The following is a 50,541-nucleotide window of genomic DNA, read 5'->3' as shown; positions in this document are numbered from 1 at the left end:
TGCGTCCGCGTTGGGGCCCTGGGCGGCCGCGGTGGGCGCGCGGGCTTTGGGGGCCGGGCGGCTCGGGCGGCTCCGGCACCGGGGGCCGGGGGCGGCGGCGGGCGGGGTGCGGATCGAGCTCGATCCGCGGGAGTTCACGGTGGCGGAGCCGGTGCTGGCGGCGGCCAAGGAGCTGGGGGCCGATCCGCTCGAATGGGTGCTCACGGGTGGCGAAGATCACGCTCTGGCTGCGGTCTTTCCCGCTGACGTACGGCTGCCACCCGAGTTTCAGGTGGTGGGGCGGGTGGTCGAAGGTGAGGGCGTCATGGTGTATGGGCGGGAAATCGGCCGTCGCGGGTGGGATCACTTTCGGTGATGACTTGTCCCGATTTACGTGAAGTTTTCCTGTTTTGGGGTACGACTAGCGGGATTGCTGTGACAACGGCGTATCAAAGGTGTTATGAAGATTGGCGGCCACTGTAACCGGCAGAAAGGGCAGCCATGGGCCGCCACGGCACAGGTGGATCCGACGACGGGGAAGAACGGGGGAACGGCAGCGCATTCTGGGGTCCTGACGAGCAAGGTGACGCGCCGGGCTGGCCGTCCCTGCCGGACCAGCCCGAGGTGACGGGCCAGTGGGCACCCATGCCCCAGCGCACCGACGGGCCGGCTCCGCGCGCTCCGCAGTCGGAGCCGTTCGAGACCACCGGAGCCTTCGCGGTGCCCACCGACTCCGCCAGCGGCCTTCCACCGGCCAACGACCCCGCGGGCGCCTTCCCACCGCCGTCCTCCAGGGACGACTCAGGGCCGTTCGAGACGACGGGCGCGTTCACCCGTCCGTCCGACTGGAGCCCGCCCGTGGATCGTCCAGGCGGCTTCTTCGACGGCGCCGCCGATCAGGCGGGGCCGGGCAGAGGCCCCTTCGACGAGCCCGGTGACGGGCCCTTCGGCCGGCGGGGCGACCCCGGCGGACCAGGCGGGTTCGACCGGCAGGGGCCGTTCAACGGTCCTGACCAGACCTCGGTCTTCGGCGGCGGCCAGGGCGGGATGCCCGGCCGCGACGCGCAGGACCCCGGGCAGACGGCCTTCTTCGGCGGCCCCCAGCAGGGCGGGCCCCAGGGCGGACCCGGACCTTTCGACCAGCCGGACGTCTTCAGCCGGCCCGGCCCCTCCGGTCAGCCCGGTCAGCCCGGTCAGCAGGGTCCTTCCGGGCAGCCCGGTCCCTTCGACCAGCCGGACGTCTTCGGCCAGCCGGGACCGTTCGACCGGCCCGGCGCTCCCGGCCAGCCCGGTCCCTTCGATCAGCAGGGGCCGTTCGACCAGCAGGGCTCGTTCGACGGGCGTGACGAGCGCGGAGGGCCGTTCGGCGGCCCCGGCGACCGCGACCCCCGCGACTCCCGTGACCCCTTCGACTCCCGCGACCCCTTCGACTCCTATGACGGGGACGACGCGAACCGCACCGCCAGGTTCGACGGCCCGCCCGGCGCCGGCTTCGCCGCTCCGCCCGAGCCGGGCGACATCAAGGTGGCCGGTGAGCCGACCGCCGTGCACAACGCCCCCGCCTGGGCCGACGCCGAGACCGGCTTCCTGGGCTCCGGCTGGTCGAACGACTCCGACACGCCGGACGAGGAGCCCAGAGGCCGCCGTGGCCGGCGCAGGTCGGGCCGTGGCGGTGGTGGCGGTGATGACGACATGCTGGCCGCCGCGCCGGGAGGCGCCGGCAAGGGCCGCGTGGCGCTGCTCTCTGTCGCCGCCGTGGCCGTGGTGCTCGGTGGCACCGTGGCGGGCGTGAAGTTCATGAGCTCGGGTGATCCGGCCAAGTGCGAGGGTGTGACCTGCGCCGCCGTACAGACGACAGGACAGCCTGGGCCCGCCGTCTCCGAGCCCGCCGATGAGGAGGACGCCGAGCCGGCGCCGGAGGAGGAGCCGACGGAGGAGGGCGAGGAGACCGAGCCCGCCGACACCCCCAAGCCGACGGCCACCTACAGCGCCAGGGCGCCGCGCAGGACCGCGACCCCCACGCCGACGCCCACCAAGTCCAAGGTGAAGAAGACGGCGGAGCCCACGGAGGAGCCGCTGGACGACGAGCCGCCGGTCGAGGAGACCGTGTCGGAGGCGCCCACCGAGGACCCCACGCCCGTGGAGGACACCGACGCCGGGACCGGCGTCGGCACGCCGGAATCGCCCGGCACGGGCGACCCCGGGACGTTCGAGCAGTCGTCGAACGCCGGCTCTGTCAACGTCAAGCAGACCATTCAGCAGCGCCTGACCACCTACAAGGCCAGGATGACGGTGTCCAACGACTCCGCGTGTACGCTGCAGAACCCCACGGTCTCCGTGCCCGTGGACGGCCGGGTCGTGGACGTGGACGGCGCCGAGTGGTCCCAGGACGGCGACCTGCTGATCCTGGACGTGTCGGGCTCGCTGGCCGCCGGTGACTCGGTCGAGGTGTCGTTCACGGCCACCGGCAGGGGCGCCAAGGCGCAGAACTGCGGCATGGTCGAAGGGGAGTGCGCCGTCAGCTGAATGGTTGGATGGGGGACATGACGGTTTCGATCCCTCCTCGTGTGCTGACCGTCGCCGGCTCCGACTCCGGCGGCGGCGCGGGCATCCAGGCCGACCTGAAGACCATGCTGGCCATGGGCGTCCACGGCATGAGCGTCATCGCCGCGGTCACGGCCCAGAACTCCCTGGGCGTCCAGGGCTACTGGGAGCTGCCGCCCGAGGCCGTACGCGCGCAGCTCGACTCCGTGCTGGGTGACATCGGCGCCCAGGCGGTGAAGACCGGCATGCTGGCCTCGCCCGCGCTCGTCGAGACGGTCGCCGGCGTGCTCGCCTCCTACTCCGCGCCCGTGATCGTCGATCCCGTCGGGGTGTCCAAGCACGGCGACACGCTGCTCGTGCCCGAGGCCGTTGAGACGCTGCGCACCCGGCTGCTGCCCGTCGCCACCGTGGTGACGCCCAACCTGTGGGAGGTGGAGCAGCTCACCTCCGTGAAGGTGGAGGACGAGGACGGGCTTCGGCGGGCCGCGGACGCCGTGCTGGAACTGGGGCCCACGTGGGCGCTGATCAAGGGCGGCCACCTGCCCGGGCCCCCGGTGGACCTGCTCACGGACGGCACCTCCGAGTACCGCTTCACCGCCGACCGCCTCGACAACCGCCACACCCACGGCACCGGCTGCACTTTGGCCTCCGCCATCGCCTCCCGCCTCGCCCTGGGCGACGACGTACCGACCGCGGTGGGCCGGGCCAAGGAGTACGTGACGGGCGCGATCGCCCGCGGCTTCCCGCTGGGGGAGGGCATCGGCCCAGTGGACCACGCCTGGCAGTGGCGCCCCTGACCGCGCCGTAGGGCCGTCTGCGGGGCACGGCGGCCCACGGGGGCACGGTCATCCGTGCGGCACGGCTGCGCACGCTGTGGGGCCGCCACAGGGCGTGGCGGTCCATGGGGCAGGGCCGCCCGTGCGATCATGCGGCGAGGGGTGGGTATGACGAAGGCCCGCTGCTCCCCAGGGGAGGCGGGCCTTCGTGGAAGTGAGAACTAGCGGGTGACCTTGCCCGCCTTGATGCACGAGGTGCACACGTTCAGCTTCTTCGGCGTGCCGCCGATGACCGCGCGGACCGTCTGGATGTTGGGGTTCCAACGACGGCGGGTGCGGCGGTGAGAGTGGGACACGTTGTTGCCGAAGGTCGGCCCCTTGCGGCAGACATCGCAGACGGAAGCCACGGTATCGCTCCTTAAAACAGTCGATATAGCCCTGTCCGCTGATGCTTTCCGGGCGGAGGGCATGCCGGGACAACCGGCCAGCCAGTTGAGAATATCTGATGCGCACTATGAGCGCGAACCAGAGCATCTGGATCGGGTCAGGGCGGCGATATCCTCCTCGCACAACGGTAGCGCATGGGCGGAGGTCGCAGGACGCACATGAAGATCCTCGACCCGCCCGCGGTGCGCCGCTGGGCCCGCCTGGCCGCCGACGCGCTCGGCCACGCCAGGTCGGAGATCGACGCGCTCAACGTGTTCCCGGTCGCAGACGGCGACACCGGCACCAATCTGCACCTGACCCTGCTGTCCGCGGCCGAGGCGGTCGAGTCGCTGCCCGAGGACGTGGACGCGGCCGTCGTGTGGCAGACGCTCTCGTACGGCGCCCTGGTGGGGGCGCGCGGCAACTCGGGCGTGATCGTCAGCCAGGCGTTACGCGGCCTCGCCGAGGTGCTGAAGGACGGCGAGGACCTGCGCGCCGGCCTGCTCAGGGCCGCCGTGCTGGCCAGGGAGGCGGTCGCCAGGCCGGTCGAGGGCACGGTGCTGAGCGTGCTGGAGTCGGCGGCGCTGGCCGTGCAGGGGGTGGACGGCGATCTGCCGGAGGTGGCGCGGCAGGCGGCGGGGGAGGCGCGGGCCGCGCTGCGCCGTACCCCTGGACAGCTCGACGTGCTGGCCCGCAGCGGCGTCGTGGACGCGGGCGGCGCGGGGGCGGCGATCGTCCTGGAGACGCTGGCCGCCGTGATCACCGGCTCCCACGCCGACCACTACGAGGTGCCCGCCCCCACCCTGCGCGTGTCGCCGATGACCGAGGTCGGGGCGGGCTACGAGGTGATGTACCTGCTGGACGCCGACGACCGCGCGGTGGCCGGGCTGCGGGCGGAGCTCGACGCCATGGGCGACTCGCTGGTCGTGGTCGGCGGCGAAGGGCTGTGGAACGTGCACGTCCACGTGGCCGAGGCCGGGCCCGCGGTCGAGGCGGGCATCCGCGCGGGCCGGCCGCACCGGATCAGGATCACGTACCTGGCCGAGAGCACGCACACCGCCGGCGCGGGCAGGGGTGTCGTGGCGGTCGCCGCGGGCGACGGGATCGCGGCGCTGTTCGAGGAGTGCGGCGCGGTCGTGGTGCGCCGCACGCCCGGCACCCGTCCCACGCTGCCCGCCCTGCTGGCCGCGATCAGGCAGGCGGGCGCCGAGGTCGCGGTGCTGCCGAACGACGAGGGTGTACGCGCGGTCGCCGCCGCGGCGGCGGAGATCGCCCGCGAGGACGGCGTGATGGTCAGCGTGCTGCCCACGAAGGCGACCGTGCAGGGCCTGGCGGCGCTGGCCGTGCACGACCCGCTGCGCCGCTTCGACGACGACGTGGTGGCGATGACGGACGCGGCCGGGCACACGAGGTACGGACATGTGACGGTGGCGGACAGGGAGGCGTTCACCAGCGCCGGGGTGTGCCGTCCAGGCGACGTGCTCGGCATGATCGACGGGGACGTGGCGGTGATCGGCGACTCGGTCGCGGACGTGGCCGTGACGGTGGTGGACCGGATGGTCGCGGGCGGGGGCGAACTGGTCACGCTCGTCACGGGAGAGCGGGCGCCGCAGGGCCTGGCGGGCCTGGTGGAGGAGCATCTCGGACGTACGCGGCCCGGTGTGGATCTGGTCGTGTACGACGGAGAGCAGGGCGGCTACCCCGTGCTGATCGGCGTGGAGTGAGGGTCTGCCCGCTCCTGTATCGGGGTGGAGTGAGCGTCGCCGGGGTTCCTGTCGGCCGCAGGCGGTAGAACTTATTGCCGTGAGCCGTTTCGACGAGCCTCTGACGAAGGCGCTCGACCCGAAGACCGCCAAGCTGCTGCACAGCGTGCTCGACCTTGAGACGGTCGGCGACCTGCTGCGCCACTACCCCCGGCGCTATGCCGAGCGCGGCGAGCTGACCTCGCTCGACGCGCTGGAGGTGGACGAGCACGTCACCGTGGTCGGCGAGGTGAGCCGGCTGATGCGCAAGCCCATGCGCAACCGCGGCGGCACCTGGCTGGAGGTCGAGGTCGTCGACGGCAACCGCAACAAGATCTACCTGTCGTTCTTCGGCAAGGGCTCCCACGTGGCCGAGTCGCGGCTCAAGCCGGGGCGGCGCGGGATGTTCGCCGGCAAGGTGGGGCTGTTCGGGTCGCGGACGAGCCCGCGCTGGCAGCTCGCCCACCCGGAGTTCGAGCTGTTCGAGGAGAGCGAGGCGAGCGCCGAGGAGTTCGCGTCGGCGCCGGTGCCGATCTATCCGGCGGGCAAGGACCTGACGCCGTGGGCGATCAGGCGCGCGATCGGCATCGTGCTCGACACGCTCGGCCCCCTCGACGATCCGCTGCCCGCCGCGCTGCGGGCCCGCCACGGGCTCCAGGACCTCGCGGAGGCGCTGGTGGCCGTGCACCGGCCGAAGACCATGGCCGACGTGGGGCGGGCGCGCAAGCGGCTGAAGTTCGACGAGGCGTTCGTGCTGCAGGCCGTGCTGCTCCAGCGGCGCCAGGCCGCCACCGCTTGGCCCGCGAAGCCGCGTCCAGGGCGTACCGACGGGCTGCTCGCCGACTTCGACGCGCGGCTGCCGTTCGCGCTGACCGAGGGGCAGGAACGGGTCGGCGCGGAGATCGCCGCCGACCTGGCCCTCGAACACCCCATGCACCGGCTGCTGCAGGGCGAGGTCGGCGCGGGCAAGACGGTGGTCGCGCTGCGGGCGATGCTCCAGGTGGTCGACGCCGGCGGCCAGGCCGCGCTGCTCGCGCCCACCGAGGTGCTGGCCCAGCAGCACCACCGGTCGATCACCGCCATGCTCGGCGACCTCGCGCAGGGAGGCATGTTCGGGGGCACGGCGGTCACGCTGCTGACCGGCTCGATGGGCGCCGCCGCCCGCCGCTCGGCGCTGCTCGACGCGGCCTCGGGCACGGCCGGCATCGTCGTGGGCACCCACGCGCTGCTGCAGGAGCACGTGCAGTTCGCTGATCTGGGGCTGGTCGTGGTGGACGAGCAGCACCGGTTCGGGGTCGAGCAGCGCGACGCGCTGCGTGAGAAGGCGGGCGGCGGCCGGCCGCACGTCCTGGTGATGACCGCCACGCCGATCCCGCGCACGGTCGCCATGACGGTCTTCGGCGACCTGGAGGTCTCGACGCTGTCGCAGCTGCCGTCGGGCCGCGCCCCCATCACCACCCACGTGGTTCCCGCCGCCGAGAAGCCCCACTACCTGGAACGGACTTGGCAGCGGGTCAGGGAGGAGGTGGGGCTCGGCAGGCAGGCCTACATCGTCTGCCCGCGCATCGGCGACCTGGAGGGCGACGAGGGTGACCTGGCCGCGGCGTCGAACGGCGGCGACGACCGCCGGCCGCCGCTCGCGGTCCTCGACGTGGCCGAGCTGCTGACCGAGGGTCCCTTCCACGACCTGCGGGTCGGCACCCTGCACGGCAAGCTGCCGCCGGAGGAGAAGGACGCCGTCATGCGCTCGTTCACGCGGGGCGAGCTCGATGTCCTGGTGGCGACGACGGTCATCGAGGTCGGGGTCGACGTCCCCAATTCCTCCGTCATGATCATCATGGACGCCGACCGCTTCGGCGTCTCCCAGCTCCACCAGCTCAGAGGCCGAGTCGGCCGGGGCGGCCTACCTGGCCTCTGCCTCCTGGTCTCCGACTTCCCCGAGGGCACCCCCGCCAGGGCCCGGCTGGACGCGGTGGCGGCCACACTCGACGGGTTCGAGCTGTCGCGGGTCGACCTGGAGCAGCGACGCGAGGGCGACGTGCTGGGCGCGGCGCAGTCGGGCAAGCGCTCGTCGCTGAAACTGCTCCAACTGCTCAGGGACGAGGACGTGATCGCCACCGCCAGAGACGAGGCCGCCGCCCTGCTCGTGGACGACCCGCAACTCGAACGACACACGGGCCTGCGCGCGGAGATCGACCGACTCCTGGCAGACGAACGAGCGGAATACCTGGAAAAAACCTGACGGTCTGGCGCACGCCGGGCCGATCGGGCAATCGGGCAATCGGGCAATCGGTCGAACTTTCGATCACGCGACCGGTCGCACTTTCGCCGATGTGCCGGGTCGCACGACGACGATGTGCCGGGCCGCCTTCTTGACCGCGCGGCCGATCACGCTTTCGACGACGTCGCCGGTCGCGCTTTTTGGCCACCTGGCCGGTCAAGTTGGGCTCGCGTTACGGCGGTCAGCCGGTGAAGGGTTCAGAGGCCGTTTCCTGGAGGGCCCTCAGCCGAAGTGCGGCGGGTGGAAAGCCACGGCACCGCCGTAAAAGATGAGGCTGTCACTGCGGCACTGCTGCAGAAGAAGACGGAGGGAAAGAGGCCCGACGAGGCCGAAAATGATGATGATTGGATGCCCAGCCGCGGGGACGGCCTCCCCCCGAATGCCGTCCCCGGCTGGGCCCACCCTCGGGTCAGGTGCCGAGGGAACCGGCGTGCGGAAGGGCTCACGATCACGCCGGTCGGCCTTCATGTGGGTCACCTTGAAGGCCGCAGAACTCATCATGCGTGCCCGTCCGGCCGATGTGAATCATCCTTGCGTATCCGAGGCAGACACTTGTCCACTCTTGACCTGCGCGAACATGCGGAACAATGGGTCACATGACGCGGATCATCGCAGGCACGGCGGGTGGGCGGCGTCTGGCCGTGCCGCCGGGGCGCGGCACGAGGCCTACCAGTGACAGGGCGCGAGAAGGGATCCTCTTGACGCTCGATTCCCTGTACGGGCTGCGTGGCGCCCGTGTGCTCGACCTGTACGCCGGTTCTGGCGCGGTCGGGCTGGAGACGCTGTCGCGGGGCGCGGCGGAGGCGGTGCTGGTGGAGTCGGATCCGAAGGCGGTCCGGACGATCAGGGCCAACGTCGGGACGCTGGGGCTCGCGGGCGCCCGCGTGGTGGCGGACAAGGTGGAGCGGCTGCTGGCGAAGCCGGCCGACGGGCCGTACGACATCGTCTTCGCCGATCCGCCGTACGCGGTCTCCGGTGACGACGTCCAGAAGGTGCTGGAGCTGCTGCGCGACAACGATTGGTTGACAGATGAGGCTTTGGTGGCGTTCGAGAGGGAAACCAGGGGAAGGCCCCTCATGTGGCCTGAAGGGTACGTTGAGGAGAGGGTCCGTCGTTATGGCGAAGCATCCGTTTGGTACGGTCGCGCCGCCGGGAACCCGTAGACCTGGGAGGCGTCTTGCGCCGCGTAGTCTGCCCGGGGTCGTTCGACCCCATCACCAATGGTCATCTCGACATCATCGGCCGCTCGGCGCGGCTGTACGACGAGGTGACCGTGGCAGTCCTCATCAACGTCGAGAAGAGCAGCCTGTTCACGGTTGACGAACGCATCGAGATCCTGCAGACCGTGACCAAGGAGTACCCCAACGTCAAAGTGCGGAAATTCCATGGCCTGCTGGTCGATTTCTGCAGACAGAACGACATCCCCGCCATCGTCAAGGGCATCAGAGTGGTCAGCGACTTCGACTACGAGCTGCAGATGGCGCAGCTCAACTACCGCCTGTCGGGAGTGGAGACGCTGTTCATGCCCACCAACCCCGAATACTCGTTCCTGTCGTCCTCGCGGGTGAAGGAGATCGCCCGATACGGCGGCGACGTCTCCGGTCTCGTGCCGGACCTGGTGCACACCCTGCTCATCGAGCGGCTCAGGGGCTGAGCGCGAGCTGCTATCCTTTCATTTCGGCCTTGTACGACGGCGATCCTTGTCGCCATGCCTAGCGAGAGCAGGATGACTCAGCACCTCGACCCCCGCTCCCCGTGGGTGATATCCACTCATGACCTGGGAAAGCGGCCGGGCACGATGAGGCAGATGACTCTGACTCTCCCGGCACCGGCGAATCTCGGCGTCGACATGATCGGTGTCCCCAAAGACGCCGATGTCGAGCTGGATCTCCGGCTCGAAGCAGTGATGGAAGGCGTGCTCGTCTCGGGCACGGCGCATTCCCCGCTCGCCGGGGAGTGCGCGCGGTGCCTCGACCCCGTCTCCTCGGAGATCGAGGTCGGCTTGCAGGAGCTGTTCTTCTACTCCGACGAGGACGCCTCGGAGGATGACTCACTGCTCGACGGTGAGCTGTTCGACCTCGAGCCGACGTTCCGCGACGCGGTGGTGCTCGCACTGCCGCTGAGCCCCGTCTGCGGTGACGACTGCCAGGGGCTCTGCCCGGAGTGTGGGATCAAGCTGGCCGAGGCCGGCGACGATCACCGGCACGAGAAGATCGACGCCCGCTGGGCGTCGTTGCAAGGTCTGATTTCCGACAAAGATAACGATCAGGAGAAGTGACGTGGCCGTCCCGAAGCGAAAGATGTCGCGGAGCAACACCCGCGCCCGTCGCTCCCAGTGGAAGACGACTGCTGTCGCCCTGGTGAGCTGCCCGCAGTGCCGTTCGCCCAAGCAGCCGCACATCGCGTGCCCCACCTGCGGCACCTACAACCGTCGTCAGGTCATCGAGCCGTCCGCCTGATCCGCTGGCGCGGCCCGATCGCCGGGCCGCCGTTCCGCCCAGGGCGTGACGGTGGCCGGCGCCGGAGGTTCCGCTCCAGCAGTTGACGTGATGCCGACCGGGTGCCAAAGTGCCTCGGTCGGCGTTACCGTCTCTTAGATGTGTGCGGCGGCGGTTCGCCCGCGGCCGTGGTGGACGCCGGGGCTACGCCCGGTACCCCGACGCCCACCACGTTTTCGGGCATCATGCGCAGCCGACGCGCCGTGTGAAGATGTCCGAGGAGGAAACACGTGGGCGCAGGTCCTAAGCCGGTGGCCGTCGAGGTCGCCAGAGAAGAGCTGGAGCGGGTCCTTTCCGTCGGTCTCGGCCACGACATTCTGGAGCGGGCGCTGACGCACCGCTCCTACGCGTACGAGAACGGTGGCCTGCCCACCAACGAGCGCCTGGAGTTCCTGGGCGACTCGGTGCTGGGCCTGGTGGTCACCGACACCCTCTACCGCAACCACCCCGACCTGCCCGAGGGGCAGCTGGCCAAACTACGCGCCGCGGTGGTCAACATGCGCGCGCTGGCCGACGTGGCCAGAGGGCTCGGCCTGGGGCGGTTCCTGCGGCTCGGCAGGGGCGAGGAGGGCACGGGCGGGCGCGACAAGTCGTCCATCCTGGCCGACACCCTTGAGGCCCTGATCGGCGCGATCTACGTCGACAAGGGGCTCGACGAGGCGTTCCGGGTGGTCCACGTGCTGTTCGACCCGCTGATCGTGCGCTCGGCCTCGCTCGGCGCCGGGCTCGACTGGAAGACCTCGCTGCAGGAGCTGACCGCCTCCGAGGCACTCGGCGTGCCCGAATACCACGTCGAGGAGAGCGGCCCCGACCACGCCAAGTCGTTCACGGCGATGGTGCGGGTCGGTGGCGAGTCCTACGGCTCGGGCAACGGGCGCAGCAAGAAGGAGGCCGAGCAGCAGGCGGCCGAGGCGGCCTGGACCCGCATCAGGGCCCGCCGCGAGCAGCGCGAAAGCCAGCCCGCCGGCTGACCCCGACCGACGGCCGCCAACGGGCGGAGGGAGCTCTGGAGGATGGTTCTGGAGCTCCCGGATGTTGTCCAGAAGGTGAGAGCTAGGTTGCCCCAGCGTCCAGAGGGCGAGGTCGGAAGTGCCTGAGCTGCCGGAGGTCGAGGTCGTCAGGCGCGGCCTCGCGCAATGGGTGACCGGGCGTGAGATCGCCGGCGCCGAGGTGCTCCACCCTCGCGCGATCCGCCGTCACGTGCCCGGCGCCGACGAGTTCGCCGCCCGCCTCAAGGGCCGCGTGCTCCTGTCCGCCGAGCGCCGCGGCAAATACCTGTGGCTCCCGCTGTCGGGCGCGGACGAGGCGCTCATGGCCCACCTGGGGATGAGCGGCCAGTTGCTCGTGGTGGACGGCGACACGGCCCAGGAGAAGCACCTCCGGGTACGCCTGCGCTTCGAGGACGGCGGCCCCGACCTGCGCTTCGTCGACCAGCGCACGTTCGGCCACGTCATGCTCACCCCGATGGCCGGCGACGTGCCCGAGCCGATCTCCCACATCGCGCCCGACCCGTTCGAGGCCGTGTTCGACGAGGCCGAGTTCACCCGCAGGCTCAGGACGAAGAAGACCGAGATCAAGCGGGCCCTGCTCGACCAGTCGCTGATCAGCGGCGTCGGCAACATCTACGCCGACGAGGCTCTCTGGATCGCGAAACTTCACTGGGCCCGCCCGGCGAACACGCTCACCCGCCCCAAGGTGGCCGAGCTGCTCACCGCCGTGCGCACGGTCATGGGCGCGGCGCTGCTGCAGGGCGGCACGTCGTTCGACAGCCTGTACGTCAACGTCAACGGCGAGAGCGGATACTTCGAGCGCTCGCTGGAGGTGTACGGCCGCCGCGACCAGCCCTGCTCCCGCTGCGGCAGCGCCATCAGGCGCGAGGCGTTCATGAACCGCTCGTCCTACTCCTGCCCCAGATGCCAGCGACGATCGCACTGACCAGCGTGAGCCCGGCTCCGGCCCACATGACGGCGGAGATCGGCAGCCCGTCCGCGATCCTGCCGCCGGCGAACGAGCCGAGCGCGATGGAGACGTTGAAGGAGCCGACGAAGAGCGCCGTGCCGAGCTCGCCCCCGCCCTCCCGCATGATCCACAGTTGCAGGGTGACGCCGACGCCGCCGTAGCCGAGGCCCCACCCCACGAGTGCCACCAGGGGCGGCAGGGCGGTCAGCGCCAGCGCCGCCATCGACAGCGTCATCAGGCCGGTCAGCACGATCAGCGTGGCCCTGGGGTTCCTGGCCGCGCGGGCCCCGGCGGCGAAGTTGCCCGCCACGCCGGCGGCGCCGTACAGGAGGAGCGCGGCGCCGATGAAGGCGGCGCCGGCGAGCGAGACCTGTTCGAGGAACGGGCGGACGTAGGTGTAGGCGGCGAAGTGGCCGGAGACGGTCAGCGCGGTCAGCAGCAGCACGACGTTCAGCGGCCCTGAGAGCCACGAGAGGCGCTTCTCCCGCGCCGCCGCGTCCGAGGACCCGGCCGGGGGCCGCAAGGGCGGCAGCGTCACCGCCAGCAGCACGAGAAGGCCGAGCGCCAGCACCCCGGCGGCGGCGAACGCGGTGCGCCACCCCGCGAACGACGAGACGAACGTCGCCGCGGGCACCCCGAGCACCGAGGCCACCGACACGCCGGACAGGATGATCGACGTCGCGCGCCCGACGGACCGCTCGGGGACCAGCCGCGTCCCGAGCCCGGCCGCGAAGGCCCAGAACCCGCCGATGCTCACTCCGGTCAGCACCCTGGCGGCCAGCATGACCAGGTGGTTCTGGGCCAGCGCGCCGGCCAGGTCGGCCACCGCCAGCACCGCCATCAGCCCGAGCAGGATCGTCCTGCGGTCGATCGCGCGCGCGGCCAGCGCCAGCACGGGAGCGGCGACCGCGGCGACGAGGCCGGTGAGCGACATCGTCAGCCCGGCCGTGCCCGTGGACACCCCGAGGTCGGAGGCGATCGAGGTGAGCAGGCCGACGGGCAGCATCTCGCTGCTCACGATGGTGAAGGTGCCCATCGAGACGGAGGTCACGGCGAGCCAGCGCGCGCGTACGGCGCCGGAAACGTCAGTCGTCGTCATGCCGCCCAGCCTCCGGCCGGGCCGCCGGCGGGAACAATGACGAATGCCGAAGGCTTCCTTTAACCAGGCTCAACGATCCGTCGGAGGTGTGGGGATGGAGTTCAGGGAGCTGGAGTGCTTTCTCGTGCTCAGCGAGGAGCTGCACTTCGCGCGTACGGCCGAGCGCCTCTACCTGTCGCCGGGAAGGGTGAGCCAGCTCATGCGCTCCCTGGAGAGCAGGATCGGCGGAAGGCTGTTCGACCGGACGAGCAGGAGAGTGCGGCTGACCCCGCTCGGCGAACGTTTCCTGGCCGACCTGCGCCCCGCCTACGACGGCCTGGCCGGCGCCGTGAACCGGGCCAGGACGGCCGCCAGGGAGCTGACGGGCGTGCTCAGGGTCGGGTTCCTGGCCACGCCGACCGACGTGGTGACGGGCAGCGTGCGTGCCTTCGAGCGGCGCAACCCGGGCTGCGCGGTCGAGCTGGTGGAGGTCCCGCTGTCCGACCCCTTCGGCCGGCTGCGGGCCGGGCAGGTGGACGTCACGTTCACGCTGCTGCCCCTGGACGAGCCCGACCTGGCCGGCGGCGGCGAGCTGAACCGGGTCGGTTACACGCTCGGCCTGTCCACCCGCCATCCGCTCGCCGGGCGGGCCGGCATCGCGGCGGAGGAACTGGCGTCCGTGCCGCTGATCGGGCTGGACGGCCCGGCCCCGCGCTCGTGGCACGAGCGGGTGGCACCCTCCGTGACCCCTTCCGGACGTCCGATTCCCCGCGCCGGTAGGGTGACCACCACCCAGGAGGGCCTGACACAGGTGGCGCTCGGCCGGGGCGGCATGCTGTTCTGCGCGCCCACGGCCATGCAGCACCAGCGCCCCGACGTCAGTTTCGTGCCCGTCACGGGGCTGCCCGCGTCGATCTTCGGTCTGGCCTGGGTGAAGAACGCGGAAAGCGCGGCCGTCAGGGCCTTCGGCGAGGCGGCGGCGCAGTTGGCTGCGGAGCGGGCCCCGGGGCAGGGGACCGGTGACCGCGTCCTGGTGGCGTGAAGGGGGACGAGATGACGCAGGACGAGGGAGACGTCCGGCTGACCGCCTGGGTGCGTGGCCGCGTCCAGGGCGTGGGCTTCCGCTGGTGGACGCGGGCGCGGGCGCTGGAGCTCGATCTCGTGGGGTGGGCCCGCAACACCGACGACGGCCGCGTGGAGGTGGTCGCGGAGGGATCACGCGAGGCGTGCGTCAAGCTGCTGGAGCTGCTGAGAAGTTGCGACACGCCGGGAAGAGTGGATGGAGTAGTGGAACGATGGAGCGAACCCCGAGGTAGTTTGGGCGGTTTTGTCGAGCGGTAGCCGCTTTTGTCAAACGCCCCAAATAGGGTATAGTTGTATGTCGGGAGTGCCCATCAGTAGGGCTCAGCGGTTGGTTCGACTTGACCGCCCACACTGCCGGTGCGACTCTTGTTAGGTACCACGCGCACCCCTCCCGCGGAATAGAAGTGCGCGAACCAGTCTGGTCACTCAGCGTGGAGGACCCTTTACCATGGCGAAGGCTCTACTCGGCCACGTCGGCGGTCCTGACCCTCGGATGGTCTCGGAAATGCGCCGCCTGCAGCAGCGTATCCGGGATCTGGAGGCAGAACTCATCCGACTTCAGGCCACCAATGACGCTCTTGCGGCGCAAACCCGCGACGAGGCGATAAGCCGTATGCAGGAGCGCGAGCCGGCACTCACCTGAGAGTGATCGGAGCGCAACCCAGGGACGTCTCACAGAGGCGTCCCTTGTTATTTTCCCCGAATGCCAAAGCCCTGGTCAAACGCGGTACATAAGCAGTTGCCGCCGCCGGGCGGCGCGGACCAGTAGGCTTTTCCGCAGTCCGTTTCCGGGGAAGGGGGTCGCGCTTGTATCTCAAGACCCTCACCCTGCGCGGCTTCAAGTCCTTCGCCTCCGCGACCGCCCTGCGCTTCGAGCCAGGCATCACGTGCGTCGTGGGCCCCAACGGCTCGGGCAAGTCCAACGTGGTCGACGCCCTGGCCTGGGTCATGGGCGAACACAGCGCCAAGTCGCTGCGCGGCGGCAAGATGGAAGACGTGATCTTCGCCGGCACCTCGTCCCGGCCGCCGCTCGGCCGCGCCGAGGTGACGTTGACCATCGACAACACCGACGGCGCGCTGCCGATCGACTACACCGAGGTCACGATCAGCCGGCTGATGTTCAGGTCGGGGCAGAGCGAATACGCGATCAACGGCGACACCTGCCGCCTGCTCGACATCCAGGAGCTGCTGTCCGACTCCGGCATCGGCCGCGAGATGCACGTGATCGTGGGGCAAGGCCAGCTCGACGCCGTGCTGCACGCGGGCCCTGAAGACCGGCGCGCGTTCATCGAAGAGGCCGCCGGCGTGCTCAAGCACCGCAAGCGCAAGGAGAAGGCGCTGCGGAAGCTGGATGCGATGCAGGCCAACCTGACCCGCGTTCAAGACCTCGCCACCGAGCTGCGCCGCCAGCTCAAGCCGCTGGGCCGCCAGGCGGAGATCGCCCGCAAGGCCGCCGTCATCCAGGCCGACCTGCGTGACGCCCGGCTGCGGCTGCTGGCCGACGACGTGTGCATCCTGCGCGCCACGCTGGAGCGCGAGGCCGCCGACGAGGCCGCGATCACGGCCAGGCGGCAGCAGGTCGAGGCCGAGCTGACCGAGGGGCAGCAGCGCGAGGCCGCCCTTGAGGCCGCCGAGGCCGAGACCCAGCCCCGGCTGGCCGCCGCTCAGGAGACCTACTTCAGGCTCGCCTCCCTGCGCGAGCGCATCACCGGCCTGGAACAACTCGCCTCAGAACGCCACCGCCACGCGCTCGACGCCGCCGCCATCGAGCGCCGCGGCCGCGACCCTGAAGACCTGGAGCGCGAGGCCGCCGAGGTGCGCGAGCGGGAGCTGATCCTGCGGGCCGAGCTGGAGCAGGCCCAGGAGCTGCTGGACGACGCCGTGCAACGGCGGGCCGAGGCCGAGGCGGAGCTGGGCGAGGAGGAGCGGCGGCTCGCACTGGCCGCCAGGGCCGCCGCCGACCGCCGCGAGGGCCTGGCCAAGCTGCGCGGCCAGGTCGATTCCGTACGCAGCAGAGGCCGCGCCGCCGAGGAGGAGATCGGGCGCCTGCGGCAGGCCGTGGCCGACGCGACCCGGCGCGAGCAGCAGGCCAGAGAAGACCTGGAGGCCCAGCGGATCGACGAGCCGGCCACCGATCCCGCGCTGGCCGAAGAGCTGGCCGCCGCGCAGGCCGCCGTCGAGGAGGCCAAGGCGGTGGCCGACGCGGCCAGGGCGGCGGCGGAGGAGGCGAAGTCGGCACTCGACGCGCCGCGTGCCGCGCTCCAGGCCGCCAAGTCGGCCGTGAGCACCGCCCGCGCCACCGACCAGCAGGCGCAGCGCGCCGTGGCCGCGCTGACCGCCCGGCGCGATGCGCTGGAGATGGGGCTGGCCAAGGGCGACGGCGGGGCGGCGCTGCTGGAGGCCGACCTCGGCGGGGTGCTCGGGCCGCTCGCCGCCTCGATGCAGGTGACACCCGGCGCCGAGCCGGCCGTGGCGGCCGTCCTGGGCTCCGTCGCCGAGGCGATCACGGTCAAGTCGCTCGACACCGCCGTGGAGGCCCTGGAGCTGCTGCGTTCGCGGAGCGCCGGACAGGCCACCCTCCTCGTCGCGCTGGGCGCGGACAGGCACGATCGGAGCGCGCCCGCGCGGGCGGCGGCTCCAGGAGGCGGCCGGTGGGCGGCCGACCTGGTGACGGTGCCCGATCATCTGCGCTCGGCCCTGGAGCACGTGCTGGCCGACGTCGTGGTGGTGGACGACCTGGAGACCGCGCGCGCGGTCGTCGACCGTCATCCGCGGCTGCGTGCTGTCACGACGGGCGGCGATCTCGTCGGCGCTCACGTGGTCGCCGGCGGCTCAGAGGGCGGCACCTCCGTCCTCCAGGTGCGGGCGGCGCTCGACGAGGCCGTCAGGGACCTGGAGGAGGCCGAGACCAGGGCCGAGCAGGGCGCGCTCGCGCTGGACGAGGCGATCGCCGGCGAGCAGGCCGCGCAGGCCGCCCTGGAGGCCGCCCAGGCCCACGTCAGCGAGGCCCAGACCGCGCTCACCACCGCCCAGGCCGGCGTGAGCGCCGCCCAGGGCCTGCTCGACCAGGTCAGGGGCCGCCAGCGGGAGGCCGACCAGCGCAACGCGGCGGCGGCCAGGCGGCTGGCCCAGCTTGAGGCGGCGGCCAACGCGGCCCGCGACGAGGCCGAGCGCCTGGCCGTGAGCGTGACGAAGGCGGAGGAGGCCCGCGCGGAGGGCCTGGAAGAGCTGGCCGAGCTGGAGATCCGGCTGGCCGAGGCCGAATACGCCCAGGAGCTGGAGTCCGAGCCGACCACCGACCTGCGCGACGACCTGTCGAGCGCCTGCGAGGCCGCCAGGCAGCGCGAGATGGACACCCGCCTCCAGGTGCGCACCGCGGAAGAGCGGGTCAAGGGCATCGAGGGCCGCGCGGACGGCCTGCTCAGGGCGGCCAGGCGCGAGCGCGAGGAACGCGCCCAGGCGGCTGCTCAGCGCGCCAGGCGCAGGCGCCAGGCCGCGGTGGCCGAGGCCGTCAGCAAGGGCGCCAAGAGGGTGCTCACGGCCCTCGCGACGTCCGTCCAGCTCGCCTCCAGAGAACGCGACGAGGCCGACCTGGCCAGGGTGGCCGTGGACGCCGAGCTCAAGCAGGTGCGCCTGCGGGTGCGCGAGCTGGGTCAGGAGCTCGACAAACTGGTCAACCGGGTCCACGGCAACGAGATGGCCCGCACCGAGCAACGGCTGCGGCTGGAGCAGATGGAGCAGCGGGCGCTGGAGGAGTTCGGGGTCGAGGGCGAGGCCCTGATCTCCGAGTACGGCCCCGAGGCCATGGTGCCGGGCGAGCCGCCCGTCCCCTTCGTGCGCGAGGAACAGGAGAAGCGGGCCAGGGCGGCCGAGCGGCAGATGAACCAGCTCGGCAAGGTCAATCCGCTCGCCCTGGAGGAGTTCGCGGCCCTGGAGGAGCGGCACGCGTTCCTCAACTCCCAGCTCGAAGACCTCAAGAAGACCCGGCGCGACCTGATGACCGTGGTCAAGGAGGTCGACGACCGGGTGGAGCAGATGTTCTCCTCGGCGTACGAGGACGTGGCGCGCGAGTTCGAGCAGATCTTCGGCCGGGTCTTCCCCGGCGGTGACGGCAGGCTGGTGCTCACCGAGCCCGGCGACATGCTGACCACGGGCATCGAGGTCGAGGCCAGGCCGCCGGGCAAGAAGGTCAAGCGGCTGTCGCTGCTGTCGGGCGGCGAGCGGTCGCTGACGGCGGTGGCGTTCCTGATCTCGATCTTCAAGGCGCGGCCGTCGCCGTTCTACGTGATGGACGAGGTCGAGGCGGCCCTCGACGACACCAACACGCAGCGCCTGCTGATGTTGTTCGAGGAGTTGCGGCAGAGCTCGCAGCTCATCGTGATCACTCACAACAAGCGCACGATGGAGATCGCCGACGCGCTCTACGGCGTGTCGATGCGCGGCGACGGCGTGACCCAGGTGGTCAGCCAGCGGCTCAGGGAACGCGAGTCGGCGTGACGCCGGTGGGCAGCCGGCGGCTCAGGGAACGCGAGTCCGCCTGACCGGACAGGTCGGCCGACATGAGGCGGGTCGTGACCCTGCTGGTCCATTCCGGGCGGTCGATCTGGAAAACTGACATCTTGTGGATGGTTACCTGGGCGTCATCGTGATCGTGGCCGTCGTCGCCCTGCTGGCGGTCGGCGGTCTCCTCCTGCTCTTCAGGCCAGGGCGTAAGACGCCTCCGCCGGTCGTTCCGCCCGAGGCTCCGACGCTTCCCGAGGAGAAGCGGCCCGCGGCGGCGGACGAGGCCGAGGGCGCGACCACCACGCTTCCGCCGCCGGTCAAGCCCGCCGAGCCGGTCGTCGTCGAGCCGGAGGTCGAGGTTCCGCCGCCGTCCGCCGGCCGGATGGTGCGGCTGCGCGAGCGGCTCGCCCGCTCGCAGAGCGCGCTCGGGCGCGGGCTGCTGGAGCTGCTGTCCCGCGACCGTCTCGACGACGACGTGTGGGACGAGATCGAGGAGCGGCTGATCACGGCCGACGTGGGCGTCGCGCCGACCCGCGCCATCGTGGAGGAGCTGCGCACCAAGGTCAAGGTGCTGGGCAGCCGCACCCCCGAGGAGGTCCGCGGCCTGCTGCGTGAGCAGCTGCTCGCCCAGATCGACCCCGACCTCGACCGCACCCTGCACATCCAGAAGCACGGCGAGCGGCCCGCGGTCGTCCTCGTCGTGGGGGTCAACGGCACCGGCAAGACCACGACCACGGGCAAGCTGGCCCGCTCACTGGTCGGCGACGGCAAGAAGGTCGTGCTCGGCGCGGCCGACACCTTCCGCGCCGCCGCCGCCGACCAGCTCCAGACCTGGGGCGAGCGGGTCGGCGCCGACACCGTGCGCGGCCCCGAGGGCGGCGACCCCGCCTCCGTGGCGTTCGACGCGGTGGCCAAGGGCATGGAGGAGAAGGTCGACGTGGTCATCGTCGACACCGCGGGCCGCCTGCACACCAAGACCGGCCTGATGGACGAGCTGGGCAAGGTCAAGCGGGTCATCGAGAAGAAGGCCACGGTCGACGAGGTGCTGCTGGTCCTCGACGCCACCACGGGCCAGAACGGCATGCGCCAGGCCCAGGTGTTCGCCGAGGTGGTCAACATCACCGGCATCGCGCTGACCAAGCTCGACGGCACCGCCAAGGGCGGCATCGTGATCTCGGTGCAGCGGGAGCTGGGCGTGCCGGTCAAGCTCGCGGGTCTGGGCGAGGGGCCCGACGACCTGGCGCCGTTCGATCCCGGGGTGTTCGTGGACGCCATTCTCGGTGAGTGACTAACGGCCCTCCCGTAATCGGTCACGGATCCGGCCTTACCAGATAAGTGTTGATCGACCACTTTTTGATGTGTTGACATGTATCGGTCATCAAAAGATCGTTCGGTCCCATTGTTGGTGAAAGGCCCACCATGAAGAAGATCGTCGTTCATCGGCCAGGAACCGTGAAGCCGGCCGCCTCGGCCGCGCCGCGGCACAGCTCCTGACCCACCCGGCCGGCGTCCCCGACAGGGGCGTCGGCCACGCCGGACGACGGAAGAGGGACGGCGTGGACACGATCTTCCTCGACGCGGACCGCCGGATCGGCGGCCCCTACACGCTCGGCGCGGCGCTCCTGGCCCACCTGGTCCCGCCCGCCCTCGAACGACGTCCCGATCTGGTCGCCGCGCACGACATCGAGATCAGGGCCGCCGCGCCCGCGCTGCGCGAGCTCGTACCGGCCCGCAGGCGCTCGCTGGCCGGCGACCTGCCACGAGGGCAGCGGGTGCTCGTGCCCGGCGCCCGGCGCAGCCTGCGGATCGCCAACGGGCTGGCCGAGTTCGTCCGCGACCACCTGGCCGGCGCCGGGCCCCTGACCGTGACGGCCGTCAACCTCGGCGAGGCCGACCACACCGACCGTGAGCTGGTGACCGTGCTGCGGCGGCGGGTCGAGCCCGGCCTGCTGACCATCGAGGAGGGGCCGTCGGCGCCCGGTGCCGGGCCGCTGCGGGCCGACTTCGACCGCTACCGCGACGAGGGCTTCCACCACGCCATGGCGGAGGCGGGGCTGGCGGTGCTGCGCGGGCTGGCGTACGAGGACGATCCCGAACGCTGGCAGCACCTCCTCCAGCGGGTGGCCGCGTCCCTGGAGGCGATCGAGCGCGAGGAGGAGGCCCGCGAGCTCTACGACCGGGCCAGGCGGGTGAGCACCGACCCCAGGCACCGCGCCACGATCGCGTACGGCACCGCCATGATCCTCGTCCGCCACCACGACCACGCCCGCCGCGACCCCGAGCAGGCCCTGGCCTGGATCAACGAGGCCGTCACCATCACCTCCCTGCTGCCCGACGCCCGCGAACGGGCCTTCCACCTCGGGTTCGACCTCAACGGCAAGGCCCTGGTCGAGGTGCGCAGGGGCCGCCCAGGCGCCGCCATGGAGCTGGTGCGCCAGGCCATTGAGCTGGCCGAGACCGACCTGCCGGACGAGCACCCGATCCACCGGCTCGTGCTGTACGGCAACAGGGCCCAGCTGCTGGCCATGGCCGGGCGGCCGGAGGCGGCGCTGGCCGACTACGACCGCGCCATCGCGCTCGACCCCGGCTATCCCGACTACTACCTCGACCGCGGCAACCTGCTGCACGAGCTGGGCCGGGAGGAGGAGGCGCTGGCCGACTACGAGGCGGTGACGCGGCTGAGCCCGCCCTTCCCCGAGGCTTACTACAACCGCTCCGAGGTGCGCTACGCCCGCGGCGACCTGGCGGGCGCCCGCGCCGACCTGGACCACACGCTGGAGCTGGACCCGGAGTTCGCCCCCGCCTACGTCAACCGCTGCGGGCTGCACGTGGCCGCCGGCGACTACGCGCGGGCCCGCGGGGACGTGGAGCGCGGCCTGGCGCTCACGCCGGGCGATCCGCACTTGCTGTGTGTGCTCGGGCAGGTGGAGCTGGCCGAAAACCACTACCCGGAGTCACGCATGGCCTTCGATCTGGCCCTTGAGGCCGATCCCGAGCTGCTGCCGGCCTGGGCGGGCCGGGCGGAGCTGGCCTTCGAGCGCGGCGACCACGAGGCGGCGCTGGCCGACCTGACGCGGGCGCTGAAGCTGGAGGAGACGGCGGAGCTGCTGTTCAACAGGTCGCTGGTGCACCGGGCGGCCGGGCAGGCCGGTCAGGCCAGGCAGGACCTGCTCAGGGCCGCCGAACTGGCCCCCGACGACGCGGACGTCACCCGGGCGCTGCACGAGACGTGAGCCCCGGCGTCAGGGCTGGCGTCAGGGCTGGCGTCAGGGCTGGCGGCAGGAGGGCGGCAGGGGGCGTCAGGGGGCAGGGCGGGAGAGCGGACGTCAGGGAGCGGGGTGGGAGAGCGGGCGGATGGGGACCACCAGGGGCGTGCCCGCCACCGGATCAGCGATGATCTTGGCGTCCAGCTCGAACACCTCCCGCAGCAGGTCCTCGGTCAGCACCTCGTGCGGCGTGCCCGAGGCGATCACCCGGCCGGCCCGCATGGCCACCAGGCGGTCGGCGTAGCGGGCGGCCAGGTTGAGATCGTGCAGCACCATGACGACGGTGCGGCCCGCCTCCTCGTGCAGGTGCCGGACCAGCTCCAGCACCTCCACCTGGTGCGCCAGGTCGAGGAATGTGGTGGGCTCGTCGAGCAGCAGCAGGTCCGTGCCCTGCGCCAGGGCCATGGAGATCCACGCCCGCTGCCGCTGCCCGCCCGACAGCTCCTCCAGCGGCCGTTCGGCCAGGTCGGCCAGGCCCGTCATGTCCAGGGCCGCCGCGACCGCGCCCTCGTCGTCGGAGGACCACTGCCGGTACCACGTCTGGTGCGGATGCCGGCCCCTGGCCACCAGGTCGGCGACCGTGAGCCCTTCCGGCGCGGTGGGGGCCTGGGGCAGCACGCCGAGGATCTTGGCCACTTCGCGGGTGGGGATCCTGTCGATGCGCTTGCCGTCCAGCAGCACCTCGCCGCCCTGCGGCTTGAGCAGCCGGCCGAGGGCGCGCAGCAGCGTGGACTTGCCGCAGCCGTTCGGGCCGATGATGGTGGTCACTGTGCCCGCCTCGATGCCGAGGTCGAGGCCGTCCACGATGAGGCGGTCGCCGTACCCGAGCTTGACCCCGGCGGCCTGCAGTCTCACTTTCGCGACCTCCAGATCAGGTGGATCAGGTACGGCGCGCCCAGTACGGCCGTGACGATGCCGACGGGCAGCTCGACGGGGGAGAAGACGGTCCTGGCGATCAGGTCGGCGGCGGTGGTGAGCACGCCGCCGACCACCGCCGAGCAGAGCAGCGGCGGCCGGCCCGAGCGGGTGAGCCGCAGCGCGATCTGCGGCGAGGCCAGGGCCACGAACGCGATCGGCCCCGCCGACGCCGTGGCCACGGCCGCCAGCAGCACGGCGGCCAGGATCATCAGGGCGCGGGCCGGGTTCATCCGGACGCCGAGCGCGGTGACCGTGTCGTCGCCGAAGCGCAGCGCGTCGAGCGAACGGGTGCCGAGCAGGGTCAGCGGCACCAGGACGACCAGGGCCAGCGCCGTCGGCGTCACGTGCTCCCAGCCCCTGCCGTTCAGCGAGCCGCTGATCCAGACCATGGCGCGGCTGGTGTCGTTGACGTCGCCGACGGTCAGCAGCCAGAACTTGACGTTGGTGAAGACGGCGGCGACGCCGATGCCGACCAGCACCAGGCGGTAGCCGTCCAGGCCGCGCCGCCAGGCCAGGCCGTACACGACCGCCGCGCCGAGCAGGCCGCCCAGCAGGGCGAGCGCGGGGATGCCGAGGGTGGACAGCAGGCCGCTGACGCCGCCGTACGCGCTGCCGCTGGCCACCACGCCGGCCACCACGGTGACCGAGGCGCCGGTGGTAACGCCGAGGATCTCGGGGCTGGCCAGGGGGTTGCGCGCGATCGACTGGATGATCGCGCCCGACAGCGCCAGCGCGGCTCCGACCAGGGCGCCGGTGAGCGCGCGGGGCAGCCGCAGCTCCATGATGACGAAGTGCGCGGGACTGGCGGCGTCGAACGTGCCCGTGACGACGTCCGCCAGCGTCATCGGGAGCTCGCCGATGCGCATGTTCAAAGCCATGAGCAGGGCGAGCAGGACGACGCCGGTCAGGGTGAGCACGACGCCGCGCGGCCGTACCTGCCAGGACAGGCCGCGGACGCGCAGGGGAAGGGTGGTCATCACAGCCGCACGGGCTTCCTGCGGCGGACCAGGGCGACGAAGAACGGGGCGCCGAGCAGCGCGAGCACCACGCCCACCTCCAGCTCTCCCGGCGGCGCCACCACGCGGCCGATCACGTCGGCGACCAGCAGCAGCGCCGCGCCGATCAGCCCCGAGAACGGCAGCAGCCACCGATGGTCGGTGCCCGACAGCGGCCGGGCCAGGTGCGGCACGATGAGCCCGACGAACGCCAGCGACCCGCAGGCGGCGACCGCCGCGCCCGACAGCAGGGTGACGGCGGCGACGCCGATGGTGCGGGTCATGGCGATGTTCTGGCCGAGGCTTCTGGCCACGTCCTCGCCCAGGGAGAGCGCGTTGAGCCCTGGGGCGTTCACCATCGCCAGCACCAGACCGGCCAGGATGAACGGCAGCACCTGCCACACCACGTCGCCGCCCCTGGCCGCGATGGAGCCCGCCTGCCAGAACCGGAACACGTCCATCGCCTGCTCGTCGAGAAGCACGATGGCCGAGGTCAGGGCGTACAGCAGGGCGCTGACGGCGGTGCCGGCCAGGGCCAGCGTGACCGGGGTCGGCCCGCCCCTGCCGCCGACCATGCCCAGCGCGAACACCGCCACGCTGGCCACCAGCGCGCCCGCCAGGCCGAACCAGATGTAGACCAGCAGGCTCGACGCGCCGAACAGGATGATCGACGACACCATCGCGAACGCCGCCCCCTGCGTGACGCCGAGCAGGCCGGGGTCGGCCAGCGGGTTGCGGGTGTGGCCCTGCATGAGCGCGCCCGCCACGCCCAGCGCGAGCCCGGCGAGCACGCCGAGCACGGTCCTGGGGACGCGCAGCGAGCGGATGACGATGTCGTTCTCGGTGCCGGTCGGGGCGGTGAGCGCGTGCCAGGCGTCGGCCGGCGGCACGGACTTGGAGCCGATCGTGATGCTCAGCACCACCGCGACGGCGACCGAGGCGAGCAGGACAAGCAGGACCGTGAGCCGGCGGGTGCGGAGCCCATGGAGACGCGGGGCGACGGCTGTTGCGCTCACCCGGCTCCTCCTCGACGTTCGTGATTCCGCTGAAGTATGCCAGGTTAGGCTAAGGCTTACCTAATTTAGGTTTGCCTTACTTTGGAGAAGAGGTACTTCATGAGACCGTCGCGCGTGCTCGTCGTGGCGCTGCTGATGGCGAGTCTGGCCGCCTGCGGTTCGCCGGAGCCCGCCGCCACCTCCGCGACCTCCGGCACTGGTGCGGCCCCCTTCAGGACGGTCGAGCACGCGATGGGCGAAACGGTCATCCCGGCCCGGCCGCAGCGGGTGGTGGCGCTCGACCAGAGCTTCGTGGACGCCGTGCTGACGCTGGAGACGCCGGTGGTGGGGTACACGACGTACCGCTCGATCGACTCCACGCTGCCCGGCTACCTCGGGCCGGTCGCCGAGCGGTACGGCAAGGAGGCGACCCCGGTCGGCACCCTGGAGGAGCCTAGCCTGGAGAAGGTCATCGCGCTCAAGCCCGACCTGATCGTCTCGGCCAAGGTGCGGCACGAGGCGCTGTACGACAAGCTCGCCAAGATCGCGCCGACCGTGTTCAGCGAGACCACGGGGGCGATCTGGAAGGACAACCTGCGCCTGATGGGCCGGGCCCTGGGCAAGGAGGAGCTGGCCGAGACCCGGATCAAGGAGTACGAGCAGCGGGCGCGCACCATCGGGGCCGCGATCAAGGAGAAGGAGGGCGAAATGCCGACGATCTCCATCGTGCGCTTCGCCGGAGAGCCCACGACCCGGCTGTACGTGGAGAACTCCTACTCGGGCGTGGTCATGAAGGACGTCGGGTTCCCGCGTCCCGAGGGGCAGCCGGCCAAGCAGGACGCCATCGCGGTCGACGTGAGCCAGGAGCGGATCGCCGACCTGGACGCCGAGCACATCTTCGTGGCCACCTACCCGGACCCGTCGAGCGACGGGCCGAAGGAGAAGTTCACCGCCAACCCCCTGTGGGGCAAGCTCAAGGGGGCCAAGCACGAGGTGGGCGACCTGACGTGGATGAGCGCCGTGGGCATCCAGGGCGCGCACGCGATCCTGGACGACGTGGCCGAGTTCTTCACCGTGGACCCGGCCAGGCCCTAGCCGGTCAGGAATGCGCGCAACTCCGTCAGATGGGGCGCCACGTCGAGCCCGTTGGCGGCCAGCCAGCGGGGATCGCCGTACGTGCCCTTGTACCGGTCGCCGCTGTCGCACACCAGTGTCACGATGCTGCCCTGCTCGCCCGCCGCGCGCATCTCCTCGACGAGCTCCACGCAGGCGGCCAGGTTGGTGCCGGTCGAGCCTCCGACGTCGAGGCCGGTCACCTCGCGGGCCCAGTGCATGGCCGCGATCGAGCGGGCGTCCGGCACGGCGATCATGCGGTCGATCACCATGGGCTGGAACGAGGGCTCCACGCGGGGCCGGCCGATGCCCTCGATGCGCGAGCCGGGAGCGGTGACCGCGCTGTCGCCCGAGGTCCAGCTCGGGTAGAAGGCCGAGCCCTCCGGATCGACGACGGCCAGGCGGGTGGCGTGGCGGCGGTAGCGGATGTAGCGGCCTATGGTGGAGGAGGTGCCGCCGGTGCCGGCGCCGACCACGATCCAGGCCGGCTCGGGATGCGGCTCCATGGACATCTGGGAATAGATGGATTCGGCGATGTTGTTGTTGCCGCGCCAGTCGGTGGCCCGCTCCGCGTAGGTGAACTGGTCCATGAAGTGGCCGCCGGTCTCGGTGGCCAAGCGGTGAGATTCGTCATAGATCGTGCCGGGATCGTCCACCAAGTGACACTTGCCGCCGTAGAACTCGATGAGGTGGATCTTCTCCGGTGACGTGGACGCGGGCATGACCGCGATGAAGGGCAGGCCGAGCAGGCGGGCGAAGTACGCCTCGCTCACGGCGGTCGATCCGCTGGACGCCTCGACCACCGTCGTGGCGGGGCCGATCCAGCCGTTGGCCAGGCCGTACAGGAACAGGGACCGGGCAAGTCGATGTTTGAGTGAACCGGTTGGGTGCACCGATTCGTCTTTCAAGTAGAGGTTTACTCCCCAATGCGAGGGAAGCGGGAAGACGTGCAGATGAGTGTCGCAACTTCGATTGGCGTCGGCCTCGACCTTGCGGATGGCCTCAGCCACCCAGCGGCGTGCACCAGCGTCGTGGCGGTCCACGGAAATCATGTCCATACGCTATCCCATGTGACTCTCGCCACTATTACTGCAGGATTGGATAGGTAGTGTTATGATAAAGATACTTGTCCCGCCGTGGACGTGATGACGCACGCCGCGAGCAGTAGGACGAAACCCCTCTCTGATCACCGCGGAACCTCCCTAACGCGTCCCTTACCTGGGTCTTGCGATGATGGAACCGCTATCAGGCGGCTTGTGCCGAAACGGGGGATAGCGCAAGGGGGAATGAATTGATCACCATGACCGATGAGCAGCGTCAAGACTGGTTCGAGCGCGATGTCGTGCCCGTGACGTCGCAGCTTTTCGCCTCCGCCATGCGCCTGACCCGTAACACCGCGGACGCGGAGGACCTGGTGCAGGAGACGGTGGCGAAGGCGTACACGTCGTACCACCAGTTCCGCGAGGGCACCAACCTCAAGGCGTGGCTGCACCGCATCCTGACCAACAACTTCATCAACGACTACCGCAAGAAGCAGCGCTCGCCCAAGCTGTCCGCCGCCGAGGACATCGAGGACTGGCAGCTGCACGCCGCCGAGTCGCACAGCTCTTCCGGGCTGCGCTCCGCCGAGACCGAGGCGCTCGACCGGCTGCCCGACAACGTCGTGATGAACGCCCTGCGCTCCCTGCCCGAGGACTTCCGCGTGGCCGTCTACCTGGCCGACGTGGAGGGGTTCGCGTACAAGGAGATCGCCGAGCGCATGGGCACGCCCATCGGCACCGTGATGTCGCGGCTGCACCGGGGCCGCCGCCAGCTTCGGGTGATGCTGGAGGAGTACGCCCGCGAGGAAGGCGCACTGCGCATTCCCGTGCAGGCCCAGCACGCCGCCTAGACCGATCGTCCCGCCTTCAGGGCTCCATCCGGAGATGGAGGCGGACGCGTAACCCGTCGTCTTCCGTGCGCAGCTCCACGAGGTCGCAGAGCTGCCTGCTGATCCAGAGCCCGTATCCCCGTGGGGATTCGGGCTCCGGTGGTATGTAGCCGGGTAAAGGGTCGTCCAGGGAGCCGCCGGGGTCGGTGATCTCGCAGACCAGCTCTCCTTCGGCCGGCCACATCGCGATCGTGCCGTAGCCGGCTCCGTGCTCGACGCTGTTGGCGGCGATCTCGGACACGCTGATCACCAGTGACGTGATCAGGTTGCCGTCCATGCCGGCCGCCCTGGCGTAGTCGCCGACGCGTTGACGCAGCCGTTTCAGCTCCCGCGCGGTGAACCTGATCGTCTCGGCCGGGCTCCCCGGCGCGGGCAGGGGGACGCGGTCGTGGTCGAGGACCAGGTCGTGCGGCTCGACGAACCGGGTGCTGGTCACCTCTCCGTCCGTGCCGAGCAGCACCGGATGGTTGATCGCGCTGAAGTCGCGTACCTCGTCGGGCACGTGGCGCAGGTCGTACAGGCAGAACATGGTCGCGGCGGCCGGGCGGAGCGCCGCGTTGAGCACGGACTCGTAGCGGATCAGCTCCCTGATCTCGCGCTCGCTCCTGCCGGTCCACACGGGTTCGCCGACCACGAGGGTGCGCCGGCCGCGCGTGTACTCGTGGTAGGCGGCCAGCGTCCGGTACGGGTGGTCGTACCAGGAGGTGGAGACCCGGCTGTCGATGCGGCCCGCGTCCTGGCCCAGCGCCTCGGCCAGCAGGGAGAGCTTGGCCGCGCAGGTGACGACCAGCACGCGCGTGCCGTCGTCCAGGGCGGCGCGGACGCGCGGCGCGATCAGGTCCAGAAAGGACTCATCGGAGTCGTACGGCACCGCGACGTGCTTCAACGACTCCTCATCGAAACGTGCCCGCTCACGGTGCACGGGCGAAACGTAGCAAGCGCTAGAGGGGCTGCGCAACGGCTATGAGCGCCACCGAGGCCAGTGCGCATAGGACGCCGCCCAGTTGCACGGGCCGCAGCCGCTCACCGAGCACCCGGTTGGCCAGCAGCAGCGTGCTCGCCGGATAGAGCGAGACCAGCACGGCGACCAGGCTGAGCAGGCCCTCCTGCTGGGCCAGCAGGTAGAGCACGTTGGCCGCCATGTCGAGCACGCCCGCGGCCACGATGATGTGCAGCGACCCCGGGCCCGGCCTGAGCGCGCGCCGCGTGAGCAGTGCCAGCAGGGCCACCGTGGTCACCGACGACAGGCGGGCGCCGACCAGCGGCCACAGCCCCGACTCGTGCGGCGCCATGGACAGCAGGATGAAGAACCCGCCGAACCCCGCGCCCGCGGCCAGCGCCACCAGCACCGAGACGAGCGAGCCGCGCCCGCCGCCGGACTTGTCCTGGCTCACCAGCAGCACCGAGCCCAGCGCCAGCGCCACGCCCACCAGCGCCCACGCGTGCGGGCGCTCGCCGGCGGCCAGCCCGAACACCACCGGCAGCGCGGCCGAGGTCACCGCCGTCGTGGGCGCCACCACCGACATGACGCCCGTGGCCAGCGCCCGGTAGAAGAGCACCAGCCCGGCCGCTCCCGACAGGCCCGCCGCGAGGCCCCAGGCCAGGGCCGGATCGCTGTAGGCGCCGGGCAGCAGCGGCAGCAGGCCGAGGATCAGCGCCAGGCCGGCGAGCTGGGAGAGCGTGACCACCGACAGCACCTGCGCGCGGCGGGTGGCCAGGCCGCCGAAGAAGTCGGCGGTGCCGTACACGATCGCGCAGGCCGTGGCCAGGATCACCGTCACCGGGCTTCCCTTCAGTTCAATGTGTTGCACTGTTGGTACAACAGACAGAGTACAGTCCTTTGTACCTTTCCTTCACTACACTGAACTCCCATGGAAGATCCGGAGATGATCACCCAGGCCATCGCCAGCAACGTGCGCGCCCAGCGCGCGCACCGCGGGCTGACCCTCGACGCGCTGGCCGCCAGGTCGGGAGTGAGCAGGGGCATGCTGGTCCAGGTCGAGCAGGGCCGGACGAATCCGAGCGTCACCACCCTCACCCGGATCGCCTCCGCGCTCGGCGTCACCGTGGCCAGGCTGGTCGAGGTCGCCGACGTGCCGGTCGTACGGGTGGTGGACAAGGCGGACGTGGTCACGTTCGACCAGGGAGACGTACGCGCGCGGCTGCTGGTGGGCGCGGACGTGCCGATGATCCTCGAACTATGGGACTGGCGGCTCGCGCCCGGCGAGCACCACGACGGCGACGCGCATCCGCCCGGCACCCGCGAGATGCTGACCGTGCTCGCGGGGGAGCTGACGCTCACGGTCTACGGCAAGAGCCATGTGATCGGCGAGGACGACGCCGCGCTCTTCACCGCCGACCGGCCCCACGTCTACGCGAACAGGGGCGAGAAGGAGCTCAGGTTCGTCATGGTCGTCGCCGAGCCGCGGGAGCCGCACGACCCGTCCTGAGGCTCGTGACCCGGCCCGAGCCGCGCGAGTCCGCGTGTGATGCGTGACCCGGCCTGAGACGGTCCGCCTGGACCGGCGCCACGCCGCGCATTCGCCCCTGACCAAATATCGTGAACGGCCCCCTGATCACCCGGTGGAGTTTCATGATTACTCCATGTCTTGGACGGCTGATGCCCGTTGCTGGGTACATCCCTTGTGTGCGGCGGGCCGCTCCGGCGGTCGTCCGCGGATGTCGCGACGTCGGCAGGGGGTGGCGTGTGAGTGAGGCCCGAGCGGCGACGGAGAAGCTCATGGCCGAGCTTCATGGTCTGGGCGTCACCTGCGCGTACGAAGTGGGCGACGACGAGACCATCTCGGTATGGATCGGCCTGGTCGTGCGTTATAGGGATGGTTTTTACCGCTGGCAGGAAGGGCCGGTGAAACGTCGGCATCTGGGCACAGATCCGGTCGGATGTGCCATGCGCGTGGCGCGCCGCTACCAGGAATTGCAGACGGATATCCCAATCTGGTGGGACGACCTGGCCAGGGAGCTGCGGGGGGCACCGGTCCAGGATTATCCGTAGGCCCCCGCGTGCGGTGTTTCGGGGGGAAGCATGCGCGTATGGGCCTTGCCGCTGGCCCTGCTCGCCCTGGTGAGCTGTGTCACCTTGTCGGTGCCGCGCCTACAGCAGCAGTACGTGGTGCCGGTCGTGCCGCTGACGCGGCCCGTCGTCGATCCCGACTCGCTGGCCAAGAGGCTGATCTCGATGCAGGCCGGCTGGCCGCGCAGCCGCAGGTTCGACTGCGCCCGGCTCAAGTGCGTGGCCCTCACCTTCGACGACGGCCCCGGCGAGCACACCGGCCGGCTGCTCGACATGCTGAGCACGCGTGACGTCAAGGCCACCTTCTTCGTCATCGGGCAGATGGTGGCCGCCGACAAGGGCGGCCACACCGTCCGGCGCATCGTGGGCGACGGCCACGAGATCGGCAACCACTCCTGGAGCCATCCTGCGCTCTCCGAGTTGCCGCACGAGGCGGTCAAACGCGAGCTCAAGCACACCGAGGACATCGTGCAGCGGCTCACGGGGGTGCGGATGCGGGTGATGCGGCCACCGTACGGGGCGACGGACGAGGCCGTGGCGGCCGAGACGCGCCGCGAAGGGCTCGCGCAGATCCTGTGGAGCGTCGACACCCTCGACTGGCGCGACCGGGAGAGCGCAACCGTGGTCAAGCGCGCCAGCCAGGCCAAACCGGGATCGATCGTGCTGCTGCACGACATCCACCGCACGACGGTGGACGCCGTGCCGGAGATGCTCGACCGGCTCGGCAGGAAGGGCTACACGTTCGTCACCGTCTCCGAGCTGTACGGCAGGACGCCCGCGCCCGGCCGCAAGTACACCGAACGTTGACCGGGTCGCCGGGTCGCCGGGCCGCCGGGTCGCCGGGTCGCGAGCACGCCGGACGCCGACCGGGGCGCCGGGCCGCCCGCGCCTCGTGGGACCCTGGTGACATGGGTTTCACCGGCTTCCCCGACGAGGCGTTCATCTTCTACGAAGGGCTTGAGGCGGACAATTCGAAGACGTACTTCGCGCGGCACAAGGAGCTCTACGAGCAGGCCGTGCGGGCTCCCATGCTGGCGCTCACCGACGAGCTGGCGGCGGAGTTCGGCCCGGCCCAGCTCTTCCGGCCGTACCGCGACGTGCGCTTCGCCAAGGACAAGTCGCCGTACAAGACGCATCAGGGAGCGTTCGTCGACCTGATGCCCGGCATCGGGTTCTACGTGGAGCTCAGCGCGGCCGGGCTGCTGGCGGCGGGCGGCATCTACTCGACCGCCTCCGACCAGGTGGCCCGCTTCCGCGCCGCCGTGGACGAGGACCTGACGGGCAAACCGCTGGAGTCGATCACGGCCGCGCTGGCGGCCGAGGGCTACGAGCTGCGCGGCGAGCGGCTGAAGACCAGGCCGAGAGGGTTCGAGGAGGACCATCCGCGCATCGACCTGCTCCGGCACAAGTCGCTCTACGCGGCCAAGCGGTTCGAGCCGCGCGAGTGGGTGCACACGGCGCGGGCCCGGGACCGGGTGGAGCGGACCTGGCGCGCGTCGGGTCCGCTGGTGGAGTGGCTCTGCGCGAACGTACGCGGCAGCGAACTTCCCCGCCGCCGCTGACCCCCCCGTACACGGAGCAGGCGATCCCGCTGAACGCCGGGATCGCCGGCGGCCGGACCGAGGCGCGTACATGGACGAAGGCCGCGCCCCGCCCGCTTCGAGCGGACGGAACGCGGCCTTCGAGGGAGTCAGTTTCCGCGCTTGGCGCGGGCGGCGGCGCGGCCCCGTATGGAGGCGTCGAGGACGACCTTGCGGATGCGCACGTGCTCGGGCGTGATCTCCACGCACTCGTCCTCGCGGATGAACTCGAGCGCCTGCTCCAGCGACAGGGTGCGCGGCGGGATCACCTTCTCCGTCTCCTCGCTGGTGGAGGAGCGCATGTTGGTGAGCTTCTTCTCCTTGGTGATGTTCACGTCCATGTCGTCGGACCGGGAGTTCTCCCCGACTATCATGCCTTCGTAGACCTCGGTCGTCGGCGAGACGAACAGCGTGCCGCGCTCCTGGAGGTTGAGCATGGCGAACGCGGTCACCGGGCCGGACCTGTCGGCCACCAGCGAGCCGTTGTTACGGGTGCGCAGCTCGCCGAACCACGGCTCGTAGGAGTCGAAGACGTGGTGCACCAGGCCGGTGCCGCGGGTCTCGGTGAGGAACTCGGTACGGAAGCCGATCAGGCCCCGAGCCGGCACCACGAACTCCATCCGGATCCAGCCGGTGCCGTGGTTGGTCATGTGTTCCATCCGGCCCTTGCGCACCGCCAGCAGCTGCGTGATCGCGCCCAGGTATTCCTCGGGGCAGTCGACCGTCAGCCGCTCGACCGGCTCGTGCACCTTGCCGTCGATGGTCTTGGTGACCACCTGCGGCTTGCCGACGGTCAGCTCGTAGCCCTCGCGGCGCATCTGCTCGACCAGGATGGCCAGCGCCAGCTCGCCGCGGCCCTGCACCTCCCAGGCGTCGGGCCGGTCGGTGGGCAGCACGCGCAGCGAGACGTTGCCGACGAGCTCCTTCTCGAGGCGGTCCTTCACCATGCGGGCGGTCACCTTCGAGCCCTTGACCTTGCCCACCAGGGGCGAGGTGTTGGTGCCGATGGTCATGGAGATGGCCGGCTCGTCGACCGTGATCAGCGGCAGCGGGCGCGGGTCCTCGGGGTCGGCCAGCGTCTCGCCGATCATGATCTCGGGGATGCCGGCGATGGCGATGATGTCGCCGGGACCTGCCTCCTCGGCCGGCTTGCGCTCCAGCGCCTCGGTCATGAGCAGCTCGGTGATCTTGACGCGCTGGATCGAGCCGTCGGTGCGGCACCAGGCCACCTGCTGGCCCTTGCGCATGACGCCCTGGTGGATCCGGCACAGCGCGATGCGGCCGAGGTAGGAGGAGGCGTCGAGGTTGGTGACGTGGGCCTGCAGCGGCGCGCTCGGGTCGTAGGTGGGCGCCGGGATCGTCGACTTGATGATGTCGAACAGCGGCTCAAGGTCTTCGGAGTCGGGCATGCCGCCGTCGTCGGGGCGCGCCAGGGAGGCCCGGCCCGCCTTGGCGGAGGCGTAGACGATCGGGAAGTCGATCTGCTCCTCCGTGGCGTCGAGGTCCATGAACAGCTCGTAGACCTCGTCCACGACCTCCTTGATGCGGGCGTCGGGGCGGTCGACCTTGTTGATGCACAGGATGACCGGCATCTTGGCGGCCAGGGCCTTGCGCAGCACGAACCGGGTCTGCGGCAGCGGCCCCTCGGATGCGTCGACCAGCAGCACGACGCCGTCGACCATGGACAGGCCGCGCTCGACCTCGCCGCCGAAGTCGGCGTGGCCGGGGGTGTCGATGATGTTGATGGTCATGCCGCCGTGCTTGACGGCGGTGTTCTTCGCGAGAATGGTGATGCCCTTCTCGCGCTCCAGGTCGTTGGAGTCCATGACCCGGTCGTCGACGTCCTGATTGGCGCGGAACGCCCCGGACTGCCAGAGCATGGCGTCGACGAGCGTGGTCTTGCCATGGTCGACGTGCGCGATGATCGCGATGTTCCGCAGGTCGTCGCGGCTGTTCAAAGGCATGATGACGTCTCGCTCTGTATTCGGTGGGGGCGGCCGCGCGAAGTCGCGACCCTCTAAGTCTAGTTGATCCCCTCTGATGGCAGGAGCGGGACAAGGGGCCCGCCCGCACCTGTTCATGGGCGGCTACATAGCCGGTTGCACATTCTTGCGCATGGCAGGCGCGGCCGGGCTCTTTACATTGAGCGCATGACCTGGACTGAGCTGGTTATGTCCGCTGCTCCGACGCAGGGTGATCAGCCGGCGGTGAGCGACGTGAGGACCGGCGACGTGCTGTCCTACGCGGCCTTCGCGAGACGGGTCACCCGCGCCGCAGCGGGCCTGCGCGCGCACGGCCTGCGTTACGGCGAGCGGGTGCTGGTCGACGTCCCCCAGGGCACTCACCTTCCGGTGGCGGTGCACGCCGTGGCCTGGGCCGGCGGCACCGCGGTGCTCTCGGCCTCGGGGGCGTCCCGCTTCATGATCGCCCACGAGGGCCACGACCCCACAGCGGCCAAGGTCGACCAGGTCTTCTCGTTCCTGCCCGCGCCGGGCGCGAGGCCCTTCGGCGAGCTGCTGTCCAGCGGCACCGTCGAGTTCGGGCCGCTCGCCGGGCCCGCGCTCACGCTCGACGGCGAGCGGCTGCTCGACAACGCCGAGCTGACGACCGACCTGCACAGGCTGGCCACCCGGCTGGTGATCGCCAAGGACGACGTCCTGATCAGCGCGGTGAGCGAGCCGTTCCGCGGGCTGCGGGTGATCGATTTAGCCATGATGTCCGGAGCCCACGTCGTGGTCGCCCACGAGCCGAGCCTGGTCGGCTGCCGCGTGCTGGCCCAGGAGCGCCGGGCGACCGTGGTCGTGGCGCCGTACGACCTGGCCAGAAGGCTGCTCGGGAATCCACTTCTGCGCGTCGTCGACGAAAGGGCGGTCGTGAGCTCGCTTGGCCTGTGAAAAGTGCGACACTGTGGAAGAGCGTGATCCTTCCGCGACGCAGGGTGAGCACATGCCAGATACCCCCCGGCACAACCTTCCGGCGGAGCCCAACCGCTTCGTCGGTCGCGAGCGTGACCTTGACGACCTGCACGACCTGGTCGGCGACACGCGCGTGGTCACGTTGTGCGGCGTCGGCGGCATCGGCAAGACCCGGCTGGCGCTGCGCGTCGCCGCCCGGCTCGTGCCCGCCTACCCCGGCGGCGTGTGGCTGGTCGAGCTGGCCAGGTTCGGCCGGGCCGAGCTGGTCGAGCAGGAGATCGCGCGCGTGCTCGGCGTGCGCGAGGAGGCCGGCCGGCCGCTGCTCGACACGGTGACGGCGCGGCTGCGCGACCAGCGCTGCCTGCTGCTGCTCGACAACTGCGAGCACCTGGTCGACAGGTGCGCGGAGGTGGTCGCGGCGCTGGTGGCGGGCTGCCCGGCGCTGCGGGTGCTGGCCACCAGCAGAGAGCCGCTGCGCATCGCCAGCGAGCTGATCTGGCGGGTGCCGCCGCTCGACCTGCCCGGCGAGGGCGCCGCCGACGCCGAGTCCGTGCAGCTGTTCATGGACCGCGCCACGGCCGCCGGCACCAGGCTCGACGCCGTCAGCCTGCCCGACGTGGTGCGTCTGTGCCGGGCGCTCGACGGGCTGCCGCTGGCGCTTGAGCTCGCCGCGGCCCGTACGAGTCTGCTCAGTCCCGGCCAGATCGCCGACCGCATCGACGACCGGTTCTCGCTGCTCACCACCGGCGGGCGCACCGCCCCCGCCCGCCAGCGCACGCTGCTGGGGGCCGTGGAGTGGAGCTACGACCTGCTCTGTGCCAAGGAGCAGGTGCTGCTGCGCCGCCTGTCGGTGTTCGCCGGTGACTTCGACCTCGTCCTGGCCGAGCAGGTCTGCGCCGAGCGGCCCATCGCCCCGAGCGAGATCGTCGAGCTGCTCGGCGGCCTGGTCGACAAGTCGCTCGTGCTGTGCGACGAGGGCCGCAGGCGCTACCGGCTGCTGGAGACCATCAAGCGCTACGCGCTGGAGCGCCTGCGCCAGGCCGGCGAGCGGGAGGTCCTGCGCGAGCGGCACCTCCACGTGCTCTGCGCGCTGCAGGAACGCCACTTCGCGTGCGAGGTGGTCGAGCCGGGCGTGCCCTGGCCGCGCCGGTCCGAGGCGCTGATGGCCAGCCGTGAGCTGATCGACGATCAGCGGGTGGCGCTCGAATGGGCGGCCGAGTCCGGCGACGTGCTGCTCGGCCTGCGCCTCTGCCAGACCAGCACGGGGCTGCTGCCGCTCGGCGGCAACCTCAGGGAGATCGTCGGCTGGATCGAACGGCTGCTGTCGCTCGACACGACCGGCGTGCCCGCCGAGGAGATCGCCCACGCCATGGCTTACCTCGCCTACGGCCTGGAGGCGAAGGACGAGCTGAGCCGGTCGCTGGAGACGGCCACGCGGAGCCTGGCCGAGATGGCGCCCGACGACGACTTCCCGCGCTGCGTCATGCACAACCTGCTCGTCGTGGTGCTGCTGCGCATGGGCCGTTCCGAGGAGGCGGCGCACCACGCGGAGGCGGGCCTGGCCGCCGCCACCCGCTCCGGCGACCTGTGGAACCAGGCGGCGAGCCTGGCCGGGGTGTCGGCGGTGGCGCTGATCCGCGGCCGGCTGCGCGAGGCGCAGCGGCACGGGGAGGAGGCGCTGGCGCGGGCCGGCGAGCACGGCCACCGCTGGCTGATGGCCAGGACAGCGGTCCAGCTCGGCGCGGTGGCCGAGGCCAGGGGCGACCTGACCACCGCCAAGACCCAGTACGAGACGGCCGCGCCGTGGCTGAGCGAGCTCGGCAGCGACCTCGAACTGTCCCGCTGCCTGGCCAGGATCGGCCGGGTCGCGGCGATGCTGCACGAGTTCGGCACCGCGCGCGAGCGGCTGGCGGCCGGCACGGAGATCGCGCGGGCGACGGGGCAGCGGCAGGCCGTGGCCCGCTGCCTGGTGGGGCTGTCGGTGCTGGCCGAGTGCGAGGGCGACCTGGAGGGCGCGGTGCTGGCCGCCGCCGCGGCCGCCGGGCTGCGCGAGTCGATCGGGCAACACTCCGCCACGACCAGGTTCGAAGAGCTGCTCGGGCGGGCCAGGACGAAGCTGGGCGACGGCCGTACGACCTCGTTGTGGTCGCGCGGGCGGGGCATGTGCCCCGACGTCGCCGCCCGCCGGGTGCTGGCGGGCGAGCGGCTGCCCCCGAAGGCGGCGAAGGCGCCGGTGACGGCCGAGCCGGTCAAGCACTCGGTGCTGACCGCCCGCGAACGCGAGATCGCCGGCCTGCTCACCCGGGGCCTGTCGAACCGGGGCATCGCCGGTGAGCTGGTGATCAGCCCGGCGACGGTCGCACGGCACATCGCCAACATCATGGAGAAGCTCGGCTACACCTCCCGGGCGCAGATCGCGGTGTGGGCGGCCGAGCGTTCGAACGGCTCCGGGTAGGCGCGCGCTTCTGCATAGGGATCTGCATATTCCGCCCCATGTGTGCCAGAGATGCCCTCTTTACGGTGGGCCCCATGGATCAGCGCATCGTGATGGTGGACTCGGGCACCGGCCTGAAGCTCACCGAGGAGCAGCTGGACGAGAGGTCCGCGGTCGCGGCCGTCCGGCTGCGGCACAAGGGAGTGCGCGCTGGAGACACCGTGCTCATCTGCCTGCCCGTCGGCCCCGACCTGCTGGTGGCGACCCACGCGGTGATCGCGGCCGACGGCGTCGCCTGGCCCCTGCCGGTCGACCTCGACCAGGCCACGCTGCGGGACCGCATCCAGGAGAGCGCGGCCCGGGTGATGATCTCCAACGTCCAGCGGGCGCTCGACGCGGCCGAGGAGTCGCGGGTACGGATCGTGATGAGCGTCGCGGACCTGAGCGGCGCCTCGCCGTCGTGCCCGTCGGGCCGCTGATCACGACCGGGGCGTCCGGTCGCGGGAAGGCCGCGACCGGACGGGCCGGGCGCGGGGTGACCGGTCGCGGGAAGGCCCGGCGCGGGGTGAGCGGGTGCGGGGTGTCCGGGCGCTGGGTGAGCGGGGGGCGACCCTAAGCTCGATCCCATGCCTTTCGCGCCCAGCTTCCCCGTCATGCTCAGAACCGAGGACGGGGTCCGCATCGACGCCGCGCACACCCCGTCCGCCCGTACGGACGTCGGCATCGTCGTGGCGCACGGTTTCACCGGTTCGTGGCGGGATCGCACGGCGCGCCGCATCGTGCACGTGCTGAGTGGCTACGGCGGCGTGGTCGCGTTCGACTTCAGGGGCCACGGGCGCTCCGGCGGCGAGACCACGGTGGGCGACCTGGAGATCCTCGACGTGGAGGCCGCGGTCAGGCACGCCCGCGTGATCGGCTACTCCAGGATCGCCGTGGTGGGCTTCTCCATGGGGGCCTCGGTGGCGGTGCGGCACGCCGGGCTGCGCGGCGGGGTGGACGCGGTGGTGGCGGTGAGCGGCCCGGCCCGCTGGTACTACCGGGGCACCAAGCCCATGCGCCAGGTGCACTGGGCGATCGAGCGGCCGCTGGGCCGGTGGGCGGCGCGGTGGGCCAAGCGCACGCGGATCGCCCGCGGCCGGTGGGACCCGATCTCGATGCCTCCGTACGAGGCCGCCGGGCTCGTCTCGCCGACGCCGCTGCTGATCGTGCACGGCGACGCCGACGCGTTCTTCCCGCTGGATCACCCCCAGCAGCTGTACGCCGGCGCGAAGGAGCCGAAGGAGCTCTGGATCGAGCCCGGATACGGTCACGCGGAGGCCGCGGCCACCCCCGAACTCATCCGCAAAATCGGCAAATGGATCTCTTCGAACTTTTCCTGAGCAATAAACGTCTACCTAGGGCGTAAGTCCCTGGGGAAAGAAAACCGTCGATGCGGTGGACGTGGGACATACTGCTGTAGTCGGGCGGTTGCCCAGCGTCGCGGGGGCGCGCTGGGTGCCCATCCCGCGTGAAGGGCCCCGCAGGGGATGCGGGGCCCTTTTTCTCACCCTTGCTCAGGAGTGTGTGCGGCTCAGCCCAGGCGGGCGATCGTCTTGTACTCCAGGTAGCTGTTCAGCCCCTCGGGGCCCAGCTCGCGCCCGACGCCGCTGGCCTTGTAGCCGCCGAAGGGCGCGTTGGTCTCCAGCATGAAGCAGTTCACCCCGTACGTCCCCGTACGGACCTGCCTGGCCACGTCCATCCCGTGCTCGGTGTCGGCCGTCCACACCGTTCCGGCCAGGCCGTAGTCGCTGTCGTTGGCGATGCGTACGGCGTCCGCCTCGTCCTCGTACGGGATCACCGCCAGCACAGGCCCGAAGATCTCCTCGCGGGCGATGCGCATGTCGTTGGAGACCCCGGCGAAGACGGTGGGGGAGACGTACCAGCCGCGGTCGTACGGCCGGTCGAGGCCGCCCACGACGACCTTGGCGCCCTCGTCCATGCCGATCTTGATGTAGCCCTCGACCCGGTCCTGCTGCCGCTTGGCCACCAGCGGCCCGATGCCGGTCGCCGGGTCGGCGGGGTCGCCGACGGCCTGGCCGTTCACCATGCCCGCGACGGCGTCCACGACCTCGTCGTAGCGGTTGCGCGAGGCCAGGATGCGGGTCTGCGCGACGCACGCCTGCCCGTTGTTCATCAGGGAGGCCATGGTCAGGAAGCCCATGCTGGCGGGCAGGTCGGCGTCGTCCAGGATGATCGCGGCGGACTTGCCGCCCAGCTCCAGGCTGACCCGCTTGAGCTGCTCGCCGCAGACGGCGGCGATGCGCCGGCCGGCGGCCGTCGAGCCGGTGAAGGCGACCTTGTCCACGCCGGGGTGGGAGACGAGGTGCTCGCCCACCTCGCGGCCCGCGACCACGATGTTGAGCACGCCCGCCGGGATGCCGGCCTCGGCCGCCCACTCGGCCAGCAGGTACGCGTCCAGTGGCGTCTCGGGCGCCGGCTTGAGCACGATGGCGCAGCCGGCCAGCAGCGCGGGGGCGACCTTGGTCATGGTCACGAACTGGGGCACGTTCCACGGCACCACGGCAGCCACCACGCCGACGGGCTCCCTGCGCACGGTGATCGGCCCGAACAGGCCCGGCCGCTGCTCCTCCTGCTCGAACGTCGTGCCCAGCTCGGCGTAGTACTGCAGCATGCCGAGCGGCTGCGGCGCCTGCGCGAGGTTGGAGAAGGAGATCGGCGAGCCCATCTCCTCGGTGATGAGCTGGGCCATCTCGCCCTGGCGCTCGTTGTAGATCGCGGCCAGCCTGCCGATGACCTCGGCCCGCTCCGCGAAGGTCATCCGCGGCCAGGGCCCGTGGTCGAACGCCTGCCTGGCGGCGGCGACCGCGCGGTCCATGTCCTCGGTGGTGCCTTCGGGCACGCTGCCCACGACCTCTTCGGTGTGGGGGGAGATGACCTCTATCGTTCCGGTGCCCGCAGGGGCCACCCATTCGCCCCCGATGAACAGCTTGTCGTGCCGGCGCATGTCGTGGAGCCTCTCACTTGACCGAATGCTTGCTTGCCCTGTGCAGTCCTCAAGGTGACCGAATCATGTTCTGTCCGGACACGCAAGAGGGGCGCGGCAGCACGTGCCGCGCCCCTCACGCGCTCGTCAGTGACGCTTACCGAGCAGGTGCTGCATGGACCGCTTGAGCAGGTCCGCCCGCTTGGCCGGGTCGGTGATGGACTCGACGCCGAAACCGAGGTACACGGTGTCCTCGGTGACGATGCCGGCGCCCTCCTCGAACACCTGGTCCGTACGGAACCAGTTGTTGATCGACGGCGAGCTGCCCTCGGGCGCGGCCCCGACGGTCCAGCCGCCCAGGTCCGTCTCGAACGACGTCGTCTCCGCCGCCGCGCCGTCCAGGGTGACGGCGAAGTCGTCCAGGAAGACGCCCGCGCCCTGGGTGCCCCAGTCGCTGATGTAGGAGATGGAGATCTCGACCTGCTTGCCCGCGTACGGGGTCAGGTCGATCTTCCACTGCTGCCAGCCGGAGGAGTTGCCCGAGGCCGCGTGCCAGGCGCCGGAGGTACCGGTCGGCTCGCAGTTCTCGCCCTGGTAGCGCTGGGTGAACGGGTGGATCGTGCGCCAGCCGCCGCTGTTCTCGGTCAGGCAGCTGTCGCCGGCCTCCTGCGTGGTGTGCCCGTTGGCGTCGGGCAGCGTGGTCCAGTCGTCACCGCCCGCCGTGCGCGCCTCGACCGCCAGGAAGTCCCAGTGGAACTCGGTGTCGTACGAGGTCCAGAACGACAGGTCGCCGCTCGACTTGCCGGTCAGGTCGATGGTCTTGGTCAGCCGCTTCCAGGAGACGTCGGCGATGCCGCTGTAGACGTCCCAGGAGCCGGTGTGCGGGTCGAACGGGCCGCCGGGACGCGCCCACTTCACCGGGGCCGAGCTGGCGAACCTGGGGAACTGGGCGCTGGGCAGGATGGCCGAGGTGGCCACGAACGACTGGGTGTGGTCGGGCGCGATCGTCCCGTCGAAGCCGGCGAACTCGCCGGAACTGCCCTGGAGCGCGAACGGCTGCCCGGTGGCCTGGTCGGTGCCGGCGTTGTCGAAGAAGACGTACGCGCCCAGCCAGTACTGCTGGAAGTCGTTGAACACCGGGATGCAGGGCGGATCGTCGTCCACCGTGCACTCGGGGTTCTCCGGCTGGTCGGGCTCGTAGTAGTAGGAGCCGTTGAAGTTGGCCGCGTACGACGGGTACTTGCCCGCGTGCAGCACCTTGCCGCCCTCGTTCAGGTAGTCGCGGACCGCCAGCTCGGTGTCCACGCCGCCCTTGGAGGTGGTGCCGGGCACCTGGCCCTGTGACCTCGGGATGACGTCGTCGCCGGTCTCCCAGATCACGGCCTTGTAGTGGCTGAGCACGCCCAGCGGGTGCGGGGCCTTGCGGCCCGCCTTGTCCATGTCGTACACGTCGGAGCTGTAGCCGGCGGCCTGGAGGGCGGCGGCGTACTCGTCGGCGTACTGGGCTTCGCTCACGCCCTGCGCCGGGCTGAGGCCGGTGACGTCCTCGGTGGCCAGCACCAGCACCTTGCCGCCGATGTCGGTGGCGACCGTGTAGGTGAAGTCGGCGCTCTTCCTGCCGATCGAGCTGAACCAGACCTTGACCTTGTCGCCGGGCCTGGTGCCGGTGATCTTGCCGCGGAGGCGGTGGTAGTAGCGGTCGTAGCCCGCGCCGTAGCGCTCGCCGCCCTTCCACTCGGCGGTCGTGGCGGTCTTGGTCCGGCCGCCGTTGACCTGGTAGTTCAGGAACACCGGGCCGAGCTTGCGCTTGGCGTTGACCTCGACGACCTGCTCCTTGCCGTGGCTGATCTCGAACGGGTCGGTGACGAAGTCGGGCGTCCTGTTGCCCAGGTGGGTGACCGGCTCGACCGGGTTGACCGCTGACTTCGCCACGTCCAGGGCGAACGGCAGGTTCTTCTCGAACTCGGCCTGCACCAGCGCCTCGTCGTCGGGGAAGACGAAGCCGCAGCCGTCACAGCCCTCGTTCAGCTCGGGCGTCCACGACAGCGTCCCGTAGCGGGCGTGGGCGTGGTCGTTGGTGTCGCCGTTGGTCGTGTACAGCTCCGCGCCGAGGTCGGGGTCGAAGCCGGGCACCGCGGGCTTGACGTCGTCGCCGGTGAGGGCCTCGTAGATCGGGTTGTCGGCGGTCTCCGTGGCGATCTGGAAGCCGCTCGGGTAGAGCAGCAGCGGGCCGTAGGAGTGGTAGTTGAGCTGGGTCTCGAACTTGACCCGGCGCAGCAGCCCGTCCATGGCCCTGGTCTCCGGCTCGCTGGCCGGGCCGGCGCCGCGGTAGGTCTCGCTGCTGGGGATGCTCGACGAGCCTTCCTCGTCGTAGTGGAAGTTCGTGGGGAAGTTCCGGTTCGGGTCGACGCCGTCGCCGCCGGTGATCTGGCCGTCGCCGTTGTTGTCGCGCAGGTTCTTGCGCCACAGGCGGTTGCCCTCGGTGAAGGTGAAGTCGTAGCCGTCGGGGTTGGCCACGGGGACGAACCACAGCTCGGTCGTGTTGAGCAGGTCCCGCAGCGCGCGCTTGTTCGCGACCACGTGTTTGAGCAGCCGCATGTCCACCTCAGTAGCGATCCACTCGCGGGCGTGCTGGGTGGCCGAGTAGAGGGCGGCGGGTTTGAGCCCGTCGGGCAGGACCCTGGCGCCGGTGGAGACCTTGACGGCCAGGATGTCCTGGCCGCGCAGCGTCTTGCCGATCGACTGCAGCTTGACGACGTCCTTGTTGGCCGCCGCGATCGCCTTGAGCTGGTCGGCGATGCCGCCGCGCTCGGAGTAGGACTTGTAGACGGTGTAGCCGCCCGCCGCCTGCGCCCTGGCCGCCTCCAGCTGGGTCTGGCCCTGCGGGTTGCGCACGGGCTCCGGCTTGTGCCCGAGCTTGGCCAGGGCGGCGAGGTCCGTCTGGGCCGCGGTCAGCTCGATGTGCTCCTTGTCGCCCTTGTTCTGCTGCTGTACGACGTCGAAGCCCTTCTCCCTGAGGGCCTGCGCGGTGCCGGGCGGGCTTTCGAGCTGGTAGAGCTCCAGCCGGTCGTGGGCCGGTAGCGGATCCACGGAGGCTTCGGCCGTGGAGGCCACGAGAGAGGTGCCTAAGCCGAGGATGACGGCCGCGGCGAGGGTCAAAGTTCGAGACACGGTCTGCCCCTTCGCAGAGACGGAGAACGATCGCCATCTCAGACGGTTGGAGCGTTTCAGACAAGACCCAACTTTTGGGCCCGTATTAAGTCGGACAAAAACACAAAACTTCGCCAAAGGGGCAGCAGTTCGGTCGTTCGGATGACAGAGATCAAGATCATCTTCTATAGTTTCGGTCCGTCTATGATGGGAGGGGGCGGGTGTGAGGATCTGGCGGACCGCCGTTCTTGTCACCGTCCTCGCCGGGCTGCTCGGGTTGCTCGCACCCACTCCGGCCGTGGCCGATCCCAGCCCCGCCGAGCTGCGCAAACTCACCCGGCAGGCGACCCAGCTGAGCGAGCGCTACCGGGGTCAGATCCAGAGCCTTGAGGAGATCAGGCTTCAGGCCAAGAAGGCCACCGACACCTCGGGCAGCCTCCAGGCCCAGCTCCGCGCCGCCCAGGCCGAGGTCAGCCGGATCGCCCAGACGGCCTACATGGTCGGCCCGCTCGACAACACCCAGTTGCTCACGCCCAGCGACGACCCGTACAAGATGCTCGGGCAGGCCGCCACGCTCACCTTCATGGCCAACGAGCGGGCCAAGAAGGTCGAGGCGATCAAGAAGCTGATCGCCAAGTCCAACGACGCCAAGCTCAACGCCAACGAGAAGATCGAGAAGCTGCGCAAAGAGATCAGGCAGATGCAGAGCCGGCGCAAGGACATCGAGAAGCTCCTCGCCAAGTACGGCTTCCAGCAGCCCGGCGGCGCCGAGGGCCTGACGCCCCGCATGATCTCCGTACGCGCCGAGATCATGGCGAACTTCCCCATGAAGTACGGCGTCGGCTGCCTGCGCCCCGGCGACCCCGGCGAGCACGGCAAGGGACGGGCCTGCGACTTCATGATGTCGCCTGGCGGCACCATGGCCGGCGGCAACAACGCGGCCAACGGCGACGCGCTGGCCGCCTGGCTGATCAAGAACGGCGGCCGGCTCGGCGTCATGTACATCATCTGGAAGCAGCGCTACTACGACATCCGCTCAGGTGGCGGCTGGGACCCGATGTCCAACCGCGGCGGCGTGACCGCCAACCACTACGACCACGTTCACGTGTCGGTGTTCTGACCCTCCAGGAACCCCTTGAACCAGCGGTAGGACCGCTTCGGCGTGCGGCGCCCGGTGGCGAAGTCCACGTGCACCAGGCCGAAGCGCTGGTGGTAGCCCTCGGCCCACTCGAAGTTGTCCAGCAGCGACCAGACGAAGTAGCCGCGCACGTCCACGCCCTCGGCCATGGCCTGTCGCATGGCGGCGATGTGCCGGTCGAGGAAGTCGACGCGGGCCTCGTCCTCGATCGTGCCCCGCTCGGTGGGCTCGTCCGGCTGGGAGCAGCCGTTCTCGGTGATCAGGATCGGCGGCAGCGCCGCGCCGTAGCGGGACTTCAGGCCGGTCAGGAGCTCGCGCAGACCGTCGGGGACGACCGGCCAGCCGAAGGCGGTGGTCGGGTAGCCGGTGATGCCCGCGTCGGCGAACGGCAGGCCGGTGTCGGTCGGGGGGCCGGTCGGGGCGGCGATCCGGGTGGGGTTGTAGTAGTTGATCCCGAGAGCGTCCAGCGGGGCCGAGATGGTCTTGAGGTCGCCGTCCCTGACGAAGTCCAGGGAGCCGGTGTAGGCGGACAGGTCGGGATACGCGCCGAGCAGCACGGGGTCGTTGAACAGGCGGTTGTGCAGGATGTCGTACGCGCCGGCCGCCGCCACGTCCTGCTCCCGCGTGGAGGCGGGCCAGACGGGGGTGCAGTTGTTGGTGAGCGCCACCTGGCGGGCGCCGGCCGCCCTGAGCGCCTGGACCGCCAGGCCGTGGCCGAGCAACTGGTGATGGGCGGCGGGCAGGGCGCCGGTCATGAGCACCCGGCCGGGGGCGTGCACTCCCATGGCGTAGCCGAAGGCCATGTGGACGAACGGCTCGTTCAGCGTGATCCACAGCGGGACGCGGTCGGCCAGGCGGGCGGCGACAGTGGCGGCGTACTCGGCGAAGAGGGCGGAGACGTCGCGGTCCATCCAGCCGCCGCGCTCCTCCAGCGCTTGAGGCAGGTCCCAGTGGAACAGCGTCGGCACCGGCTGCACCCCTTCGGCCAGCAGGGCGTCGGTCAGGCGGTCGTAGAAGTCCAGGCCGCGCCGGTTGACCTCGCCCGCGCCCGTCGGCAGCACGCGCGGCCAGGAGATGGAGAAGCGGTAGGCGTTCACGCCAAGGCCCGCCATCAGGGCCACGTCCTCGGGCCAGCGGTGGTAGTGGTCGCACGCCACGTCGCCGGTGTGCCCGTCTCTGACGCGGCCCGGTTCGTGGGCGAAGGTGTCCCAGACGGAGGGGCCTCTGCCGTCCTCCCCGGCGGCGCCTTCGATCTGGTAAGCCGCCGTGGCCGTACCCCAGAGGAACATGCTCGGCCTTCCTCTCACGCGAGTAAGGCTCATGTTAATCGTGCTCAAACCCCCTGACTCAAGGTCCCCGGTATGCGACAGGATGGGGCCATGACCAGTACCCTGCGCCGCCGGCCCGCGCAACGCCGGAGCGTCGAGCGGGTGGAACGGATGCTCGACGAGTGCGCACACCTGCTCGACGAGGTCGGCTACGAGGCGCTGACCACGAAAGAGGTCGCACGCCGGGCGGAGGTGCCGATCGGCACGTTCTACCAGTTCTTCCACGACAAGCAGGGCCTGGTACGCGCCCTGGCGCGGCGCAACCTGGAGGCGTTCCTCCAGCGCATCGTCGAACGCATCCCCGAGGCCGCGCTCGGCCACTGGACCGACCTGGTCGATCTCGCGATCGACGAGTTCGTCGACATGAAGCGCACCACGCCCGGGTTCGCGGTGGTGGACTTCGGCGAGGTGCTCCTCGCCCCCGGCGGGCCCACCGTCGCAGGCAGCAAGCAGGCGCTCGACGGGACGCAGGACAACAACGTCGTCGTGGCCGAGCGCCTGCGTGCGCTGACGATGGACTTCCTGGACGCCCCCATGGGCCCAGGGCTCGACCGGGCCCTGCTGGTGGCCGTCGAGGCCGCGGACGCGGTGCTCAAGCTCGCCTTCAGGGCCGACCCGGCGGGCGATCCCCGGCTCATCGCCGAGTGCAAGCAACTGGTCCACCGCTACCTGGCCGGTCACCTGTCCTGACCCCGGTGCCCCTGACCGGGGCGGCCGGCGCCGCGCCCGGCCGTCCGGCTCAGCTCGGGTCGTCGAGGCGGGCGCGCAGGTCGGCGTCCAGCTTCAGGTCCGCGGCGCCGATGGCCTCCTCAAGCTGCTCCATCGTGGAGACGCCCACGATGGGGACGACGCCGTCGGTCATCAGCCAGGCCAGCACGACCTGGTTCGCGGTCGCGCCCAGCTCGCCGGCCACCTCGTGCAGCGCGGCCAGCCGCCGGGTGGTGCCCGGGTGGTCGTAGATCTCGGCGATCGGGCGGTCGGGCCGCGTGTACGCGCCGAACATCAGCGTGTTGTACGCCCACAGCGTCAGGTCAGGCTCGGCGGCCAGGTAGTCGAGGAGGTCGTCCGAGACCAGCGTGTGCCCCGCCTCGGCCGGCCTGGCGCCGGGACGCGGGCGCAGATACGTGTGCCGCAGCTGTATGTAGGTGTAGGGCGTCCAGCCGTGCGCCGCCGAGACGTTCCTGGCCCGTTCCAGCCGCCACGCGGCGATGTTGCTGGCCCCGATGGCGCGCACCTTGCCGGCCCCGGTGAGCTGGTCGAACGCCCCCAGGGTCTCCTCCAGCGAGACGGAGCGGTCCTCGATGTGCGACCAATACACATCGATGTAGTCCGTCCGTAATCTCCGCAGGCTGTCCTCCGCACCCTTCGCTATGGTCGCCGCGGCCAGGCCCTCGGCCGAGCCGAGGGTGAGGTCGCCGGGCACGGTCGGCCTCGCGCCGACCTTCGTGCTGAGGAAGACCCGGTCCCGTACGCCGCGGGCGGCCAGCCAGGCGCCGATGGTCTCCTCGCTCTCGTCGCCCGAGCGGCCTTCGACCCAGAACGGGTAGTTGTTGGCCGTGTCGAGCATGGTGCCGCCGGCGTCGAGGAACCGGTCCAGGATGGCGAAGGTCTCCCGCGTGCCGACGGTGGTGCCGAACGGAATCGTGCCGAGTGCGATGTTCATGAGCCGACTGTGCGAGCTGGAGCGCGCTCCATGTCAAGCGCCCGGATCGAGCGGCTGGGCCGGGTGCGCGGGCCAGGACGGACGGCGGGGCGGGGGCGAGGTGCCGGGATCCGGTTGACCTGGAGTGGACTCCAGGTCGGATACTTTGGGGTGTGAGCGTTTATACCCCTGCCGAGGTCGTCGAGGAGACCGGATTCAGCATCGACACCCTCCGCTACTACGAGAAGATCGGCCTGCTGGAGCGCGTCGGGCGCAACGCGGCCGGCCAGCGCCGCTTCAGCCAGGAGGACATCGGCTGGCTCGGCACGATCAAGTGCCTGCGCGACACCGGCATGCCCATCGCTCAGATGTTGCGCTTCGCCGAGCTGGTCCGCGCGGGCGACCACACGATCCCCGACCGGATCAAGCTGCTGGAGGAGCACGACCAGCAGGTTCAGGGGCAGCTCCAGAACCTCGTCGAGCGGCAGCAGTACATCAGGAACAAGATTTCCTACTACCGAAGCGTCCTCTAGCTCCCCCTTTGCGCCCTGGCGGGTAGACCAAGATCCATGGCTGGATCGAGGGCGAGGTGGATCAACGTACCCCTGGGCCGCGTGGCCAGGGTGTGCGCGGCGATGCTCTTCGTCCTCCTGGCGCACATCACGCTCATCCAGGCGTTCGGCTCGTACCAGCTCAACGCCGACCGCAGGAACGAGCGCCCGCTGATCGCCAGGTACGGCCACCCGCGCGGCGACATCCGCACCTACGACGGCACCCGCGTCGCCACCAGCCTGCCCACCGGCGCAGGACCCTACCGCTACCGGCGCGCCTACCCACAGGGCGAGCCGTACGCGGCGCTCACCGGGCACGTGTCGCTGCACCGCTCGACGGGGATGGAGCAGGCCCTGGACGCGGTGCTGTCGGGGGACGACCCCAAGGTCAGGGTCAGGTCGCTGGTCAGGCACGGCAGCGTCGAGGGAGCCGACATCAGGCTGACGGTCAGGGACCGGGTGCAGCGGGCGGCCTACCAGGGGCTCGCCGCCGCGGGGGTGCCGGGGGCGGCGGTGGCGCTCGATCCGGCGACCGGGGCGGTCCTGGCGCTGGCCACCTATCCCTCCTACGACCCCAACGTGCTGACCACGTTCGACCGGGCGCGGCTGGCGGAGGCGGTCAGGCGGCTGCGGGAGGCTCCTGCGCAGCCCCTGCTCAACCGGGCGCTGCACCGCCTCTATCCGCCCGGGGCCACGTTCCGGCTGGTCACCACGGCGGCGGCGCTGGCGTCGGGGGAGTACACGCCCACGGCCCTGGTGGACGCGCCGGACCGGCTGCGCCTTCCAGGAACGCCGACGTACCTGCGCAATCCGGGTGACTGCGCGCACCGGCGGCCGACGCTCGCGCTGGCGTTCAGGAGGTCCTGCGACACCGCGTTCGCCGGCATTGGGCTGCAACTGGGGCAGGACCTGCTCAGGGACCAGGCGGAGGCGTTCGGCTTCAACGGGGGGAGCCTGCGGATCCCGCTGGTCGCGCTGCCGAGCCGGTACCCGCTCGCCCTGGACCGGGCCCAGACGGCGCTGGCGGCCGTCGGGCACCACGACAACAGGGTGACGCCGCTGATGGTGGCCATGCTGTCGGCGGCGGTGGCGAACGACGGGGTGCTGATGCGGCCGTATCTGGTGGAGGAGGTACGGCTGCGCGACGGCACGATGATCAACCGGGCCGCTCCCGTGGTGTACCGGACGGCCGTGCCGCCGGTGCTGGCCCGCTACCTGGCGGCGATGATGACGATCGCGACGCCCGCGAGGGGCCTGGGGGCGGCGATCCCGGGGGTGCGGGTGGCCTCCAGGGCCGCCACCGCCGCGACCGTGCCGGGCGGCGGGGAACACGCGCTGGTGACGGCCTTCGCGCCGGCGCGGGCGCCCGAGGTGGCGGTCGGGGTGGTGCTGGAACGGCCGGGGGAGCGCGCGGGCGCGGTGGGTGCGGTCGCGCGCGCGATGATCGAGGCGGCCTTGGCCTGAGCCCACGCCTGATGACGCGGAGCCCACGCCCGATGACGCGGAGAGCGCCGGACGGCCCGAGCCCGGGCCCGCCCCTCATGGCGGCGGGGGTCAGCGGTAGGCGTCGGCTTGGAGGGTGTAGAGCTCAGCGTAGAGGCCGTTGAGGGTCATGAGGGTGTCGTGGTCGCCTTGTTCGGTGATGTGGCCGTGGTCGAGGACGTAGATGCGGTCGGCGTAGCGGACGCTGGCCAGGCGGTGGG

Annotated in this window: 44 protein-coding genes and 1 pseudogene; 31 read left to right on the top strand and 14 right to left on the bottom strand. The window is 71.0% G+C overall.

Features of this window, described 5'->3' with window-relative positions; all coding sequences use genetic code 11:
- From AB0C28_RS54310 to thiD, 3 genes and pseudogenes are all read left to right on the top strand, one after another.
- Nucleotides 1–355 (top strand): annotated as a pseudogene (locus AB0C28_RS54310) (thiamine-phosphate kinase); the annotation flags it as partial.
- A 269-nt stretch (nucleotides 356–624) separates the two neighbouring features.
- Nucleotides 625–2,505 (top strand): hypothetical protein, encoded by a 1,881-nt coding sequence (locus tag AB0C28_RS54305; protein WP_358085082.1) that lies wholly within the window; start codon nucleotides 625–627, stop codon nucleotides 2,503–2,505.
- Nucleotides 2,506–2,513: 8 nt separating this feature from the next.
- On the top strand, nucleotides 2,514–3,320 hold the full coding sequence (gene thiD / locus AB0C28_RS54300; protein ID WP_358085079.1) for a bifunctional hydroxymethylpyrimidine kinase/phosphomethylpyrimidine kinase: 807 nt from the start codon (nucleotides 2,514–2,516) through the stop codon (nucleotides 3,318–3,320).
- Between the two features lie 200 nt (nucleotides 3,321–3,520).
- On the opposite strand, the gene rpmB is transcribed toward thiD, so the two are convergent.
- On the bottom strand, nucleotides 3,521–3,706 hold the full coding sequence (gene rpmB / locus AB0C28_RS54295) for a 50S ribosomal protein L28 (RefSeq protein WP_049556934.1): 186 nt from the start codon (nucleotides 3,704–3,706) through the stop codon (nucleotides 3,521–3,523).
- A gap of 198 nt (nucleotides 3,707–3,904) precedes the next feature.
- On the opposite strand from rpmB, the gene AB0C28_RS54290 reads away from it, so the two are divergent.
- The 8 genes from AB0C28_RS54290 to mutM all read left to right on the top strand — a co-directional run bounded on the left by AB0C28_RS54290 (nucleotide 3,905) and on the right by mutM (nucleotide 12,181).
- A complete protein-coding gene (locus AB0C28_RS54290) occupies nucleotides 3,905–5,449 on the top strand; it encodes a DAK2 domain-containing protein (RefSeq protein WP_358085076.1) in 1,545 nt (514 codons plus the stop codon).
- A gap of 79 nt (nucleotides 5,450–5,528) precedes the next feature.
- Nucleotides 5,529–7,709 (top strand): ATP-dependent DNA helicase RecG, encoded by a 2,181-nt coding sequence (recG, locus tag AB0C28_RS54285; RefSeq protein ID WP_357848421.1) that lies wholly within the window; start codon nucleotides 5,529–5,531, stop codon nucleotides 7,707–7,709.
- A 635-nt stretch (nucleotides 7,710–8,344) separates the two neighbouring features.
- Entirely contained in the window at nucleotides 8,345–8,911 is a 567-nt protein-coding gene (gene rsmD / locus AB0C28_RS54280; RefSeq protein ID WP_358085073.1) for a 16S rRNA (guanine(966)-N(2))-methyltransferase RsmD, read from the top strand.
- Between the two features lie 14 nt (nucleotides 8,912–8,925).
- Complete coding sequence (gene coaD / locus AB0C28_RS54275; RefSeq protein WP_346111340.1) at nucleotides 8,926–9,402, top strand: pantetheine-phosphate adenylyltransferase; 477 nt, start codon at nucleotides 8,926–8,928, stop codon at nucleotides 9,400–9,402.
- A gap of 72 nt (nucleotides 9,403–9,474) precedes the next feature.
- Nucleotides 9,475–10,026, top strand: coding sequence for a YceD family protein (locus AB0C28_RS54270; protein WP_357848417.1), 552 nt, complete (start codon nucleotides 9,475–9,477; stop codon nucleotides 10,024–10,026).
- A 1-nt stretch (nucleotide 10,027) separates the two neighbouring features.
- On the top strand, nucleotides 10,028–10,207 hold the full coding sequence (rpmF, locus tag AB0C28_RS54265; RefSeq protein ID WP_033409409.1) for a 50S ribosomal protein L32: 180 nt from the start codon (nucleotides 10,028–10,030) through the stop codon (nucleotides 10,205–10,207).
- Nucleotides 10,208–10,497: 290 nt separating this feature from the next.
- Nucleotides 10,498–11,217 (top strand): ribonuclease III, encoded by a 720-nt coding sequence (rnc, locus tag AB0C28_RS54260; protein WP_357848896.1) that lies wholly within the window; start codon nucleotides 10,498–10,500, stop codon nucleotides 11,215–11,217.
- Nucleotides 11,218–11,335: 118 nt separating this feature from the next.
- Nucleotides 11,336–12,181 carry a bifunctional DNA-formamidopyrimidine glycosylase/DNA-(apurinic or apyrimidinic site) lyase gene (gene mutM / locus AB0C28_RS54255; protein ID WP_357848415.1) on the top strand — a complete coding sequence of 282 codons (846 nt, stop codon included), beginning with the start codon at nucleotides 11,336–11,338 and terminating at the stop codon, nucleotides 12,179–12,181.
- Here the strand turns inward: mutM and AB0C28_RS54250 are convergent.
- Complete coding sequence (locus tag AB0C28_RS54250) at nucleotides 12,129–13,304, bottom strand: MFS transporter (protein ID WP_358085070.1); 1,176 nt, start codon at nucleotides 13,302–13,304, stop codon at nucleotides 12,129–12,131. The genes mutM and AB0C28_RS54250 overlap by 53 nt on opposite strands.
- Before the next feature lie 94 nt (nucleotides 13,305–13,398).
- On the opposite strand from AB0C28_RS54250, the gene AB0C28_RS54245 reads away from it, so the two are divergent.
- The 4 genes from AB0C28_RS54245 to smc all read left to right on the top strand — a co-directional run bounded on the left by AB0C28_RS54245 (nucleotide 13,399) and on the right by smc (nucleotide 18,863).
- Nucleotides 13,399–14,325 (top strand): LysR family transcriptional regulator, encoded by a 927-nt coding sequence (locus AB0C28_RS54245; RefSeq protein WP_358085067.1) that lies wholly within the window; start codon nucleotides 13,399–13,401, stop codon nucleotides 14,323–14,325.
- A gap of 11 nt (nucleotides 14,326–14,336) precedes the next feature.
- Complete coding sequence (locus AB0C28_RS54240) at nucleotides 14,337–14,624, top strand: acylphosphatase (RefSeq protein WP_357848409.1); 288 nt, start codon at nucleotides 14,337–14,339, stop codon at nucleotides 14,622–14,624.
- Nucleotides 14,625–14,814: 190 nt separating this feature from the next.
- Nucleotides 14,815–15,009 (top strand): hypothetical protein, encoded by a 195-nt coding sequence (locus AB0C28_RS54235; RefSeq protein ID WP_106249247.1) that lies wholly within the window; start codon nucleotides 14,815–14,817, stop codon nucleotides 15,007–15,009.
- A gap of 164 nt (nucleotides 15,010–15,173) precedes the next feature.
- Entirely contained in the window at nucleotides 15,174–18,863 is a 3,690-nt protein-coding gene (smc, locus tag AB0C28_RS54230; RefSeq protein ID WP_358085064.1) for a chromosome segregation protein SMC, read from the top strand.
- Here smc and AB0C28_RS54225 read toward each other — a convergent pair.
- Nucleotides 18,841–18,984 (bottom strand): hypothetical protein, encoded by a 144-nt coding sequence (locus tag AB0C28_RS54225; protein WP_357848405.1) that lies wholly within the window; start codon nucleotides 18,982–18,984, stop codon nucleotides 18,841–18,843. The genes smc and AB0C28_RS54225 overlap by 23 nt on opposite strands.
- Nucleotides 18,985–18,987: 3 nt before the next feature.
- Here AB0C28_RS54225 and ftsY point away from each other — a divergent pair, with 3 nt between their 5' ends.
- Together ftsY and AB0C28_RS54215 are read left to right on the top strand one after the other, a co-directional pair.
- A complete protein-coding gene (ftsY, locus tag AB0C28_RS54220; protein ID WP_357848403.1) occupies nucleotides 18,988–20,157 on the top strand; it encodes a signal recognition particle-docking protein FtsY in 1,170 nt (389 codons plus the stop codon).
- 268 nt (nucleotides 20,158–20,425) lie between these two features.
- Nucleotides 20,426–22,102, top strand: a complete 1,677-nt coding sequence (locus AB0C28_RS54215; RefSeq protein WP_358085061.1) for a tetratricopeptide repeat protein — start codon at nucleotides 20,426–20,428, stop codon at nucleotides 22,100–22,102.
- A gap of 93 nt (nucleotides 22,103–22,195) precedes the next feature.
- On the opposite strand, the gene AB0C28_RS54210 is transcribed toward AB0C28_RS54215, so the two are convergent.
- The 3 genes from AB0C28_RS54210 to AB0C28_RS54200 are packed head-to-tail and all read right to left on the bottom strand — an operon-like array spanning nucleotide 22,196 to nucleotide 25,064.
- Nucleotides 22,196–22,990, bottom strand: a complete 795-nt coding sequence (locus tag AB0C28_RS54210; RefSeq protein ID WP_357848399.1) for an ABC transporter ATP-binding protein — start codon at nucleotides 22,988–22,990, stop codon at nucleotides 22,196–22,198.
- Nucleotides 22,987–24,030, bottom strand: coding sequence for an iron chelate uptake ABC transporter family permease subunit (locus AB0C28_RS54205; protein WP_358085057.1), 1,044 nt, complete (start codon nucleotides 24,028–24,030; stop codon nucleotides 22,987–22,989). The genes AB0C28_RS54210 and AB0C28_RS54205 overlap by 4 nt, the downstream gene beginning before the upstream one ends.
- The gene (locus AB0C28_RS54200) at nucleotides 24,030–25,064 is read right to left on the bottom strand and encodes an iron ABC transporter permease (RefSeq protein ID WP_358085055.1); all 1,035 of its coding nucleotides are present in this window, start codon (nucleotides 25,062–25,064) and stop codon (nucleotides 24,030–24,032) included. The genes AB0C28_RS54205 and AB0C28_RS54200 overlap by 1 nt, the downstream gene beginning before the upstream one ends.
- A gap of 99 nt (nucleotides 25,065–25,163) precedes the next feature.
- On the opposite strand from AB0C28_RS54200, the gene AB0C28_RS54195 reads away from it, so the two are divergent.
- Complete coding sequence (locus tag AB0C28_RS54195; protein WP_358085052.1) at nucleotides 25,164–26,138, top strand: iron-siderophore ABC transporter substrate-binding protein; 975 nt, start codon at nucleotides 25,164–25,166, stop codon at nucleotides 26,136–26,138.
- Here the strand turns inward: AB0C28_RS54195 and AB0C28_RS54190 are convergent.
- Nucleotides 26,135–27,208 (bottom strand): PLP-dependent cysteine synthase family protein, encoded by a 1,074-nt coding sequence (locus AB0C28_RS54190; protein WP_358085049.1) that lies wholly within the window; start codon nucleotides 27,206–27,208, stop codon nucleotides 26,135–26,137. The two genes, AB0C28_RS54195 and AB0C28_RS54190, sit on opposite strands and share 4 nt — an antisense overlap.
- Before the next feature lie 248 nt (nucleotides 27,209–27,456).
- Here AB0C28_RS54190 and AB0C28_RS54185 point away from each other — a divergent pair, with 248 nt between their 5' ends.
- Nucleotides 27,457–28,047 carry a sigma-70 family RNA polymerase sigma factor gene (locus AB0C28_RS54185; RefSeq protein WP_357848388.1) on the top strand — a complete coding sequence of 197 codons (591 nt, stop codon included), beginning with the start codon at nucleotides 27,457–27,459 and terminating at the stop codon, nucleotides 28,045–28,047.
- 16 nt (nucleotides 28,048–28,063) lie between these two features.
- On the opposite strand, the gene AB0C28_RS54180 is transcribed toward AB0C28_RS54185, so the two are convergent.
- Both AB0C28_RS54180 and AB0C28_RS54175 read right to left on the bottom strand, forming a co-directional pair.
- Entirely contained in the window at nucleotides 28,064–29,008 is a 945-nt protein-coding gene (locus tag AB0C28_RS54180; protein WP_357848386.1) for a sensor histidine kinase, read from the bottom strand.
- Nucleotides 29,009–29,027: 19 nt separating this feature from the next.
- A complete protein-coding gene (locus tag AB0C28_RS54175) occupies nucleotides 29,028–29,867 on the bottom strand; it encodes a DMT family transporter (protein WP_357848384.1) in 840 nt (279 codons plus the stop codon).
- Nucleotides 29,868–29,957: 90 nt separating this feature from the next.
- Here AB0C28_RS54175 and AB0C28_RS54170 point away from each other — a divergent pair, with 90 nt between their 5' ends.
- The 4 genes from AB0C28_RS54170 to AB0C28_RS54155 all read left to right on the top strand — a co-directional run bounded on the left by AB0C28_RS54170 (nucleotide 29,958) and on the right by AB0C28_RS54155 (nucleotide 32,679).
- Entirely contained in the window at nucleotides 29,958–30,536 is a 579-nt protein-coding gene (locus AB0C28_RS54170; RefSeq protein ID WP_346112941.1) for an XRE family transcriptional regulator, read from the top strand.
- A 290-nt stretch (nucleotides 30,537–30,826) separates the two neighbouring features.
- The gene (locus AB0C28_RS54165; protein WP_346112943.1) at nucleotides 30,827–31,099 is read left to right on the top strand and encodes a hypothetical protein; all 273 of its coding nucleotides are present in this window, start codon (nucleotides 30,827–30,829) and stop codon (nucleotides 31,097–31,099) included.
- A 30-nt stretch (nucleotides 31,100–31,129) separates the two neighbouring features.
- A complete protein-coding gene (locus AB0C28_RS54160; RefSeq protein ID WP_357848380.1) occupies nucleotides 31,130–31,924 on the top strand; it encodes a polysaccharide deacetylase family protein in 795 nt (264 codons plus the stop codon).
- Between the two features lie 101 nt (nucleotides 31,925–32,025).
- Nucleotides 32,026–32,679 (top strand): DUF2461 domain-containing protein, encoded by a 654-nt coding sequence (locus tag AB0C28_RS54155; RefSeq protein ID WP_358085046.1) that lies wholly within the window; start codon nucleotides 32,026–32,028, stop codon nucleotides 32,677–32,679.
- A 128-nt stretch (nucleotides 32,680–32,807) separates the two neighbouring features.
- Here the strand turns inward: AB0C28_RS54155 and typA are convergent, their stop codons facing one another.
- Entirely contained in the window at nucleotides 32,808–34,661 is a 1,854-nt protein-coding gene (gene typA, locus AB0C28_RS54150) for a translational GTPase TypA (RefSeq protein ID WP_358085043.1), read from the bottom strand.
- A gap of 186 nt (nucleotides 34,662–34,847) precedes the next feature.
- Between typA and AB0C28_RS54145 the strand changes: the two genes are divergently transcribed.
- The 4 genes from AB0C28_RS54145 to AB0C28_RS54130 all read left to right on the top strand — a co-directional run bounded on the left by AB0C28_RS54145 (nucleotide 34,848) and on the right by AB0C28_RS54130 (nucleotide 39,425).
- Nucleotides 34,848–35,591, top strand: a complete 744-nt coding sequence (locus AB0C28_RS54145; protein ID WP_357848374.1) for an AMP-binding protein — start codon at nucleotides 34,848–34,850, stop codon at nucleotides 35,589–35,591.
- A gap of 52 nt (nucleotides 35,592–35,643) precedes the next feature.
- Nucleotides 35,644–38,067: a LuxR C-terminal-related transcriptional regulator gene (locus AB0C28_RS54140; protein WP_358085040.1), complete on the top strand. Its 2,424-nt coding sequence runs from the start codon at nucleotides 35,644–35,646 to the stop codon at nucleotides 38,065–38,067.
- A 74-nt stretch (nucleotides 38,068–38,141) separates the two neighbouring features.
- A complete protein-coding gene (locus tag AB0C28_RS54135; RefSeq protein ID WP_357848370.1) occupies nucleotides 38,142–38,525 on the top strand; it encodes an AMP-binding protein in 384 nt (127 codons plus the stop codon).
- 147 nt (nucleotides 38,526–38,672) lie between these two features.
- A complete protein-coding gene (locus AB0C28_RS54130; RefSeq protein WP_358085037.1) occupies nucleotides 38,673–39,425 on the top strand; it encodes an alpha/beta fold hydrolase in 753 nt (250 codons plus the stop codon).
- Between the two features lie 191 nt (nucleotides 39,426–39,616).
- Here AB0C28_RS54130 and AB0C28_RS54125 read toward each other — a convergent pair whose 3' ends face one another.
- A complete protein-coding gene (locus AB0C28_RS54125; protein ID WP_357848366.1) occupies nucleotides 39,617–41,050 on the bottom strand; it encodes an aldehyde dehydrogenase in 1,434 nt (477 codons plus the stop codon).
- 126 nt (nucleotides 41,051–41,176) lie between these two features.
- Nucleotides 41,177–44,200 carry a M14 family zinc carboxypeptidase gene (locus AB0C28_RS54120; RefSeq protein WP_358085034.1) on the bottom strand — a complete coding sequence of 1,008 codons (3,024 nt, stop codon included), beginning with the start codon at nucleotides 44,198–44,200 and terminating at the stop codon, nucleotides 41,177–41,179.
- A 202-nt stretch (nucleotides 44,201–44,402) separates the two neighbouring features.
- Here AB0C28_RS54120 and AB0C28_RS54115 point away from each other — a divergent pair, with 202 nt between their 5' ends.
- Nucleotides 44,403–45,299, top strand: a complete 897-nt coding sequence (locus AB0C28_RS54115; RefSeq protein ID WP_357848361.1) for a hypothetical protein — start codon at nucleotides 44,403–44,405, stop codon at nucleotides 45,297–45,299.
- Here the strand turns inward: AB0C28_RS54115 and AB0C28_RS54110 are convergent.
- Nucleotides 45,281–46,606, bottom strand: coding sequence for a GH1 family beta-glucosidase (locus AB0C28_RS54110; protein ID WP_358085031.1), 1,326 nt, complete (start codon nucleotides 46,604–46,606; stop codon nucleotides 45,281–45,283). The two genes, AB0C28_RS54115 and AB0C28_RS54110, sit on opposite strands and share 19 nt — an antisense overlap.
- Before the next feature lie 90 nt (nucleotides 46,607–46,696).
- Here AB0C28_RS54110 and AB0C28_RS54105 point away from each other — a divergent pair, with 90 nt between their 5' ends.
- Nucleotides 46,697–47,335: a TetR family transcriptional regulator gene (locus AB0C28_RS54105; RefSeq protein WP_357848357.1), complete on the top strand. Its 639-nt coding sequence runs from the start codon at nucleotides 46,697–46,699 to the stop codon at nucleotides 47,333–47,335.
- Between the two features lie 49 nt (nucleotides 47,336–47,384).
- On the opposite strand, the gene AB0C28_RS54100 is transcribed toward AB0C28_RS54105, so the two are convergent.
- Nucleotides 47,385–48,308, bottom strand: coding sequence for an aldo/keto reductase (locus AB0C28_RS54100; protein ID WP_357848355.1), 924 nt, complete (start codon nucleotides 48,306–48,308; stop codon nucleotides 47,385–47,387).
- Nucleotides 48,309–48,460: 152 nt separating this feature from the next.
- Between AB0C28_RS54100 and AB0C28_RS54095 the strand changes: the two genes are divergently transcribed.
- Nucleotides 48,461–48,820 carry a MerR family transcriptional regulator gene (locus AB0C28_RS54095; protein WP_357848353.1) on the top strand — a complete coding sequence of 120 codons (360 nt, stop codon included), beginning with the start codon at nucleotides 48,461–48,463 and terminating at the stop codon, nucleotides 48,818–48,820.
- A gap of 36 nt (nucleotides 48,821–48,856) precedes the next feature.
- Entirely contained in the window at nucleotides 48,857–50,302 is a 1,446-nt protein-coding gene (locus AB0C28_RS54090; protein WP_357848351.1) for a penicillin-binding transpeptidase domain-containing protein, read from the top strand.
- Nucleotides 50,303–50,541 lie beyond the last annotated feature (239 nt).

The organism is Nonomuraea sp. NPDC048892 (assembly GCF_040649735.1).
In the GTDB taxonomy this organism is placed as follows: domain Bacteria; phylum Actinomycetota; class Actinomycetes; order Streptosporangiales; family Streptosporangiaceae; genus Nonomuraea; species Nonomuraea maheshkhaliensis.
The sequence above is the reverse complement of the archived record's forward strand: the minus strand, read 5'-3'. Positions and strand labels throughout refer to the sequence as shown.

What these genes read in the sequence shown, in the direction of transcription:
- AB0C28_RS54135 (WP_357848370.1), top strand. Translation starts at nt 38,142, where the DNA reads ATGGATCAGCGCATCGTGATGGTGGACTCGGGCACCGGCCTGAAGCTC.
- AB0C28_RS54170 (WP_346112941.1), top strand. Translation starts at nt 29,958, where the DNA reads ATGGAAGATCCGGAGATGATCACCCAGGCCATCGCCAGCAACGTGCGC.
- AB0C28_RS54105 (WP_357848357.1), top strand. Translation starts at nt 46,697, where the DNA reads ATGACCAGTACCCTGCGCCGCCGGCCCGCGCAACGCCGGAGCGTCGAG.
- AB0C28_RS54125 (WP_357848366.1), bottom strand. Translation starts at nt 41,050, where the DNA reads ATGCGCCGGCACGACAAGCTGTTCATCGGGGGCGAATGGGTGGCCCCT.
- AB0C28_RS54290 (WP_358085076.1), top strand. Translation starts at nt 3,905, where the DNA reads ATGAAGATCCTCGACCCGCCCGCGGTGCGCCGCTGGGCCCGCCTGGCC.
- AB0C28_RS54225 (WP_357848405.1), bottom strand. Translation starts at nt 18,984, where the DNA reads ATGTCAGTTTTCCAGATCGACCGCCCGGAATGGACCAGCAGGGTCACG.
- AB0C28_RS54270 (WP_357848417.1), top strand. Translation starts at nt 9,475, where the DNA reads ATGACTCAGCACCTCGACCCCCGCTCCCCGTGGGTGATATCCACTCAT.
- AB0C28_RS54110 (WP_358085031.1), bottom strand. Translation starts at nt 46,606, where the DNA reads ATGTTCCTCTGGGGTACGGCCACGGCGGCTTACCAGATCGAAGGCGCC.
- AB0C28_RS54250 (WP_358085070.1), bottom strand. Translation starts at nt 13,304, where the DNA reads ATGACGACGACTGACGTTTCCGGCGCCGTACGCGCGCGCTGGCTCGCC.
- AB0C28_RS54145 (WP_357848374.1), top strand. Translation starts at nt 34,848, where the DNA reads ATGACCTGGACTGAGCTGGTTATGTCCGCTGCTCCGACGCAGGGTGAT.
- AB0C28_RS54205 (WP_358085057.1), bottom strand. Translation starts at nt 24,030, where the DNA reads ATGACCACCCTTCCCCTGCGCGTCCGCGGCCTGTCCTGGCAGGTACGG.
- AB0C28_RS54130 (WP_358085037.1), top strand. Translation starts at nt 38,673, where the DNA reads ATGCCTTTCGCGCCCAGCTTCCCCGTCATGCTCAGAACCGAGGACGGG.
- AB0C28_RS54165 (WP_346112943.1), top strand. Translation starts at nt 30,827, where the DNA reads ATGGCCGAGCTTCATGGTCTGGGCGTCACCTGCGCGTACGAAGTGGGC.
- thiD (WP_358085079.1), top strand. Translation starts at nt 2,514, where the DNA reads ATGGGGGACATGACGGTTTCGATCCCTCCTCGTGTGCTGACCGTCGCC.
- AB0C28_RS54155 (WP_358085046.1), top strand. Translation starts at nt 32,026, where the DNA reads ATGGGTTTCACCGGCTTCCCCGACGAGGCGTTCATCTTCTACGAAGGG.
- AB0C28_RS54235 (WP_106249247.1), top strand. Translation starts at nt 14,815, where the DNA reads ATGGCGAAGGCTCTACTCGGCCACGTCGGCGGTCCTGACCCTCGGATG.
- AB0C28_RS54185 (WP_357848388.1), top strand. Translation starts at nt 27,457, where the DNA reads ATGACCGATGAGCAGCGTCAAGACTGGTTCGAGCGCGATGTCGTGCCC.
- AB0C28_RS54245 (WP_358085067.1), top strand. Translation starts at nt 13,399, where the DNA reads ATGGAGTTCAGGGAGCTGGAGTGCTTTCTCGTGCTCAGCGAGGAGCTG.
- AB0C28_RS54240 (WP_357848409.1), top strand. Translation starts at nt 14,337, where the DNA reads ATGACGCAGGACGAGGGAGACGTCCGGCTGACCGCCTGGGTGCGTGGC.
- AB0C28_RS54305 (WP_358085082.1), top strand. Translation starts at nt 625, where the DNA reads ATGCCCCAGCGCACCGACGGGCCGGCTCCGCGCGCTCCGCAGTCGGAG.
- AB0C28_RS54195 (WP_358085052.1), top strand. Translation starts at nt 25,164, where the DNA reads ATGAGACCGTCGCGCGTGCTCGTCGTGGCGCTGCTGATGGCGAGTCTG.
- AB0C28_RS54190 (WP_358085049.1), bottom strand. Translation starts at nt 27,208, where the DNA reads ATGATTTCCGTGGACCGCCACGACGCTGGTGCACGCCGCTGGGTGGCT.
- rsmD (WP_358085073.1), top strand. Translation starts at nt 8,345, where the DNA reads ATGACGCGGATCATCGCAGGCACGGCGGGTGGGCGGCGTCTGGCCGTG.
- AB0C28_RS54090 (WP_357848351.1), top strand. Translation starts at nt 48,857, where the DNA reads ATGGCTGGATCGAGGGCGAGGTGGATCAACGTACCCCTGGGCCGCGTG.
- AB0C28_RS54100 (WP_357848355.1), bottom strand. Translation starts at nt 48,308, where the DNA reads ATGAACATCGCACTCGGCACGATTCCGTTCGGCACCACCGTCGGCACG.
- AB0C28_RS54140 (WP_358085040.1), top strand. Translation starts at nt 35,644, where the DNA reads ATGCCAGATACCCCCCGGCACAACCTTCCGGCGGAGCCCAACCGCTTC.
- typA (WP_358085043.1), bottom strand. Translation starts at nt 34,661, where the DNA reads ATGCCTTTGAACAGCCGCGACGACCTGCGGAACATCGCGATCATCGCG.
- AB0C28_RS54160 (WP_357848380.1), top strand. Translation starts at nt 31,130, where the DNA reads ATGCGCGTATGGGCCTTGCCGCTGGCCCTGCTCGCCCTGGTGAGCTGT.